The sequence below is a fragment of the Neobacillus sp. BF23-41 genome (assembly GCF_041106275.1).
Genome location: NZ_JBGBPR010000035.1, coordinates 1 through 42,615, shown reverse-complemented (window position 1 = coordinate 42,615; position 42,615 = coordinate 1). Strand labels below are relative to the sequence as shown.

32 protein-coding genes, 1 tRNA gene and 1 other annotated feature are annotated in these 42,615 nt (G+C 39.2%); of the genes, 24 read left to right on the top strand and 9 right to left on the bottom strand.

The window, feature by feature from the left end; genetic code table 11:
* Positions 1-107 precede the first annotated feature (107 nt).
* Positions 108-1,079, bottom strand: a complete 972-nt coding sequence (gene speB, locus AB7942_RS27485; RefSeq protein ID WP_369449310.1) for an agmatinase — start codon at positions 1,077-1,079, stop codon at positions 108-110.
* A gap of 347 nt (positions 1,080-1,426) precedes the next feature.
* Between speB and AB7942_RS27480 the strand changes: the two genes are divergently transcribed.
* The 11 genes from AB7942_RS27480 (at position 1,427) to AB7942_RS27430 (ending at position 16,319) form a co-directional block, all read left to right on the top strand.
* Complete coding sequence (locus AB7942_RS27480) at positions 1,427-2,767, top strand: APC family permease (protein ID WP_369449309.1); 1,341 nt, start codon at positions 1,427-1,429, stop codon at positions 2,765-2,767.
* Between the two features lie 394 nt (positions 2,768-3,161).
* Positions 3,162-4,523: an APC family permease gene (locus tag AB7942_RS27475; RefSeq protein ID WP_179195936.1), complete on the top strand. Its 1,362-nt coding sequence runs from the start codon at positions 3,162-3,164 to the stop codon at positions 4,521-4,523.
* A 241-nt stretch (positions 4,524-4,764) separates the two neighbouring features.
* Positions 4,765-6,051 carry a Glu/Leu/Phe/Val family dehydrogenase gene (locus AB7942_RS27470; RefSeq protein WP_369449308.1) on the top strand — a complete coding sequence of 429 codons (1,287 nt, stop codon included), beginning with the start codon at positions 4,765-4,767 and terminating at the stop codon, positions 6,049-6,051.
* Between the two features lie 33 nt (positions 6,052-6,084).
* Positions 6,085-6,375 (top strand): SAV0927 family protein, encoded by a 291-nt coding sequence (locus tag AB7942_RS27465; RefSeq protein ID WP_369449307.1) that lies wholly within the window; start codon positions 6,085-6,087, stop codon positions 6,373-6,375.
* Between the two features lie 22 nt (positions 6,376-6,397).
* Positions 6,398-6,646: a biotin/lipoyl attachment domain-containing protein gene (locus tag AB7942_RS27460; RefSeq protein WP_098930631.1), complete on the top strand. Its 249-nt coding sequence runs from the start codon at positions 6,398-6,400 to the stop codon at positions 6,644-6,646.
* 117 nt (positions 6,647-6,763) lie between these two features.
* Entirely contained in the window at positions 6,764-8,887 is a 2,124-nt protein-coding gene (locus tag AB7942_RS27455; RefSeq protein WP_369449306.1) for a sigma 54-interacting transcriptional regulator, read from the top strand.
* A 230-nt stretch (positions 8,888-9,117) separates the two neighbouring features.
* Positions 9,118-10,611 (top strand): aldehyde dehydrogenase family protein, encoded by a 1,494-nt coding sequence (locus tag AB7942_RS27450; RefSeq protein WP_369449305.1) that lies wholly within the window; start codon positions 9,118-9,120, stop codon positions 10,609-10,611.
* 25 nt (positions 10,612-10,636) lie between these two features.
* Positions 10,637-12,010, top strand: a complete 1,374-nt coding sequence (locus tag AB7942_RS27445) for a putrescine aminotransferase (protein WP_369449304.1) — start codon at positions 10,637-10,639, stop codon at positions 12,008-12,010.
* Between the two features lie 31 nt (positions 12,011-12,041).
* Positions 12,042-13,412: a 4-aminobutyrate--2-oxoglutarate transaminase gene (gene gabT / locus AB7942_RS27440; RefSeq protein WP_369449303.1), complete on the top strand. Its 1,371-nt coding sequence runs from the start codon at positions 12,042-12,044 to the stop codon at positions 13,410-13,412.
* 39 nt (positions 13,413-13,451) lie between these two features.
* Positions 13,452-14,873 carry an NAD-dependent succinate-semialdehyde dehydrogenase gene (locus tag AB7942_RS27435; protein WP_369449313.1) on the top strand — a complete coding sequence of 474 codons (1,422 nt, stop codon included), beginning with the start codon at positions 13,452-13,454 and terminating at the stop codon, positions 14,871-14,873.
* 321 nt (positions 14,874-15,194) lie between these two features.
* Positions 15,195-16,319, top strand: coding sequence for an HAD family hydrolase (locus AB7942_RS27430; protein ID WP_369449302.1), 1,125 nt, complete (start codon positions 15,195-15,197; stop codon positions 16,317-16,319).
* A 45-nt stretch (positions 16,320-16,364) separates the two neighbouring features.
* Here the strand turns inward: AB7942_RS27430 and serA are convergent, their stop codons facing one another.
* Positions 16,365-18,008, bottom strand: a complete 1,644-nt coding sequence (gene serA / locus AB7942_RS27425; RefSeq protein ID WP_369449301.1) for a phosphoglycerate dehydrogenase — start codon at positions 18,006-18,008, stop codon at positions 16,365-16,367.
* A 63-nt stretch (positions 18,009-18,071) separates the two neighbouring features.
* Positions 18,072-18,284: a binding site (T-box leader), on the bottom strand.
* Positions 18,285-18,571: 287 nt separating this feature from the next.
* Between serA and AB7942_RS27420 the strand changes: the two genes are divergently transcribed.
* On the top strand, positions 18,572-19,867 hold the full coding sequence (locus AB7942_RS27420; protein ID WP_369449300.1) for a homoserine dehydrogenase: 1,296 nt from the start codon (positions 18,572-18,574) through the stop codon (positions 19,865-19,867).
* 98 nt (positions 19,868-19,965) lie between these two features.
* A complete protein-coding gene (thrB, locus tag AB7942_RS27415; RefSeq protein ID WP_369449299.1) occupies positions 19,966-20,883 on the top strand; it encodes a homoserine kinase in 918 nt (305 codons plus the stop codon).
* Here the strand turns inward: thrB and AB7942_RS27410 are convergent.
* Positions 20,876-23,425, bottom strand: coding sequence for an EAL domain-containing protein (locus tag AB7942_RS27410; protein ID WP_369449298.1), 2,550 nt, complete (start codon positions 23,423-23,425; stop codon positions 20,876-20,878). The genes thrB and AB7942_RS27410 overlap by 8 nt on opposite strands.
* A gap of 422 nt (positions 23,426-23,847) precedes the next feature.
* On the opposite strand from AB7942_RS27410, the gene AB7942_RS27405 reads away from it, so the two are divergent.
* The 10 genes from AB7942_RS27405 to AB7942_RS27360 all read left to right on the top strand — a co-directional run bounded on the left by AB7942_RS27405 (position 23,848) and on the right by AB7942_RS27360 (position 35,616).
* Entirely contained in the window at positions 23,848-27,096 is a 3,249-nt protein-coding gene (locus AB7942_RS27405; protein ID WP_369449297.1) for a winged helix-turn-helix domain-containing protein, read from the top strand.
* A gap of 155 nt (positions 27,097-27,251) precedes the next feature.
* The gene (locus tag AB7942_RS27400; RefSeq protein ID WP_369449312.1) at positions 27,252-28,433 is read left to right on the top strand and encodes a substrate-binding domain-containing protein; all 1,182 of its coding nucleotides are present in this window, start codon (positions 27,252-27,254) and stop codon (positions 28,431-28,433) included.
* Between the two features lie 104 nt (positions 28,434-28,537).
* A complete protein-coding gene (locus AB7942_RS27395; protein WP_214730894.1) occupies positions 28,538-29,311 on the top strand; it encodes an ABC transporter ATP-binding protein in 774 nt (257 codons plus the stop codon).
* Complete coding sequence (locus tag AB7942_RS27390; protein ID WP_369449296.1) at positions 29,289-29,996, top strand: ABC transporter ATP-binding protein; 708 nt, start codon at positions 29,289-29,291, stop codon at positions 29,994-29,996. The genes AB7942_RS27395 and AB7942_RS27390 overlap by 23 nt, the downstream gene beginning before the upstream one ends.
* An 18-nt stretch (positions 29,997-30,014) precedes the next feature.
* Positions 30,015-30,875, top strand: coding sequence for a branched-chain amino acid ABC transporter permease (locus AB7942_RS27385; protein WP_088089360.1), 861 nt, complete (start codon positions 30,015-30,017; stop codon positions 30,873-30,875).
* Between the two features lie 31 nt (positions 30,876-30,906).
* Positions 30,907-31,881: a branched-chain amino acid ABC transporter permease gene (locus tag AB7942_RS27380; RefSeq protein WP_369449311.1), complete on the top strand. Its 975-nt coding sequence runs from the start codon at positions 30,907-30,909 to the stop codon at positions 31,879-31,881.
* Positions 31,882-31,893: 12 nt separating this feature from the next.
* Positions 31,894-32,073 (top strand): hypothetical protein, encoded by a 180-nt coding sequence (locus AB7942_RS27375; RefSeq protein ID WP_088089358.1) that lies wholly within the window; start codon positions 31,894-31,896, stop codon positions 32,071-32,073.
* Positions 32,074-32,091: 18 nt separating this feature from the next.
* A complete protein-coding gene (locus AB7942_RS27370; RefSeq protein WP_369449295.1) occupies positions 32,092-33,114 on the top strand; it encodes a 3-oxoacyl-ACP synthase in 1,023 nt (340 codons plus the stop codon).
* Positions 33,107-34,003 carry an intracellular short-chain-length polyhydroxyalkanoate depolymerase gene (phaZ, locus tag AB7942_RS27365; RefSeq protein WP_369449294.1) on the top strand — a complete coding sequence of 299 codons (897 nt, stop codon included), beginning with the start codon at positions 33,107-33,109 and terminating at the stop codon, positions 34,001-34,003. Before AB7942_RS27370 ends, phaZ begins: the two co-directional genes overlap by 8 nt.
* A gap of 113 nt (positions 34,004-34,116) precedes the next feature.
* Positions 34,117-35,616, top strand: coding sequence for an acyl-CoA synthetase (locus tag AB7942_RS27360; protein ID WP_369449293.1), 1,500 nt, complete (start codon positions 34,117-34,119; stop codon positions 35,614-35,616).
* A 109-nt stretch (positions 35,617-35,725) separates the two neighbouring features.
* Here the strand turns inward: AB7942_RS27360 and AB7942_RS27355 are convergent, their stop codons facing one another.
* Together AB7942_RS27355 and AB7942_RS27350 are read right to left on the bottom strand one after the other, a co-directional pair.
* A complete protein-coding gene (locus tag AB7942_RS27355; protein ID WP_369449292.1) occupies positions 35,726-36,634 on the bottom strand; it encodes a selenium metabolism-associated LysR family transcriptional regulator in 909 nt (302 codons plus the stop codon).
* A gap of 136 nt (positions 36,635-36,770) precedes the next feature.
* The gene (locus AB7942_RS27350; protein ID WP_369449291.1) at positions 36,771-37,343 is read right to left on the bottom strand and encodes an RBBP9/YdeN family alpha/beta hydrolase; all 573 of its coding nucleotides are present in this window, start codon (positions 37,341-37,343) and stop codon (positions 36,771-36,773) included.
* A gap of 214 nt (positions 37,344-37,557) precedes the next feature.
* On the opposite strand from AB7942_RS27350, the gene AB7942_RS27345 reads away from it, so the two are divergent.
* The gene (locus AB7942_RS27345; RefSeq protein WP_369449290.1) at positions 37,558-38,898 is read left to right on the top strand and encodes a DEAD/DEAH box helicase; all 1,341 of its coding nucleotides are present in this window, start codon (positions 37,558-37,560) and stop codon (positions 38,896-38,898) included.
* A 53-nt stretch (positions 38,899-38,951) separates the two neighbouring features.
* Here AB7942_RS27345 and AB7942_RS27340 read toward each other — a convergent pair whose 3' ends face one another.
* From AB7942_RS27340 to AB7942_RS27325, 4 genes are all read right to left on the bottom strand, one after another.
* A complete protein-coding gene (locus tag AB7942_RS27340) occupies positions 38,952-40,490 on the bottom strand; it encodes a solute symporter family protein (RefSeq protein WP_215002372.1) in 1,539 nt (512 codons plus the stop codon).
* On the bottom strand, positions 40,490-40,816 hold the full coding sequence (locus tag AB7942_RS27335) for a DUF485 domain-containing protein (protein ID WP_168245418.1): 327 nt from the start codon (positions 40,814-40,816) through the stop codon (positions 40,490-40,492). Before AB7942_RS27335 ends, AB7942_RS27340 begins: the two co-directional genes overlap by 1 nt.
* Positions 40,817-41,160: 344 nt before the next feature.
* A tRNA-Ala gene (locus AB7942_RS27330) sits at positions 41,161-41,233 on the bottom strand.
* An 80-nt stretch (positions 41,234-41,313) separates the two neighbouring features.
* Complete coding sequence (locus AB7942_RS27325; RefSeq protein WP_088089350.1) at positions 41,314-42,009, bottom strand: MgtC/SapB family protein; 696 nt, start codon at positions 42,007-42,009, stop codon at positions 41,314-41,316.
* Positions 42,010-42,615: the final 606 nt, after the last annotated feature.

Sequence of the window (42,615 nt, the reverse complement as noted above, 5' to 3'; positions counted from 1 at the left end):
ATTGTTCACTATATTTAGCCATAAAAATGCACCCCAAAGTTAAGATTTTACTCTAACTTTTGGGGTGCATTACAATTCCTAAAAATGGAACCCACTGCTTTTTGCTTTTACAAGGAATTATTGTTGGTTGAACTAAGAATTAATGAATCTTTATTAATTTTAAGTGCTACGAGGCTGGCAAATTCATGAATGATGGTAGCAGCAAGTAAGGAAGTAATTTGAGTTGGATCATAGGGAGGCAACACCTCTACTAAGTCAAAACCGATAAAATTAAAATCAGTTAATGAGCGGATAATTTGCAATGTTTCAAAGCTATTTAAACCACCGACTTCTAGTGTACCCGTTCCAGGAGCACATGATGGATCAACAAAATCGATATCAAAGCTAAGGAAACAAGGGGTGTCACCAATTTTTTCTTTTATTTCAGCTATTACATTCGCTATGCCCCGTTCCTTTAGCTCGGGGGTTGTAATAACATGATATCCCAGATCTGTGCTTGCATCGATATCTCCTGGATGATTAAGGGTTCCTCGAATTCCTACCTGAAAAACTTTATCTGGAATGAGGAGATTCTCTTCATATGCACGGATGAATGGGGAACCATGCCAATATTTTTCTTCATAATACGTATCCCATGTATCTGTATGGGAATCAAAATGGATTAAGGCTACAGGACCATGTATTTTTGCAGCAGCACGAAGATTGGCTAATGTAACGGAATGATCCCCTCCAAGCCCAATTGGGATTATCCCCTTTTCCATTAAGTCCATCATTGCCTTTTCAATTATCTCATAGCTTCGATGGATATTATGGGGAATGACGGAAACATCACCAATATCAATCGCATTGCAAGCATCAAAAGGATAGACCTTGTGAATCGGATGATAAGGAAATAAGGTCATTGAAGCTTGACGGATGGCTTGAGGTGCGAACCGAGCCCCAACACGGAATGAGGCCGCTGTATCAAACGGCACACCAACGATTGCCAATTTCACATTTTCTCTTTGTGAAGGTAATCGCATAAAGGTCCCGGTGGTACAAAATTCTGGTTTGACATCTGGTGATAATGGATATTGCATCTAAAATTCCCCCACATATTTATTTATATAATTAGTTTTGCAAGTTTTGTGCCAATAAAGAATAAAGCGGATCGGCTTAATGTATGTGACAGATTCTACTTAATTTGGAATAATGTATGCGCAAATGAATAATTTTGAGGATTTAAAAAAATTATAAATTTAACTTCAAATACCTTCCTTTAAGGATTGCACAAGTAATAAGGTGAAATTTTACAAGAATATAGCTTGGCACAAAAATTGCGAGATTACATTCTGAATTTCCAAAATCTAAGGAGGAGTAAAAATCTATAGAAATCAAAGGATTATCCGGTAATGAAAACGTTTTAATTAAAGAGGGGGTATGATATTTGGAAAATGACGTAAAGCTGAAAAGATCGTTAAAGCTTTGGCAGGTCGTTATCATGGGACTAGCATATATGACACCTATGGTGGTTTTTGACACATTTGGAATTGTTTCTGGAATAACGAAAGGTCATGTACCAACAGCATATATTATTGCATTGATTGGGATGTTATTCACTGCAGCGAGTTATGGGAAGCTTGTAAAGGTTTTCCCTCAAGCAGGCTCAGCCTACACTTATACCCAAAAAGCAATAAACAAGCATCTAGGTTTTCTAGTTGGCTGGTCTTCTCTACTTGATTATTTGTTTTTGCCGATGGTTAACGCTTTATTAACAAAACTGTACCTGAATGCTTTGTTTCCAGCAGTTCCAGATTTTATTTGGGTATTAGTGTTTGTTGGAATTGTTACCTTCCTAAACCTACGTAGCGTAAATATCCTAGCAAATTTCAATACATTATTTGTTTTAATTCAAATTCTCATCATGATTGTCTTTATAATACTAGTTGTTAAAGGATTAAACGCAGGTGAGGGAACAGGTACTGTTTTTAGTTTACAACCGTTCTTTGTTGAAGGTATGAACATGCCGGTTCTCATTACTGGTGCAACGATTCTCTGCTTTTCGTTCCTTGGTTTTGATGCTGTTACGACGCTAGCTGAAGAAACGCCTAATCCGGAAAAGACAATTCCAAAAGCGATTATGCTTACAGCTTTATGGGGCGGGGTTATTTTTATTACCACATCGTTTTTTATTCAATCCTTTTTTCCAGACATATCTAGGTTCAAAGAACCTGACGCTGCACTTCCAGAAATTGCACTATATGTTGGTGGAAAGCTGTTTCAATCGATTTTCCTGTGTACAACCTTTGTCAATACACTAGCTTCCGGGCTTGCTTCACATGCTAGTGTTTCACGACTCTTGTATGTTATGGGGCGTGACAAGGTATTCCCAGAAAAATGGTTTGGATACGTTCATCCAAAATGGCGAACACCTGCATTTAATGTGTTATTTGTTGGAGTAATCTCCTTGTCGGCCTGGTTCTTTGACCTAGTTACAGCAACTTCTTTAATTAATTTCGGTGCTTTAATGGCCTTTACGTTTGTTAATCTTTCTGTAATTAATCACTTTGCAGTTCGTCAAAAAATGCACAGGACACCTAAAGGTTTTTTTGATTACGTTATAATGCCTTTAATTGGTGCTGGGGCGGTTGGGATACTTTGGATTAATCTTGAGGTTAGTTCCTTGATTATGGGAGTTATTTGGTTTGCTGTTGGATTTACTTACTTAATTTTTCTAACGAAAGCATTCAGAATAGCACCACCGCAATTTAAAGCTGAGGAAGCATAATCGAATTATTTTTTAAGGAAGCAGTGGATTCTACGAGATGAATCCACTGCTTTTTTTTGTCGATTCCGTCAATTTTATGCAAACTTGAGGAGGTTATGCATTTTTTCATAAAAATAATAGTTTCATTTGATAGATTGCAAATTTGATTAAAAGTCGTAGTGCCAATTTTATGGTCCCGAAAAGTAAAAGTATTTTTTAATAAGGAAGAAATTTAATTGGCATGAAAATTGCAATAATTTAAAATAGTAAGATTTTTAAGTACAATGGAAGGAGGAGCTGATCTACGATTAGTAAGTTGTTTTTTTTTAGATTAAGTACTTCATCAATGCTAGAACAAAATGTAAATGCTTACAATTGATTTTTATTAAACGAATATCCGGATATATAAGGAGAGATGGTTAAATTGGAGAATACTACTCTTAAACGCTCACTTGGACTATGGGCAATCGTAATGCTCGGATTGGGTTACATGACACCAACGATTGTGTTTGATACATTTGGAATTGTCTCGGAAGAAACCAATGGTGTTGTCCCACTTGCGTACATTGCGGCATTGGTTGTTATGGTGTTTACCGCTATTAGTTACGGAAAGATGGTACGGGTATTTCCGAGTGCCGGTTCGGCCTATACGTATACAAGGGAGACCATGAGCCCGCATCTTGGTTTCATAGTCGGCTGGGCAGCGTTACTTGATTATATATTGCTTCCAATGGTGAATGCATTGATAATTCGTATTTACATGGTATCTGTATTTCCTAGTGTTCCAGCATGGATTTGGGTTGTCGTTTATGTTGCTATCGTCACTGCCATTAATGCATGGAGTATGGGGAAAACATCCAGTTTAAATTCACTGCTGGTTATTTTTGAAGTGGTCTTAATTGCCGCATTTATTGTCCTTGCCTTTGTCCAGCTTTCCAAAGGAATGGGACAAGGAACAATTTTCACAACAGCTCCGCTTTTCCATTCCGATATCCACCTCGGAGCAATTTTGACAGGGGCAACAGTGGTTTGTTTCTCTTTTATTGGATTTGATGCAGTAACCATGTATGCAGAGGAAGCCATTGACCAAAAAACGATGCCGAGAGCGATTATGTTGACTGTCTTTATTGGTGGCGCCATCTTTTTCGTTTGTAGTTATTTTGCCCAATCTTTATTTCCAGATGTTTCAGGATTCAAAGTAACCGATGACACGTTACCAGAAATTGGTTTGTTTGTGGGTGGGACAATCTTCAAACTGATTTTCCTTTCAGGTGCTTTTGCTGCAACAGTTGCTTCCGGACTAGCCTCACATGCTAGTGTATCAAGGCTGCTATACGTTATGGGACGGAATGGGGTCTTGCCAAAAAAGACGTTCGGTTATGTCCATCCAAAATTCAGGACACCGGTTTTTAACGTCATCTTAGTTGGGGTAGTATCCTTGCTGGCCATAGCCCCCAGTTTAGAGTTAATTTCTTCCTTTATTAACTTTGGTGCATTAATTGCTTTCACATTTGTTAACTTATCCGTCATTGCTCATTTCGTCTTCCGTCTAAAGAGATATAAAACGCTAAAAGATATTTTCTCATATCTAGTCATGCCAATCCTTGGGGCTGGATTAACGGGAATCTTGTGGGCTAACTTACAATTCGATGCACTCATCGGCGGGGTTGTTTGGATTGTTATTGGCATGATTTATATGATTTTCCAAACAAGATTCTTTAAAATCAAAATTGCTGATTTAAATATTGATGACGCGGAAAGGGCTTCTTCCCTTTAAGCAGGAAATTACCTGAGCCAGGCTTATATGTCTGGCTTTTTGACTTTTTTGGAAGGTGGTTGAAAAGGGAGGGTGGGTGGAAATTAATTAGTATGCAAAATTGAATAATTCAATCATATTTTCATAGACCTTATCTACTTTTTCATAAATGTATATATTAAAACCCAGAATAACCGTTTATTAATTAGTTGGCACGAAACTTGCTTTATCCTTTTGTAACAATAAAAAATGAGGTGTTAGAATGGCAGTCGAATCTCTAGACATGAAGAATACGAAAGAAAGAGAACAGGATAATTCCCTTCTCGAGTTTCAAGATACTTTAAAGGAAGCCGCAAATATCCTGAACTACCCACCCCAAGTATTCGAATTTCTAAAGAAGCCAATGAGATTTTTAGAAGTGAGTATTCCTGTGCGAATGGATAATGGGCAAACGGAAATATTCCAGGGGTACCGGGCTCAGCATAATGATGCCTCTGGTCCGACGAAAGGCGGAATTCGATTTCATCCAGACGTCACTCCTGATGAAGTTAAGGCGTTGGCCGGCTGGATGAGCTTAAAGTGCGGTATTACTGACCTTCCCTATGGCGGTGCAAAAGGCGGGATCATCTGTGATCCTCGTAAAATGAGTTTAGATGAATTGGAAAAATTGAGCCGAGGTTATGTAAGAGCGGTTAGTCAGCTGGTCGGTCCAACAAAGGATATTCCTGCACCTGATATGTATACGAACTCGCAAATCATGGCGTGGATGCTGGATGAATACGACCATATCCGTGAATTCGACTCCCCTGGATTTATCACAGGAAAGCCAATTGCACTTGGGGGATCCAAGGGTAGGGAAACCGCGACATCAAAAGGTGTTTTATATACGCTGCAAATGGTATGTGAATTAAGGAAAATGCAGTTAAAAGATACCCGTGTCATCATACAAGGCTTTGGAAATGTCGGCAGTTACCTTGCCCAGTATTTATATGAGATTGGTGCAAAAGTAATTGGTATCGGAGACATGCTCGGCGGTTTATATGATGAAAAGGGATTAGATATTCCCTATCTTCTGGAAAATAGAGATTCCTTTGGCATTATTTCTAATCGCTTTAATAGCTCGATCTCAAACCAGGAGTTATTAGAAAAAGAATGTGATATTCTCATTCCAGCAGCAATCTCAGGGGTTATCAATAAGTATAATGCCAGTAAACTTAACTGCAATATTATCATTGAAGCTGCCAATGGCCCTACCACAAAAGATGCACTAAAAATACTAGATGAACGGGAGATCCTTGTTGTCCCTGATATTCTTGCCAATTCTGGCGGCGTCATTGTCTCTTATTTTGAATGGTGTCAAAATAATCAAGGCTATTACTGGACCGAGGAAATCGTAGATGAGCGTCTAAAGGAGAAAATGACAGCCAGCTTTTTAAAGGTTTATCACACCTCCAAAATGTATGGTGTAAATATGAAAATTGCAGCTTATATAGAAGGAATTCAAAAGCTGGCAGAGGCTTCAAGGCTTAGAGGATGGTTGAAATATTAAAAAATTAACTGAAATAAGAGGAGGGTGTGTTGAATGACACTAGATATACTATCCGAACAAAAGGAACAGCAGCTATTACATTATTTTTGTTTAATTTCAAATAACCATCGCTACGATTTGACGATTGGCTATTCAGAGCAATTTTTTGGTAAAGCGATGGTTACTTCGATTCAGTCAGGGAAAATGGTATTACTTTGTCAAGAAGACACCTATTCAGACGATCATTGGGTTGAAAGACTGGGAATCCAAGGTGAGGATATTTCGGAGTTTCAAGAATTCTTTAGTCTAGTATTACAGACACGGCCTTTTCTGGAGCAGTATTAAACGAATAAAGAGGGTGATGTTCATGTACTATGGTGTAGTTCTTAGCACGTGTTATGGGAATGTGGAAAAGATTTCAATTAAGAGCGAGTCAAAAATTTATGAGTGGGAAACCTTATTTATGATTAAATCAGAATCAGGTACATTAGAAACGGTTCAGACTAGTTTGAGTGGAAAAGTCGAATCACTTGAAGTGCAGGAAGGGGATTATGTTATTCCAGGGATGGTCCTCGCTTATATAAAGGAAGATTTGTTTGTTACCGGTAGTGATTAATTGCTAGAAAAAAGAAGATGGGGCCAACATCTTCTTTTTTTGTGCCATATTTAATTTAAAATATTTTGAATTAAGTGGTAGTATAAGGTAGATAAGGTGTTAAGAGGGAGGTATACTATGTTTTTTGTTGCAAAAGAAAAAATGAAAGCGATTACTACAGTGGACGTTGATGAAAGTGAAGAAGTTTTTCGATTTACCTTAAATAACCTTAAGGAACCCATTCTATTTTTAAAAAGACAAAATCACATATTTGCCTATGTAATGCTTGATAACCACAAAAAAGAGAATGCTTCGATCGAAACTTTGATTGAGCAATCGAAATCAATAGAAAGCATATGCCATCTTAGCGACCAGATTTCCTTGCCTGTATTGTTTCAAATTATTGGTGAACCATTTGCCATCATTAGAGGGGAGGACGGTAAGCCAGCAGGTTTTATTCAAAGAGAAGATGTACTTGCCGAGCTTTTTAAACAGGAAAATAAAAGTGTCGATTTACTTAAAGTTATTCTGACCTCGATTCCCATGGGGATTTTTGTATTAGACAAAGAAAAACGAATTATTAATTATAATGAAGCCGGTTTAAAAATGATTAGGAGCACGGCAGAAAAGGTTATAAATCTCCCAGCTGAAAAAATTTTTAGCAGTTCTCATTTGGATAAGGTATTTGCAACAGGAAAGACACTTCTTAATCATCTAGTAATCAAGAATGAAATCGGGATTCTCGTCGATTATAGTCCGATTTTAAACTATGATAATGAAGTCGATGGCATCATCATTGTTGCCCAGGATTTGCCCATGGTCGAAGAAATGGCAATGGAAATTGAATATATTAAGGACTTAAATAAGGACCTGCATGCGATTTTGTCTAGTATATATGATGAAATCCTCGTGGTGAATAACAAAGGGGAACTAATCAGGTTCAGTGAAAACATCATTCGAGATTTCTGGAAAGTAGATTTGAAAGAACTCATTGGCAAGAATATTCTTGAACTTGAGGATCAAGGGCTGTTTACACCTTCGGTCACAAGACTTGTTTTAGAAAAAGGAAAGAAGGTCTCTGTTGTTCAAGAGACCAAATCCGGAAGAAAAATTCTTGCAGTAGGAAATCCGGTCTATAATGAAAAGAATGAACTCGACCGGATTATTATTGCATCGCGCGATATTACCGAAACAACACGACTAAAAAGTGAACTGCAGGAAATTAGAAAGATATCCGAACAATATAAGAAGGAATTAGATGATTTTAAAAGTAAGGACCGCTTTTTGAAAAAGCTCATTTATTGTAGTCCGAAAATGGAGAAGATTATCAATCAAGCGAAGAAAATTGCTGATTTTTCCTCGACCGTCCTCCTTCACGGAGAATCTGGAGTTGGTAAAGAAGTAATTGCTCAAGCAATCCATCAATTAGGCAGGCGCTCGACTATGCCGTTTCTTAAATTAAATTGCGGGGCTATCCCGGAAAATTTACTCGAAAGTGAACTATTCGGTTATGCCAAAGGGTCTTTTACCGGAGCTGATAAGAATGGAAAAGAAGGCTACTTTAAACAGGCTGATGGCGGAATTTTGTTTCTAGACGAAATAGGTGAAATGCCTATTCATTTGCAGGTGAAGCTATTACGTGTATTGCAGGAGCAGGAAGTTATTCCGATTGGAAGTACCACGCCAATTAGGATTAATGTGCAGATTATCGCAGCTACCAATAAAAAATTAGAAAAAATGGTTGATGACGGTAATTTCCGCGAAGATTTATATTATCGCTTAAATGTCATTCCAATTCACATTCCCCCATTAAGAGAACGGACGGAGGATATTTCTCTGCTCGCATTTCATTTCTTGCAGCAATTAAATGAGAAATACGAGCGGAATTATCATCTCACACCTGATGCTATTAATGTACTAGAGTTTTATCCATGGCCGGGTAACGTCAGGGAACTTCAAAACATTATTGAAAGATTAGTAGTTACTGCCGACCATCCGGCAATTGATGCTGAGTTCGTCAGCCAATTTTTATCGTTAGGTTATGAACATAAAAAGATGAAGCCCGTTATTTCGAGGGTCATTCCCTTACAGGAGGCCATCGATCATGTGGAAGAACAGTTGATTGTGATGGCGATGAACCAATACAAAACAACAACTAAAGCAGCAAAGGCTTTAGGAATCAGCCAATCATCTGTTAGTAGAAAATATCAAAAAATATTAACCGAGAAAAATCTTAAAATCGAAAACTTATCTTCCCTTTAATGAAAAGCTGTTTTAGATCTCAAGGATCTGAGGCAGCTTTTTTTAATTGTCCAGCTCATACGCCGCTAAACGGGCGCTTCCGTTTTTTTATTATGCACAGAATAATAGGGTTATGCAAAATTGAATAGAATTTATTCGTATATTTTGAGAGAAACCTATTTTGCTACCTTTAAAGCATTGGCACGCTTCTTGCAATAAAGTTAGTGAGGGTGAATAAAGGAGGAATTTAAATGGTCGATGTAAAAAACCGAGTTGTAAACCTGAAGATGTTTATTGATGGTGAGTGGAAGGATGCCGAAAATCAAGAAACACGCCCAGTAATTAATCCTGCAACTGGTGAGGTTATTTCATATGCACCTGAAGGAACGACTGCTGATGCTCGTACTGCAATTTATGCAGCACGGAGAGCGTTTGAAGAAGGTGTTTGGTCCGGGATTTCTGCTCAGGAACGAGCCTCATATTTATTAAAAATTGCAGACAAAATTGATGAATATGCCGATGAATTAACCCAGTTGGAAACAATGGATAACGGGAAACCATTAAGAGAAGCAGGCTTTGATGTCGGGGATGCAGCCGCCTGTTTCCGCTATTATGCCGGCCTGATTACAAAACCTGATGGACAGACCTACCATGTCGCCGATCCTATGCAGGCTATGGTTGTCCGCGAGCCGGTGGGGGTTTGTGGCTTAATTGTTCCGTGGAACTATCCGCTGTTAATGAGTGTTTGGAAAATTGCTCCTGCCTTAGCCGCAGGAAATACAATTGTCTTTAAGCCGTCCGAAGTGACACCAGTTACCCCGAAAAAGCTTTTTGAAATTTTTGAAGAAGTGGGTTTGCCAAAAGGAGTAGCTAATATGGTAATGGGTGCTGGAGCGGTTGTTGGAAATGAAATCGCTTCCCACCCTGAGGTTGATATGATTTCGTTTACCGGCGGTACGAAAACGGGCAAGCACATTATGAAAACAGCAGCTGATACGATGAAAAAAGTTTCATTAGAATTAGGCGGTAAATCGCCCAATATCATTTTTGCTGATGCTGATTTTGAAACGGCAGTCGATTATGCCTTATTTGGTATCTTTGCAGGGTCTGGTCAAGTCTGTTCAGCTGGTTCAAGGATCCTTGTCGAAGAAAGCATCTATGATCAATTCGTCCAACGTTTTGTCGAACGAGCTAAGCAAATTCAAGTAGGACCAGGAAATACATCTGGAACAGAGATGGGTCCGCTTGTCAGTCAGGAACACTTAGAAAAAGTTCTTTCATATATTGAAATAGGAAAACAGGAAGGTGCGACAGTTGCTTGCGGAGGAAAGCGGATTGTTAGCAACGGGTTAGAAAAAGGTTATTTTGTTGAACCCACCGTTTTTGTCGATGTGAACCAAGAAATGAGAATTGTCCAAGAGGAAATCTTCGGTCCTGTTGTTGTGATTCAGAAGTTCAAGGACGAAGCAGAAGCTATAAAACTTGCAAATGGTACGGTATATGGGTTAGCCGGTGGTGTGTTTACCAATAATGGAGCAAAGGGCTTGCGGGTCATTAAAAAGCTGCGTGCAGGGATTACTTGGGTAAATTCCTACCATCCCACTTATAACGAAGCACCATGGGGAGGCTATAAGCAAAGTGGGATTGGGCGCAGCCTTGGAACGTTTGGGCTTGAAGAATTTCAAGAAATAAAACAGATTAATATCAATTTACAGGTTGAGCCGGTTGGCTGGTTTTCTAAATAATTCACTAGTAGGAGGAATATAAATTATGAGTATCGATTTAGAACGAGAATTAAAAAGTGAGCAAAATAAAAATGTAAGTGAATATATTAATAAGGTTCTAAGTTTAATAGAAAAAGAGGAAATTAACGAAGCGGAAGCAGCTTGGATTACGAAAGAAACCGTTGACGGCTTCCGTGAGCACGTCAACCCAGGCTTCCTAGAATACCGCAAAACAGTTACTGAAGGCGGCCAATTTGCGGCAGTGGAATGGTCTGATAATGGATCATGCTTTAAGGATGTTAATGGTAAGGAATACATTGATTGTCTTGGCGGCTTTGGCATCTATAATGTGGGTCATCGAAATCCTAAGGTGGTTAAGGCGGTAACTGACCAATTAAAACGTCAGGCGCTTCATAGTCAGGATTTGCTGGACCCGCTTCGTGCGATGTTAGCAAAAATCTTAGCTGATATCACTCCAGGCGATTTAAAGTATGCCTTTTTTACAAACAGCGGGACAGAAAGTGTGGAAGCAGCCTTAAAGCTTGCGAAAATGTACAGTGAGCGGACAACATTTATTTCTACTACTCGTGCATTCCACGGGAAAAGTTTAGGCTCATTGTCAGGAACGGCGAAAGGGATGTTCCGTAAACCATTCTTACCGTTAATACCAGGCTTCCGTCATGTGCCTTTTGGTGATATTGACATGATGAGAAAAACGTTTGAGGTCTGCGCTGCCGTTGGTGAAGATGTGGCTGCTGTTCTTTTAGAGCCGATTCAAGGCGAAGGAGGAATTATCCTTCCACCGGAAAACTATTTAAAACAAGTTCGTGAGCTTTGTGATCAATATGGATCCTTGCTTATTTTTGACGAAGTGCAAACGGGAATGGGACGGACTGGAAAGATGTTTGCGGCTGAATTGTATGAAGTTGTTCCGGATATTATCTGTTTGGCAAAAGCATTTGGCGGTGGCGTGATGCCAGCTGGTGCTGTTGTAGCTACAGAAAATGTCTTTAATAGCTGGTTTGATAATCCGTTTATGCATACAACAACCTTTGGTGGCAATCCGTTAGCCTGTGCGGCAGCGATTGCGACAATTGGCGTATTAATTGAAGAGAAACTACCAGAAAGAGCTGCGGAAGTTGGAGCCTATTTCCTTGAAGAACTGAAAAAAGCAGCAAAAGGCCATGAAGATAAGGTTCAAGAGATCCGTGGTCAAGGCTTAATGATTGGCATTGAATTCCATCAAGATGAAATCGGCTACGACGTCTCAAAAGGAATGTTTGATAGAGGGGTTCTTGTAGCAGGGACCTTGATCAACTCGAAAACCATCCGCATCGAGCCGGCTCTGACAATTAGTTATGATGAAGTCGATAAAGTGGTCAGCACCTTCAAAGAAGTTTTAGTACAAATAAATGCATAAAGATTTTTTATAATAAGGGGGGAGCAAGGTAGTGGAAAAGAAATATGTCAAGCTCCAAACAGAGATACCTGGGCCGAAATCGAAGGAAATATTGGAGCAGAGAAATAAATATGTCCCAAAAGGAATCAGTAATAACTGCCATGCCTTTGTTAAAAAAGCACAAGGAGCCCTGGTAGAAGATATGGACGGTAATTGTTATATTGATTTTGCCGGCGCCATTGGGACGATAAACGTTGGGCATTCCCATCCTAGAGTGGTTAGAGCACTTCAGGAACAAGCAAGTCAATTTATCCACACTGGCTTTAATGTGATGATGTACGAATCGTATATTACTTTAGCCGAACGGCTTTGCATGCTTGCCCCTGGTGAATTTGACAAACAGGCTGCCTTTTTTAACAGTGGAGCGGAAGCTGTTGAAAACGCTGTAAAGATTGCTAGGAAATATACAAAGCGTCAAGGAATCATTTCGTTTACTAGGGGGTTCCATGGTCGCACGTTAATGACAATGACGATGACGAGTAAAGTGAAGCCTTATAAGTTTGGCTTTGGACCATTTGCTCCAGAAGTTTACAAGGCGCCATATCCCTATGTGTACCGCCGTCCCGAAGGAATGAATGAGCAGCAATATAGCGCTATGATTATCGAGCAATTTGAACAGTTTTTATTGGCAGAAGTCGCTCCTGAAACGATTGCTGCTGTCGTGATGGAACCTGTTCAAGGGGAAGGCGGTTTTATCGTGCCAGACACCGCCTTTGTTAAACGGGTGAGAGAAATCTGCACCCAGTATGGCATCTTGTTTATTGCCGATGAAATCCAAACAGGGTTCGCACGGACAGGAAAATATTTTGCGATTGATCATTTCGAAGTGGTTCCTGATTTAATTACCATTTCGAAATCAATGGGGGCCGGTGTTCCGATTAGCGGCGTGATTGGCAGGGCAGAAATTATGAGTACTCCAGAAGTTGGAGAAATCGGCGGAACATACGCTGGCAGTCCGCTCGGATGCAGGGCTGCACTGACAGTTTTAGATATTATTGAAAGTGAGCAACTTAATGACCGGGCTCGAAAAATTGGGGACCGAGTAATAGAAAAGATGCAGCATCTTGCTGATCGGTTCGAAGGTATTGGGGATGTGCGCGGACTGGGTGCGATGTGTGCGATGGAAATTGTGCAGGACAGACAATCGAAAACTCCTGATAAAGACGCGACTGGGAAAATTGTTAAAGCTGCAGGCGAACGTGGTTTGATGTTACTTAGCGCGGGGCTTTACAGCAATGTTATTCGCCTTCTTATGCCCATAACAATCACAGATGACCAACTTGAAGAAGGATTGCAAATTCTTGAGGAAGCTATGGAAGCAGTTTATCATAATGATCCTGCCTTATCAGTTGGAGGGGAATAAAAAATGGATAAAGTTAAGCAAAATTATCAAATCTATCCGATGTATCTTAATGGAGAATGGGTTGGCAATGATTATGAGGTTTTAACTGATATTATCAATCCGGCAACAAAGGAAGTTATCGGTGCTGTGCCAACAGGAGGTGCTTATGAAGCAGAAAAAGCTGTTGATGCTGCCCATAAAGCCTTCAAAATCTGGTCAAAGAAAACAGCGGATGAGCGGTACCAACTATTGATGAAATGGTTTTATTTAATAGAAGAGAACAAGCAAGAAATTGCTCGGATTATGACAATTGAGCAAGGGAAACCACTGAAAGAAGCTCTTGGAGAGGTTCAATATGCCAATGGCTTCATCTCTTGGTATGCGGAAGAGGGAAAACGAGTATACGGTGAAACGATTCCAGCTTCCCACCCTAATAAAAGAATACTAGTTAGAAAAGAACCAGTCGGTGTGATTGCAGCGATTACCCCTTGGAACTTCCCAGCGGCAATGATTACGAGAAAAGTAGCACCAGCCCTTGCAGCAGGCTGTACCGCTGTTGTAAAGCCGGCAAACCAAACACCGCTTACAGCATTAAAAATGGCTGAGCTTGCCCATGAAGCAGGTATCCCTGCCGGTGTATTAAACGTGATAACTGGGAGGTCCTCAGAAATTGGAGAAGTATGGCTGAAGGACCCACGCGTGACGAAAATTACCTTTACAGGATCGACAGAGGTTGGAAAAACATTGATGCGCGGGGCGGCGGAAACTGTCAAAAAGGTTTCACTTGAGCTTGGCGGGAATGCTCCATTTATCGTTATGGATGATGCTAATTTAGCGAAAGCCGCTGAAGGCCTTGTCCAATCGAAATTTCGCAATGCAGGTCAGACTTGTATTTGTACTAACCGAGTATTTGTGCAAGAAGAGATAGCAGACAAATTTATTAAGCTATTTCAAACAGAATTAGAAAAGCTTAAGGTCGGCAACGGATTGGAAGAGGGAACTGATATTGGCCCATTAATAGATCTAGCCGCTTATAATAAAGTAGAAGGCTTGGTCAAGGAGGCAGTTAGTAAGGGAGGAAAAGTCACTTATACCGGACTCAAACCTGCAGTAGACAACGGCTATTTCTATGCCCCAACTATACTGACTAATATTAACGATGATATGGAATGTATGAAAGATGAGATCTTTGGCCCACTGGCTCCCATTTCAACTTTTAAAACGGAAGAGGAAGTCATTGAACGGGCAAATAATTCCTGTTACGGATTAGCTGCCTATGTGTATACAGAAAATTTAAGCCGTTCGTTTAGAATTACGGAACAGCTGGAGTACGGAATCATTGGTCTGAATGATGCGCTGCCTTCCGTCGTTCAAGCGCCATTCGGCGGCTTTAAAGAGAGCGGCCTTGGACGTGAAGGTGGTCATTATGGGATTGAAGAGTTTTTAGAAGTAAAATATATTTCGATTGGTTTGGATTTATAGCAGTCATTTTTTCTTCGTGAGAAACCTCGACTAAAAGCTACAATCATGCAAGGGGAGTATGCGCTCGGGTATCGCGAGGACAAACCATTAAGTAGAATGCTACCAGCTTGGCCGTTTGAAGAAAGTTTAATTAAAGGTAAATCTATTTTAATAGGAACAAGCCGTGCATTTTGAGAACCTCATACACGACTTGTTCTTTTTATTTTAATTTGATGAAATTTAAGATTATTATCAGTTTTATTAAACAATTTACTTCAAATTGATTGTCCTGCTGTGTTACGATAGCGTATAAAAGCAAACTGGGAAATGAGGGTGGGGTAAGTGATTAAAACAATTTTGTTTGACGTAGATGGGGTACTTTTAAGCGAGGAGCATTATTTTGATGCTTCCGCCTTAACCGTTTGGGAGATGTTGATTAGCTGTAATTACTTGGGACTTGAACCAGAGCAGTTTATAACTGATTATAGTGAAGATGAAATCAAGGAAATAAGAGAGTTAGTATTTGAAAACGATAAAGTTCTCAAGTTTATGAAATCACGCGGCTTAAACGCCAACTGGGACATGATCTATCTATCATTCTGCCACCAACTTATCCACCTGTTGTCACAAATTAAGGATACTGAATTTGAGAAAATCACTAAATGGTGTCAGGCACCAATCACCAGAGAAACATTATTGGAGATTGGCAGGGTGTTGAGTAATTATCGTGTAAAGATGAATTTCAGTTTGTTTGTGGAAGAGTTTTCACGCTCAGAAGCAACGAAGCAGGAATTGTTTAGTTATTTGAATGAGTTGGCGAAGGAGAAGCTTGGGGTCGAAACTTCTATTTTTAAAAAGGGAGAACTTTGGTCTGTTTGTGAGCATGTATCCCAAGAATGGTATGTGGGGGATGAACATGTTCTTGCCTCTACGGGAAGACCCTCGGTTCAAAAGGGGAAAAAGGGCTTTCTTTCAAATGAAACCACATTAGCTCCGAGGCAGGAAATTGATGAGTTATTTAAATTCTTAAATTCATCAGGTTTCACGATTGGAATCGGGACAGGCAGACCTGAATTAGAAACAATTCAGCCGTTCCAGCATTTAGATTGGTTAAAGCATTTTGAAGTGAATCGGATCGTCACCGCTGATGAAGTACTAATGGCGGAAAAAGAGCTGCCCGAAAGGAAGTCGCTGTCGAAGCCGCATCCATTTACATATATCATGGGACTTCTCGGAAAAGAAGCATCGATTCAGGATTGTTTAAATACGCGTTTGCCGCTTGAAAATGCGGAGACAGTTCTAGTGGTTGGCGACTCATTGGCGGATTTGTTAGCGGCTAAACAACTGGGCTGCCCGTTTGCTGCGGTGTTAACTGGTCTGTCAGGAAAAGATGCGAGAAGTGATTTTGAAAAGCATGAAGCAGAATATATTCTTGATACGGTGCTCGATTTGAAAGGGATATTATAGGTGCAAAAAAGAGGGATTGCTTAATCGCAATCCCTCTTCCCCTGTCTAGATACTTTCTACTTTTTCTATTTCCATACTTCCCGGTTCAAAAGAATCCACATTTGATAACTCCAAGACTTGTGCTTCCTCTAGTCCATCAATTAATTTTAAGGCGTGAATGACATTAGCATTTAATGTCTTATCCAGGGTTAAAACCATGATAGCTTCGCCGCCGACCTCTGTTCGACCAACCTGCATTGTTCCAATATTAATTTGGTGATCACCCAATAGAGAACCGACCTTACCGACCATCCCTGGTACGTCACGATGCTTAATATATAACAGGTATTTTTCTGGTTTGACATCAATCCGGTATTGATTGATTTTTAGAATTCTAGCTCCGTAGCCGTTTAAGACCGTAGCACCGATTTTGGCCGTCTCAAAATTATTGGTAACACTCAGTTCCATATAATTTGCAAAGCCTTTATTCGAAGCATTTTTTACAACGTTATAGGAAACTCCTTGTTCCTTCAACAGGTGAAGAGCATTAATTAAATTGACCGAATCGCTTAAATGATAAGATAGGACACCTTTAAGCATTGTTCGGGTTAACAATTCTGTATCTTCATCGATTAATTCGCCATAATAATTAATTTCAATTTTAGTAGGTGCCTGCTTGTTTAATAATTGAATGACAAGCTGCCCCATTTGATCACCAAGCAGTAAGTATGGCTGCAGTTTCGCCTGTGTTTCTCCTGACATTTGCGGCATATTAACCGCGTTTTGAATGGATTGAGATTCGAAAATCTCAATGATTTCTGCACTTACCTCTTGGGCAACTTTTTCTTGAGCTTCAACCGTGGAAGCCCCTAGATGCGGTGTTACAATAATATTTGGATTTTGCAGTAATTCTGGGTCGGCAACAGGCTCTTTTTCAAAAACATCAAGGGCTGCTCCAGCCACATGCCCTGTCTGAATGGCTCTAACTAGTGCCTTTTCGTCGATAACACCGCCGCGCGCACAATTAACAAAACGGACCCCTTTTTTGGTTTTTCGCAAATAGTCATCATTAATAAGTCCTCTTGTGTCATTGGTTAGAGGTGTATGAATCGTAATAAAATCTGATTCTTGAGCAATTAAATCGAGACTGGCTTTTGTCATGCCCAGTTTCTTTGCGCGCTCTTCAGTTAGATAGGGATCAAACCCTAAAATGTTCATCCCAAAGCTTTTTGCTCGTTTCGCCACTTCAGTTCCAATTTTACCCATGCCAATTACGCCAAGTGTTTTCTTATATAATTCCACCCCTTTAAAGGAGTTACGGTCCCATTCGCCGGAGGTCGTTTTCTGATGGGCTTGGGGAATTTTTCTTGCTAATGATAACATCATTGCCAAGGTATGCTCCGTTGCTGCAATTGTATTAGCACCAGGTGCATTGATGACAATAATCCCTTTTCTAGTTGCCGCATTCACATCTATGTTATCGACACCGACACCTGCTCTAGCGATCACACGGAGACGGCCAGCTGCTTTGAGCAGTTCTTCACTTACTTTCGTTTGGCTCCGGACAATAAGAGCATCGTATTGGCCAATGATGGTTTTTAATTCGTCTGTCGGAAGTGTTGGCTGTCGGTCCACCGTAAAATTAGGATGATCTAATAAGCTTTTCAACCCCGTATTGCTAATACCATCGGTAACAAGGACTTTAAACATTTTTGAATCCTCCTTTAATTTCTAATAAAAAACGTCCCTCATAACAGACAGAATTGTCTTGTTATGAGGGACGTGAATAAACGCGTGGTGCCACCCTCTTTTGCTGCAAAATAAAAGCAGCCTCAACAAGTTAACGGTTTCAACCGGGCACCGCCTACTAAAACTTTCGGCGGCCAGTTCAGAAGGGCTGGGCATCTTAAGAAAATTGCACTGGTTCGCAGCAAGCACCAGCTCTCTGAAGCATTTTCTTAATACCGTCTTCGTCATCACTTTTCATTTATGGAAGATATCTAAAAGATTGAAATTTCAAAAAATAACTGAATATAGTGATTATTCTACAACCATACCTTCAATCTTGTAAAGGGATAAAAAAGAAAAAATATTTCAAATTTTTGTGAAAAATTTTGCTCAATAAAAGTAATCCCTTTATAATACGGTAGTAAGCGGTTATATTGTAATTGCTAGAAACAAACCTATTGTAAAAAAATAAAGAGAATCATATAATGTCTACAACAGAGAAACAAATGTATGTCTTGAGTGGACAAAAAATGGGAGGGTAAAACATGAAAGCAATCTCGATTGGGTTATTGGGTTTAGGCACTGTAGGTTGTGGGGTAGTAAAAATTATTGAAAAAAATCAAGATAAATTAATCCACCAGGTGGGCTGCCCGGTTGTAATAAAAAAGATACTTGTCCAAGATGTACATAAAATTAGACCAGTTGAAATAGATGCTAAGGTTTTAACCTCAAACACGGAAGAAATCCTTTTCGATAAGGAAATTGATGTTGTAATCGAGGTAATGGGCGGAGTGCAAGATACAAAAGATTATTTAATCACTGCTCTTCGTCAAGGTAAGCATGTTGTTACTGCGAATAAGGATCTAATGGCCTTGCATGGTTCGGAACTGTTAACCGTAGCTTCTGAACACGGCTGTGATTTGTTTTATGAGGCAAGTGTTGCCGGAGGTATCCCAATTCTGCGAGGATTAGTCGATGGGCTTGCCTCTGACCGAATTAAGCAGCTGATGGGAATTGTAAATGGAACAACCAATTATATATTAACCAAAATGAGCGACGAAGGCCGTTCCTATGAAGAGGTCCTCAAGGAAGCACAGAATCTTGGGTTTGCTGAAGCAGATCCTACCTCGGATGTAGAAGGACTAGATGCCGCCCGTAAAATGACAATCTTAGCGACATTAGGCTTTTCGATGCATATTGATTTGGAAGATGTTCAGGTATTCGGTATTTCGAAGGTAACCGATGAAGATTTGCGCTATGGAAAACAATTAGGATATACGATGAAACTAATTGGCTATGCCCATCGTGAAGGGGAAAAAGTCGAGGTAAGTGTGGCCCCTACTTTCTTATCAAATAATCATCCACTTGCTTCGGTACAAAATGAATACAATGCTGTTTACGTTTATGGTGAATCGGTTGGTGAAACTATGTTTTATGGACCAGGTGCTGGAAGCTTGCCAACTGCAACCGCAATTGTTTCGGACTTAGTCGCGGTAATCAAAAATCTAAGGCTTGGGGTAAATGGACGAAGTGCTGTGACACCTCAATATCCAAAGCAATTAAAAGATAATGGGGAGAAATACTCTAAATATTTCTTAAGGATTCATGTGAAAGATGAGGTTGGTGTTTTCGCTGATATCACCACCATCTTTGCAAAATATGGAGTCAGCTTTGAAAAGATCTTACAGCTGCCTGTTAAGAAAAATGAAACATCAGAAATTGTTTTAGTAACACATCGAGCATCATTAACTAATTATGATCAAATTTTACAAGAATTAAATGATCTCAAGGCAGTTAAGGAAATAAAAAGTGCGTATCGGGTAGTGAGGAAATCGTTATAAGCTGGCCAGGATTATTAGAAGAATATATACGAGTAAGCCAATCCCATTATCAAATGATGAAAAGGCAGTGACTGAACATATTCGAGGAGTTGTCTATAGTGACATTAAATGATCGTTTTACCATCAAAGTACCTGCAAGTACAGCAAATCTAGGTCCAGGGTTTGATTCAATGGGACTAGCTGTTGATTTGTATTTGACGTTAGAGGTGGAGGAGAGCCAAAAGTGGGATATTCGGTCTGCTTGTGATGAATTGAAATCCCTCCCAACGGATGAGACCCATTTTATCTGTCAGATTGCTATTAAAACGGCATCTAACTATGGCATCGGATTACAGCCTTGCAAAATAAAAGTCGAAAGTGATATACCGCTAGCACGTGGGCTTGGTTCAAGTGCTGCAGCGATAGTTGCGGGGATTGAACTAGCGGATACGGTAGGAAAGCTAGGTCTAACCCAGCAAGAAAAGCTGCTAATCGCAACAGAGATTGAGGGTCATCCAGATAATGTGGGTGCTTCTCTTTTCGGTGGACTAGTCATCGGCTCATATAAACAAAATGAAGTAGATATACTAAGCTTTTCTAATATTACTTTTGAGATGGTAGCAGTTATTCCAGATGAGATCCTCTTAACAAAGGACTCACGCGGGGTGCTTCCAGCAGCTTTTTCCCGTGAAGAAGCGATTCAAGCTTCTTCTACTGCTAATCTTTTGGTAGCGGCCCTATTAACTCAAAACTGGGAGATGGCAGGGAAAATGATGGAGCAGGACCTTTTTCACCAACCCTACCGAAAACCATTGATTAACTTCTATCAAGAAATAGTAGATATCGCTAAATCAAATGGTGCATTCGGAGTGGCACTAAGCGGTGCAGGACCAACTGTTCTTTGTTTTACGGAGAAGGGAAAAGGAAACCAGCTCGCACAAGGAATCCAAAGTGCATTTTCAACTATGTCAGCGAAGATACTAAATATAGATTATAGTGGAAGCAGGGTTAATATGGTGGAGAGATTTATTAAATAATCTCTCCACTTTTATTTTCATCCGTTCGAAGGTATTGCTCAAACTCCTCTGTGTTTAACGGTTTGCTGAATAAATAGCCCTGCATTTGAATGCAATTTTTCGATAGTAAAAAATCTCTTTGATACTCTTTTTCGACGCCCTCTGCGATTACATTGAGATGGAGACTGCGAGCAAGGTTAATAATCGCCTCTGGGATCTCTGAATTTGCATAATCTTCATGGATATCTTGAATGAATGATTTATCAATTTTCAAGGTATCGATTGGTAAATTTCTCAAATAGCTTAAGGAAGAATATCCTGTTCCAAAATCATCAATCGAAATAGCAATGCCCATGCTTTTAAGCAATTTAAGTGATTGAATAATTTCCGTTGAATTATTCAAGAGAATGCTTTCGGTAATTTCTATTTCAAAATTATTAGAACCCAATTGACTTTCCTTCAGAATCTCTGTGACATGTTTTACCATGCTAAAAGGTTCATGAAATTGATGGGCCGAGAAATTAACTGAAACTGAAATCGGGTTAGGACGGTTACGATTCCACTTGCACACCTGATGACAAGCTTCCTTCATAACAAATTCCCATAAAGGATGGATTAAGCCAATATCTTCAGCAATCGGAATAAACAGTTCGGGTGAGACAAATCCGAGTTCATCATCATTCCATCTTAATAGTGCCTCAGCTCCATAAATTTTACCGGAATCAACAGTAACCTTCGGTTGATAATAAACTTCTACCTTGCCATTTTCAATGGCCTTCCGTAACTTAGCTTCAAGTTTTGGTCTTTCAATGTTCGACTCTATTAATTTCTCGGTATAAACGATGACTTTGTTACCACCTTGCTTTTTCGCAGAGTACATTGCAACGTCAGCATAAACAACGAGCGCTTCCATATTTTTTGTATGCTCTGGAAATAAGCTAATACCGCAGCTTGCACTGAGATAAATTTCGTTGCCATCTAATAGATAGGTTTTTTTAAGAGTATTGACAACTTTTTCTGCTGTAGCTTTTGTTCCTGAGAGGTCAAGATTCATTAGCAAAATAATAAATTCATCACCGCCTTGTCTAGTAATGATACTATTGTTACTAGGCAAACACGCAGTAATCCGCTCGGCAACGATTTTCAGTATTTCATCCCCTTTGTTATGTCCAAAAGAGTCATTCACCTGTTTAAAACGATCCAAATCAATGAATAAAACCGAAACCGTTTCACCGGTTTCTTTTGCGTGTTCGATAGTAGGTTTTAATTTTTCTGAAAAATATCTTCTGTTTGACAAACCAGTTAATGGATCATGATATGCCTGGTATTCAATTAATTCTTTGCTCTTATTCAAATCATTCACATAGTTCTGCAAATCATTAGATAAGGCATTCACATTTTCCGTAAGCAGGCCTAATTCATCTTTTCGTTTTAAGTGTAATTTATTATTAAAGTTACCTTGTGCAATTTCATTCACTTGCTCAACGATATAACCGATTGGCTGTGTAATCGAACGGGAAAAAATCAAACTGATAATAAATACGATAATCATAATAAAGAAGGAAAGTAAAATATGAACAAAAAATTCATGAGTGAGTTCTTCCTCAATGAGCCCATAATTATAAACAAGGCCGATGACAAATGGTTCAGAGGGTGTGGAGAAAACCGGTACAAAGGTTTTCATTATATCTTTACCATTAAGATCATCCCTGTAGGATTGCACTTGTTTTGAATTTATCGCCTGTTTAATAAATTTTGCATCAACTTGATAGTTTTTATATCTATATGATCCGTACCATACTGGTTTGGCAGAAATACGAATATAACTATTACCGTTTAAAGTGACAACTTCTTTCTTTTTACCGAAGTTCTTTGGATTGAACACTGTCAATTCTAAGATGCCTCGTTCATTTGTAAAACCTTTTATTACTTCCCCAGGTCCAAATCGTCGTTCATACTCTAATACTTCATTGTCACGAAAATAAGGATTGATAATATAGTTGGTCGTGCCATCAAAATAATAGCCCCATTTATCCGTATGCTTGGGATTGGAAGAAGCAATCTCAATCGGCCCAGACCAAAAGTAAGGCAAGGTTAAACCTTTTCCAACAGAAACAGGCGTTAACGCAAACAATTGGTGAAATGCATCATACCAATATCCCCATCCCTTGGTAGACATATTAATTTCCTTATGGTCTGATGACCGAACACCAATAATATCATCTGCAGTTTTCGCTAACAGGGTTATATGCGATACCCTTACTTCTTGGGCAAGTTTCTTTAGTTGCTCATTTGTAATATCATGATAGTTAGGTGGCAGTGCATGTTTTATCGCTAACGATGCTGTCCTTAATTCTCTGGCATGAATATCTTCAACATACAATGTGCCTTCTCTTATATTCTCAACTTGGAATGACACTTCCTGAGTGATCATTTCAATTTCTCTTTCATTAGTTTCGAGCAGCTGGTTTTTTGAACGAATATAATGAAAGGCATTATTGGTTAATAAAATCAAAAAAACCAACAAGCAAAAAATCAATGGCATCTTTTTTTTGATGGACAATGACGCAACACTCCAATTAAACTGTGACCCACCCATTTTTATAGGGGAGGAGTCACAGCAATTTGTTATAACTTCACTACCAAACAGGATTTTAACCTTTCAAACCTTCCAACCATTCTTTATAACATTCATCACAAAGTGATTCATTTCTTTCCTGGTTTGAGGATACAAATGAGACATAGTGCAACTGTCTTTCTTCAATCTCAGTGGTACAATAAAAACATTTTTCAGGCATAGAAATCCTCCTCTAGTTATACTTATTTCTATAGTTTTTTCCATTATTTATTTTTATTACATAGAAAAAATCCCCACTTATGTTTAAATTAACAATTGATTGTGTTTTCCTTCCTACTCGTACACTTATTACTCCCAATATGGTAAAATAGTGTAAATATTGCGAAAATGGAAAGGGGGACGATCATTTGAATCTGCCGATCATTCAAACAAAGCTGCGCATTCCAGTTGTAAAAGATGACTTTATCAGAAGGGCTAAGCTCACTCAGAAAATGAAGAGAATCCCTGAATACCCTTTGACCCTTATTCATTCTGGGGCTGGTTTTGGGAAAAGTACGGCACTTGCTTTATTTATGAGGGATGAAAAAATTCCAGGCTGCTGGTACTCCATTTCATCGATCGATGATGATATCCTGCCTTTTCTCACCTATATCATCCATTCCATTCGCGGAATTACTCCTGACTTTGGAACCGAACTAGTTACATACATCGAATCAATGGATCGTTATATTCGCGATGAGGAATTAGGTGTTTTGTGTTCCCTGTTTATTAATGAAATCCTATTGATAAATGAAGAGATTACTTTAATCCTCGATGACTTCCATCAAATTGAACATTCCTATGCCATCAATAGCTGGATTGAAAAATTACTTGAACACATCCCTGCCAATTTTCATTTAGTTATTTCAAGCCGGAGCTGTCCAGGATGGAAGCATCTGACGAAAATGAAGGTCTGTGGGCAATTATTAGAGATTACAAGAGATGACCTCGTCCTTACGATTGAAGAAATGGAACTGTTATTAACAGATCTTTACGGATTAGAAGTTGAATCGCAACACCTCCAAACCATCTACCAAATGACAGAAGGCTGGGTTATAGCTTTGTGCATGATTGCCACTCAGATTCCACTAAAGAATGATATATCTGAGCTTTTTGAACACTCTTCGCATTCCCTTCAAGACTTTTTTCAGTATTTAGTAATGGAAGTCTTTTCAAAGCAGCCCCTAATTATCCAGCAGTTTCTAGAACAAACTTCAATCTTTGAAGAGATGGAGGAAGAAATATGTGATGAGGTAATTGGGATTCATGGAGCCTCCAGTATGCTTGAACAGCTAAAAGATCGAAATTTATTTATCCAAAAGATTGGATTAACCCACTACCGTTATCATTCCTTATTTAAAGAGTTTCTCGAAAATGTTTTTCAAAAAAATAACCCGGGAAACTATGCTAGCCTCCACGAAAAATGTGCTCGTTTTTATGAGAAAAGGAAACTGTGGGAGGCAGCACTCCATCATTATAAAAAAATCAATCACTATCAAGCGATTGCCTCCATCTTACAATTGAATGGCTTAACGATGCTTGAAAGCGGAAAATTGGAAAGCTTATTTGATCAGTTAACGATGATACCTGATTCGAATATGGATGTTTATTACCATCTTTGGTATTTAAAAGCAGAAGTCCATCGCTATCGTTCCCACTATACAGAGGCAGAGGATTGTTATAATCGGACCTATTCTATGGCAGAAAAAAGGCAAGATTATCTTGGGATGAGTCAAGCATTAGAAGGGAAAGCCAAAATTTATCTAGATACAATTCAGCCGCAGCATGCTGAGAGGTATTTATATGAGGCAATAACCTATCGAGAAAAAACCAATGGTTCAGTTGAGGAAAAGGGTAAACTTTATCAATTGCTATCGGAGAATCTGCTAAACTCGGGTAAATCATCAGAGGCAGAAAAATGGATCAAAAAGACACAGGAATCGAAGTCTTCAAGTCCGGACGGAAATTTACAAGCAAGATTGTATTTAAGAACCGGGCGTTTTGATGAGGCGAAGAAATTGCTTTATCTGTTTCAAGAGGAAAAGAGCGGGGCTAAGGTTACGTCCCTGCCGCAAGCACACCGTGAAACCAATTTATTACTATCATTAATTGAAGCGTTTACGGGCGAGGGGTTAAAGGCAAAAGAACTTGCTCAAGCGGGAATTCAGCAAGGAATAAGCCTAAAGGCCCCATTTGTTGAGGCTTGTGGCTGGATCCGCATGGGTCATTCCGTACAGATTCTAAATAAATATGAATTAAACTTAGCTGAAAACTGCTACCAGACTGCTTTAGAAATTATGGATCAATTGAATGTCGACAGAGGGAAAGCGGAACCACTAATGGGTCTCTGTATTTTATATGGAACGAGTGGAGAACTCCAACGGGCCTTAGATGCAGGCGAAAAAGCTCTTCAAGAGACAGAGAAAGTCCATGATGTCTGGCTTTCTGCTTTAATTACTCTTTGCATGGGGATCGCCTGTATTTATAACCAACGGCTACCTAAGGCCCATCTATTTTTAGAAAAAGCCAATTCTTTATTCGAGCAATGTGAAGATTCATTTGGGCTGATGTTAAGCAATTTCTGGTTTTCCTATATTTTTTATTTACAGAAAGAAACAGATTTATTTATGAAAACGATGACTGAATTCTTACGTTCCGTCCAAGATCACGATTTTGAATTCTTTTTTCAGAAGAGATCTGTATTTAGTCCAAAGGATTTGCAAGTGTTTGTACCTTTGTTAATTGAATGCAGGAAAGTGGAAATTCAAAAACCATATGTCGAGAAAATACTTCGGGAAATGGGAGTGGCAATGTTTGATGCACATCCTGGTTATACAATTCGGGTTCAAACTCTTGGTCAGTTCAAACTATGGCTCGGTGAGAAGGAAGTTAGGGAGAAGGATTGGCAAAGAGAAAAAGCCAAGGAGTTGTTTCAGTTATTAATTACAGTAAGTGAATCGATTGCCAAGGATGAAATCATTCAGATCCTTTGGCCCTATCAAGATAAAAAAAGTGCGGACCGTGATTTTAAAGTGGCCTTAAATAGTCTGCAAAATGTGCTGGAACCATTACGGAAGGCGAGAGCTGCACCATTTTTTATAATAAGGGAAGGCTTGTTCTATGGGCTAAATCCGAATGCTGTGATTGAATTAGATACGATCCAATTTCAAACATGGATTCTAGAAGGATTACAAGAATCTGATCCTGATAAAGTCATTAACTTTTTAGAAAAGGGCTTGCAACTTTATCAAGGAGAATACTTACCTGACCGCCGTTATGATGATTGGTGTATTAACAAAAGAGAGAGCATGCTCGTTTATTTTTTACGAGGGGCCGAGAAAATGGCCCAGTTAATGGTTCGCAAGGAAAATTACGAGACGGCTATATTCTGGTGTGAAAAAATCCTTGAACGCGACCGAACATGGGAAGAAGCGTATCGTTTGCTTATGTATTGTTATTACCGGAAAAATAACCGTCCTCAAGCGATGAAATGGTATCAAAAATGTACAGAAGTATTAGAGGAAGAACTAGGAGTAACTCCGTTAGAACCGACCAAACATATGTATCAGATGATCATTGAATCAGAAAAAGTCATACATCCAATGAAGCAGCCTTAATAAGAGGCTGCCTCTATTTTTGTAACTAGTTTGTAACTTTCATCTCCTATCATAAAATCAAAGCTATGCCATTTTGATATTAAACATTTTAAGGGGGAAAAAGAGTGAAGGGTAAAAGAGGGAAATGGGCAATTTTAGGTTTACTTATTTTTGTGATGATGTTTGCCAATGCATGCAGCTCAGATCAATCATCATCAGACTCGAAAGACAATGGTGGTTCGGAAAATAAAGATCCAATCAAAATTGGCGTGCTTGCCTCCAAAACTGGGGCTTTAGAAGCCTATGGAAAACAAACCTTAAGAGGCTTTGAGCTAGGCCTTGATTATGCAACCGAAGGTAAATTGGAGGTTGCTGGAAGAAAAATCGAATTCATTGTGGAAGATACAGAAACGAAGCCGGAAGTAGCCGTGCAAAAAGCAACAAAGCTGTTAGAGGAAGATAAGGTAGATTTCCTTGTTGGATCCTCCAGTTCTGCGGATACCTTGGCCGTCTTACCGCTCGCTGAAGAATATCAAAAGATCATGGTGGTTGAACCTGCAGCTGCTGATAGCATTACAGGTTCAGAGTTTAATAAGTATATGTTCCATTCAGCACGTAACTCTTCTCAAGATGCCGTAGCAGGTGCTGCCGCGATTGCAAAAAAAGGAGTGAAAATAGCAACACTTGCTCCGGATTATTCGTTTGGTCGTGATGGCGTTGCTGCCTTTAAAGAAGCGGCCCAAAAGCTGGGTGCTGAAATCGTGAAGGAAGAATATGCGGATCCAGCAGCGACAGATTTTACTTCTAATATTCAAAAAATCGTTGACGCAAAACCTGATTACTTATTTGTGGTATGGGCCGGAGCAAACTCCCCTTGGAAACAGTTGTCTGATATGAAGGTTCAAGAAAAAGGAATCAAAATTTCGACTGGGGCCCCGGATATTGCTGCTTTATCAACAATGGAGCCGTTGATTGGGATGGAAGGTTTTACTGTTTATTATCATGACCTGCCGACAAATAAAATTAACGACTGGCTCGTAGCGGAACATAAGAAGAGATTTAACAACGAAGTTCCTGATTTATTTACCCCAGGGGGGATGAGTGCTGCTATTTCGATTGTAGAGGCATTGAAGAAAACGGAAGGTTCTGCAGATGCTGATAAATTAATCGAAACGATGGAAGGTATGAGCTTTGAAACACCGAAAGGAAAGATGACTTACCGACCAGAGGATCACCAGGCACTGCAAACCTTGTATGCAATTAAGCTAGAGAAGAAAGATGGTGTTCCATACCCTGTCCCAGTACTGATCAGGGAGCTATCTCCTGAAGAAACTGCACCGCCAATTCGGAATAAATAAGTTAAAGTGATCTCAACTGATAAAAAATGACGAGGGTTTGACCTACATAAATTGCTGGTCACCCTCTTCCTTATTTTACGCTAAGAACTTAGGTGGTGGAACGAATGTCTACACTTATTGAAACCGATGATTTATCAATTACGTTTGGCGGTCATACTGCAGTTGATTCCGTCAGTATTTCTGTTCCTGAAAAACACTTCAAATCAATTATTGGACCAAATGGGGCCGGGAAAACAACCTTTTTCAACCTGTTAAGCGGACAATTAACTCCTACTAAAGGAAAAATATATTATCGCGGCAAAGATATTACGAGATTTTCATCTACGAATCGAACCAGGGTGGGAATCGGCCGTTCTTTTCAAATCACTAATGTCTTTCCAAATCTAACAGTCTTAGAAAATGTAAGGTTAGCCGTTCAATCGCAAGCGGGAATTCGTTACCAAATGTTGTTCCACTATAAAAAGTACCGGGTATTTGAAGAAAAGGCTCTTGAGTGGCTGAAATTGGTCCTATTAGATGAAAAAAAGAATTCACTAGCAAGTAACCTCGCGCATGGGGAAAAGCGGAAGCTTGAGATTGCGATGCTGCTGGCTCTTGAAACTGAAGTACTTTTATTAGATGAGCCAACAGCGGGGATGTCGCTTGAAGAAGTTCCAGCGATATTAGAAGTTATTAAGAAAATAAAAGAACAAGCGAACCGGACGATTGTCCTGATTGAACACAAAATGGATATGATTTTGGATCTATCAGATTCAGTGATGGTGTTATTTAATGGAAGACTGCTAGCAGACGGAACTCCGGAAGAAATCATGAAAAATGAAACCGTTCAGTCTGCCTATTTAGGAGGTCATTTTGATGAACGACCTGTTGAAGCTTGATAAAGTAGAGACGCATATTGGTCAATATCATATTCTACAAGGTGTTTCCTTTGAGGTGAAAAAAGGCGAAGTAACGGTCCTGCTTGGAAGAAATGGGGCAGGTAAAACGACGACATTACGGACCATTATGGGACTAAATCCAGCTTCGAAGGGAAGTATTGCTTTTAAAGGAGAATCAATACAAACACTTCCCACCTATACCATTGCTAAAAAGGGTATCGGCTATGTCCCCGAAGATCAAGGGATTTTTGCAGGTTTAACCGTAGAGGAAAATATGCGCGTGGCGATTCAGAAAGAAAATGAAGAAACGGCTAAAAGGATGGATTCGATTTTAGAGTTGTTTCCAGACTTGAAAAAGTTTTGGAAAAAACCAGGCGGCCTTTTAAGCGGCGGGCAAAAACAAATGCTTTCGATTGCCAGAGCCTATGTAAATGAAAACGAGCTCTTGTTAATTGACGAGCCTAGTAAAGGCTTGGCCCCTATCGTGGTTGAGAAGGTGATGGAATCTATTTTACAAATGAAAGATCAAACCACCATTGTGATAGTGGAACAAAATTTTATGATGGCAAGCACGATTGGTGATTGCTTTTACATTATCGATGATGGAAGAACTGTAAGTCAGGGAACAATGAAGCAATTAAAAGAAGATGAAGAAATGAAACGAAAATATTTAGGGATTGCGTAAGGAAGGGGGAAAATCTTTGTGGAATTACTCATGAATTTAACCTTAAATGGCTTGGCAACAGGGATGCTGATTTTTTTATTAGCCGCCGGTTTAACCCTCATTTTCGGTTTGATGGACGTGCTGAATTTTGCTCATGGCGGGTTATTTGCCTGGGGAGCATATAGTGGTCTTTGGATTTACTCGAAAACAGGCAGCTTTATGATTGGAATTATTGGCGCCATCCTAACAGGTTTCTTGTTAGGGATTATTACCGAAAAGTGGATCATTAAACCGGTGTATGGAAATCATGTCCAGCAAATATTAATTACTCTTGGTTTAATGCTGGTTTTATCCGAAATGCTAAAAGTCATTTGGGGTCCTAACCAAATAACCGCATCGCCCCCCGATTATTTAAAAGGAAGCTGGGAGCTTGGCGGCGTCATTATTATTAAGTATCGAGTCTTTATCATTTTTGTGGGATTTCTCATTTTTACCGGCGTTCAATTTTTACTCAAAAAGACCAAAATTGGTCTAGTGGTCCGAGCTGGCGTCATGAATAAAGAAATGGTTCAGGCGCTTGGAATCAACATTCAAAGGGTATTTATGTTTGTGTTTATGATTGGTGCCGGAATGGCTGCTCTAGGTGGTGTCCTCCTTGGACCATATTCGGGAGTAATCCATGCGGGTATGGGAATGGAGTTTGCCATTTTAGCGTTCATAGTTGTCGTCATTGGGGGGATGGGCAATTTTAAGGGATCCGTTTTAGCCGCCATCTTAGTAGGGCTTTCCGGTTCTTTTATGGCCTATTATGTCCCGGACCTCTCACTGGCAGTTAATATGCTCCTAATGGCAATTGTCCTTATTATTCGGCCGCAGGGTTTATTTGGAACGAAGGGGTGAAAATACATTGAGGTTTATTCAAGGGAATAGAATGACAGCGATCTTTTTAGTCGTTGTCGCTTTTCTGCTGCTATTACCTTTTGTTTATGAATCTAGAAACCTATTGATTCTGTTAACACAAGTGTTTGTGTTTTCAATTTTTGCGATGAGCTATGACCTCTTATTGGGCTTTACGGGAATCGTCTCCTTTGGGCATGCCATGTTTTTTGGAATTGGAGCTTATTCAATGGGCATTTTTATGAAACGATTTGAACCAACGCTTATTTTCTTCTTACTGGCAGTCTTAACAACAATTGTGCTTACAGCTGTGGTCAGCTTCATTGTTGGGTTGCTTACACTACGTTTGAAAAGCCATTTTTACGCTATGCTAACACTATCTTTATCTGGCCTTTTCCTCGTTCTAGCGGAAAAGTGGCGGACCTTGACCTATGGAAATGATGGGTTCACTTTTCGGGTCCCAGAATTGTTTATAGACCGAACTAATTTTTATCTCCTCAGTCTTATTGTTATGGTTGCCGTTTTTCTCATCCTGAAGCGATTTACCAATTCACCGTTGGGACGCGTGTTGCAGGCAATTAGGGAAAATGAGCAGAGAACGGAATCATTAGGGTATCATGTTCTTCATTATAAAATTGCAGCAAGTGTTGTATCTGGAGTACTGGCGGGTGTTGCAGGGATTTTATATGCGATTTCGCTCCGATTTGTGAATACAAGTGTGTTCTCAATGGATATCACCTTAGATGCCTTATTAATGACGATCATTGGCGGGGTTGGAACATTAATTGGGGCTATTATCGGGGCAGGATTAATTGAATTTGCTCATGATTGGCTGACAGAATTAGCGAAAGAGCATTGGATTTTTGAGCGTTGGATAATCTTCTTCGGGATAATTTATATCTTGGTGGTTATGTTTTTCCCACGTGGAATTGTTGGTACGTTAAGTACGCTTTCATGGAAAAGAAAAAAACAACGATCCGCAAAAAAAGAGGGGAAACTGGCGGGATAGAGGGAGGAAGGAATGGAGTTAAATCAAATTGCTTCTTTTGTTGTTCGGTTTCAGTTGGCCGCTTTTGAGAAAGAAACAGGCGAGAAACAATGGAGAATAAAAGTTACCCATGTTCAAGAGGACAGAGAAACATTATTTGAATCGATTGAAGAAGCGCTGATTTTTATGAAGGCAATGGCGGAAAAAGCATAGAGAGGTAGGTGATTAGGTTTGCAAATCGGGATCCTGAGCACGGGCATTTATTTGCCTGAAGAATTTTTGACTGGAAAAGAGATTGCAGAAATGGCCGATATCCCTGTTTCAGTTGTTGAAGAAAAAATGGGCATAAAGAAAAAGTATATCCCAGGACCAGAAGACCATACGTGTGAAATGGGGATCGTCGCTGCAAAACAAGCTATTGCTAAAGCAGGAATCGATCCAATGGAGATTGACCTTGTTATTTATATTGGTGAGGAACATAAGGAATACCCTCTGTGGACCGCTGGTATTAAACTTCAAGAAGCAGTTGGAGCTTTGAATGCATGGGCATTTGATGTTGCCTTGAGATGCGGGACAACTGTCATGGCATTAAAAGTAGCAAAATCTATGATGATTGCTGATCCAGGAATTCAAACGGTTCTTCTTGCAGGTGGGTATCGGAATGTGGATTTCATTGATTACGACAATCCAAGGACCCGTTTCATGTTTAATCTCGGTGCTGGCGGTGGAGCGATCCTGTTAAAAAAATGGCATAACGAAAACCTATTAATGGAAACAGATATAATCACTGATGGTTCTTTTTCAGACGACGTCGTCGTTGTTTCCGGAGGGACCAAGAACCCCATTACAAAAGAGGCTATTGCTCAGCGGCTTAATAAGCTCGATGTTCTTGATCCAGAAGGTATGAAGGAGCGCCTCGAACAGAAATCAATGAATAATTTTCTAAAGGTTATTCGTGAATCTTTAAGGAAAAGTGGGTTTAGCGAGAAGGATATTTCTTATCTTGGTATCCTTCACATGAAAAAGTCCGCACATGAATATGTTTTAAAAGAACTGGGTTTGTCCGAAGAGCAGTCTATTTATCTAAAAGATTACGGTCATATCGGGCAAATTGATCAGATATTGTCCTTGGAGTTGGCCTTATCAGATGGAAAAGTTAAAGAAGGCGATGTTGTAGTTTTAGTTAGTGCTGGAATTGGCTATGCGTGGGGAGCAACTACAATTAAATGGGGGAAGGTTGATCTGGATGGTTAATGTGACACTTAAGGAAGTTAAACTTGCTAATGATGAAACTCTTACCTATCGGGAGAGGGATGGAGGAGAAATAAAAGTTTTGTTAATCCACGGAAATATGACTTCTTCGAAGCACTGGGATTTGGTGCTTGAGAATTTAGATGCCAAATATAAACTATATGCGGTTGACTTACGAGGATTTGGCGGTTCAACCTATACCAATCTAGTGATGTCTATAAAAGATTTTTCAGATGATGTAAAGCTGTTTATTGATGAAATAGGCTTAAAGGATTTTGCGGTTGTTGGTTGGTCAACCGGTGGTGCGGTTGCCATGCAGTTTGTGGCGGATTACCCTGGGTACGCAAACAAACTTATTTTATTAGCATCTGAATCCACCCGTGGCTATCCATTTGACGGGAAATTAAATGAAAATGATGAGCCGCGGAGATTTGCGTTACATGAAGAGATTAAAAGGGATGTTACGAAAACAATACCTGTCCAAACCGCTTATGACACGAATAACACTGAATTATTGAAGCTCATTTGGAACGCTGTTATCTATACTCACAATCAGCCTGTACCTGAACTTTATGATGCGTATGTTCAAGATATGAGAACCCAGCGGAACTTAGCTGAGGTGCATCATTCCAATAACACGTTTAATATCAGCCACCATCATAATGGACTTGTTGAAGGAAATGGGAAAGTGGATGATATTACGGTACCAGTACTGGTGCTAAGCGGAGACCGTGATTTTGTGGTAACTGGAGACATGACGAAGGAATTACTAGAGGACCTAGGGGAAAAAGCTAGGTTTATTGAGTTAAAGAATTGTGGTCACTCCCCATTGGTGGATGATCTTCCACAGCTAGTAAACGCAATTACACAATTTATTGATAGTGATGTTTAAGAAAAATGTGTCGATAACCATTCATATCCGATAATAGAGTCTGATTATGTAACTCCCTTGTAACCGGAAATAAGTAAGATAGTTGCATCTAGTAGTGAAGGAGCGATTATTCGGTGAGGTGGGAACTGGATTGGCTTGATAATAGAGCAAGATTATCTCCGGAAAAGGATGCAATTATAGATGAAAAAACAAACCAAGCTTGGACGTTTAAAGAAGTAAATGAACGTGCAAAGTCTGTAGCAAGCTGGCTCCTGTCCCAAGGTGTTAGAAAGGGCGATCGGGTTGCCCTTTTATCACCTAATGATATTAGCTATTTTGATTTATTATTTGCCTGTGGAAAAATGGGAGCCATCTTGGTTCCTCTGAATTGGCGATTATCGCAGCATGAGATCAGCGAAATATTGCAGGATTGTACACCCGTGTTAATTGGAATCCATCAGCAATTTGAGACGATCTACGAACAATTAACCAACGTTGGCCCGAATTCCTTTTTAATTAGAGCAGAAAATCATCTTGAAATTTCTTCGTATCCAATTAGTAATAGTTTTACAGAAGATATCATTGAAACCGACCCGTTGGCGATGATTTATACAGGGGGAACAACCGGTAAACCTAAGGGTGTAGTGTTAAGTCATCAGTCAATCTTATGGAATGCAATGAACACAATAATAAGTTGGAGCTTAACAGCTGAGGATGTTACGGTAAATTATTTACCGATGTTTCATACGGGTGGAATAAATGCGCTTAGTATCCCTGTCCTTATGATTGGTGGAACTGTTGTTATAGGCGATCAATTTACCGGACAAAAGGCAGTGGAATCCATCAATCGTCATCGCTGTACGATTATTCTCTTGGTGCCTACCATGTATCATTTGCTCATTCAAACCGATGACTTTCAAGGCAGCGATTTTCCGACAATGAAAATCTTTTTATCAGGTGCCGCGCCCTGTCCTTTACAAATATATGAGGCCTTTCAAAAAAAGGGGTTAGCCTTTAAAGAGGGGTATGGGTTAACGGAAGCAGGGCCGAATAATTTTTATATTAGCCCGGAAGATGCCCGTATAAAACGTGGGTCTGTCGGTAAACCGATGCTGTTTAATTCGATAAAATTAGTAAAGCCAGATGGTCGAGAAGCAAAAAACAATGAGGTTGGTGAACTATTAATTAAAGGGAAGCATGCCTTTTCGTTTTATTGGAATAATGAACAAGCAACATCGGAAACGTTGATGGAGGGCTGGATTCATACAGGGGATTTAGCCAAAAGGGATGAAGAAGGCTTCTATTTTATTGTCGGCCGGAAGAAAGATATGATTATCACAGGCGGAGAGAATGTATATCCGCTTGAAATAGAGCAATGGCTCGCGGAACACCCAGACATAGATGAGGTCGCAGTACTCGGATTGCCGGATAAAAAATGGGGCGAAATTGTAACCGCTTTTATTGTATTAAAAGACTCTTCAACTGTAGGAGAGGAAGAATTGAGACCTTATTGCGAGCATAAATTAGGTCGATACAAAATTCCAAAGCGATTCATTTTCTTAGAAGAACTGCCAAAAACCCATGTGGGAAAAATAGATAAAAAGAAATTAAAGGAAATGAGCACGATCATTTAAAGGGAGAACAAACCGTTCTCCCTTTTTTCGTGGTGTTAGATACGAGGGGGAAGATTGTATTAAAATGATCCTCAAACCATAAACACAACAAAGTGGGTTGAGAACTTCCTTAGTCCAATTTATGTGGGTCCCCGTTAACCAAATCCAAGGCACCTTCAATAAATAATTTTGATAGGAGTGATTGCGTTTTATTAATGTTGTAAACAAGATAAAAATATCTTTCGTCATCAAAGCCATTTATATCATGCATCTTAAGCATATTTTTAGAGGAATATTCGCTTGCAGCAATTTCAGATATAATCGAAATGCCAATATCTTGTAGGACAAATTGCATTAAACTCTGACCGCTTTCTGTATAAGCAATGATATTTAATTTGTCCTTATGAATCTTACTTTTCTTAAGGAAACGTTCCAAAAGAGCATTCGTTCCTGAGCTAGAATTACGCATCACAAATGGATAATCTAAAACCTCCTCGATATTGACAGGTCCCACAATCTCGTTTTGGTTCGATGTAATTAAGACTAGCTTTTCTTTTAATAAAGGAATATAGTGAAGTTTGTCGTTTTCGTATTTATCACCCAATATCCCAACATCAACAGATCCATTTAAAACCTTTTCGGCCACAATTTTAGAGGAAGATTGATTGATATGAAACGTCGCTTCAGGATACTGTACTCTAAATTGCTTGACCATTCGCGGAACCATAAATTGCCCAGGAACAGAGCTCGCTGCGATCCTTATCATTCCACGGAGGTCTGTCATCCCCTCTTTTAGGTCAAGCAATGCTTGGTCCTTAATGAGCAAAATCTTGAGTGCCCACTGATATAAGCGTTCCCCTTGAGGTGTAAGAATACTTTCTCTTCCGACACGATCAAAAAGATTCATATTTAACATCTTTTCTAATGCTTGGATGTGAGAGCTAACGGTTGATTGACTTAAAAAAATATCATCTGCTGCTTTTGAAAAGCTTTTGTGTTCAACCACTTTTGTAAAAACATACAACTGATGCAAATCCAAATGTATTTCCTCCTTGAAATATTTATATAATCGATTAATTGTGATTGATAAAACAGATAAAAATAATTTATATAATGGCTTAGAATGGAAGAAACGTCAATAAAAAGAAGGAGTGATGTCTCACTCCTTCTTTTTATCAATATTGAACAATTTCTTTTCGAGAAAGACATAAATCTAGGATCCATGGCCATTCCCCGTGTCCTGACTTCGTATTAATATGACCAGCATTTGGTATGGTAACGGAAGGTAGCCCGAGATTTAAATAGTTTTTTGAATCGTCCAAACTGCAATAGGGATCATTGGATGAATGGACAAATAATGTTTCCGAAGATGTTCGCATTAAATGGTTTCTATCCAGCGGTACCGGATAGAAGGATTTCGCTTCAGTGAGAATATGTGATGGAGATGGTGGTGCAACGAGTATAACTTGTTTGGCAATTTGTTTGTTTAGAGTAGAGGCATAATGAAGCCAAAGCAAGCATCCTAGACTGTGTGTGATAATCGTTAAGTTATTTTCCTCAGGAATCGTCTTTATCGTAGCGGACAGTTCCTCCAACCAGACTTTCTTATTAGGAAAATCAAAGTTAGAGAAAGTTGGGTAACAAACATGATGATTCCTTTGTGTTAATTCTTGAGCCAGCCATGTTTGCCAATGATCAGGTCCGCTCCCGCCTAGGCCATGCATGATGAGAAAACTGTTTTGGTTCATATTATATTCTCCACCTCCAAAGTTTACTATTCCGATGAAATAAGTTGGTATTATATTGTGATACAAAAATTATAGTTGTTTTAAAAGAAAAAGGCAACTAATGTCTGAACATTTATATATTTTTTTGAATAACGGCAGGAAAAGTATATTTGCAATTGGAATGATAAACAATCAAAATAAATGGATAGGTTAAAAATGAAAGTAGGGGTTTTTTTTGTCAGATTTTTTAAAATTGGGTATTTCAGAAACATTAGTGAATAAATTACGCGGCCACGGTATAGCAAAACCGACACCGATTCAAGAACAAGCGATTCCATTTGTGATGAATGGTAACGATATAATTGCACAGTCGCAAACGGGAACAGGGAAGACGTTTGCTTTTATTCTACCAATACTTGAAAAAATTAATTATGAAGCAGAACAGGTTCAAGCGCTTATCGTGACTCCAACTAGAGAATTAGCACTGCAAATTACAGATGAATTTGAAAAATTGATAGCAGGCATTAACGGTTTAGATGTCCTGGCTGTCTATGGCGGGCAGGATGTCGATAAACAGTTAAAAAAATTAAAGAGGGGAATGCAAATTGTTGTTGGGACTCCTGGCCGACTTTTAGATCATATTAGAAGAGAAACCATCCGTTTATCGGAAATATCTTTCCTTGTTTTAGACGAAGCAGACCAAATGCTCCATATAGGCTTTCTTAATGAAGTGGAGGATATTATCAGAGAAACTCCAGCAAGCAGGCAAACGATGCTGTTTTCAGCAACGATGCCGCCTGAAATTCGCAAACTAGCAAAAAAGCATATGCGTGATCCTGAATATATTCAAGTAGAAAAAACACAAGGTCCGGCTGAAAATGTTAAGCAGATTGCGATTCATACAACGGATCGTGCTAAACAAGGCACGCTTATTCAATTAGTGGAAACGTATCGTCCCTATTTAGCGGTAGTTTTTTGTCGGACGAAACGAAGGGTAAGTAAACTTTTTGATGTCCTGAAAGCAAACGGCTTTTCTTGCGATGAATTGCATGGTGATTTGTCTCAAGCGAAGAGAGAACGAGTGATGAAGCGTTTTAGAGATGCCGAAGTGCAATTGTTAATTGCTACAGATGTGGCGGCGAGAGGACTAGATGTTGAAGGTGTCACGCATGTATTTAATTATGATATCCCTGAAGATGCTGACAGTTATGTTCATCGAATTGGCCGAACAGGCAGAGCTGGAATGACAGGTCTTGCAATTACCTTTTATTCCTCGGCGGACAGGTCTATGCTTGAAACGATTGAACAAGAGTTAAACATCATCATTCCAAAACAAAATATGAGTAATAGCGAAGAGAAATCCGAAACAGAAGACGTTAAAAAAGAACGTAATACAGTTCATAAAGATAAACCTGGAATGAGTAAAGCAAGAACAAGCACATCACGAAATCGAAACGATACAGGTAGAAGGGAAAATAGGTCTGGAGGAAGAGGCAACTCTGAAAGAAGGTCCCAAACCGTTACGTCAGGAAGAAACAGTACGAAAACAGGTTCAGGAAGAAAAGGACCAAGATAATATACATTTTTAAAACAAATGGGACTGAAAATGATTCAGTCCCATTCGCTTATTTAACTACCAATTCTAATGCCAGTATTCGATTTAACCAGTACTTCCTCATATCTTTTTACATCGGCTTTTTGGCTTGAGAAAATAGTTCCAAGATAGCCCGCAATAAATCCGAGTGGAATAGAAACAATTCCTGGAGTTGTATACGGGAACCAAGGCTCACCTACAAAAATAGCTTTTCCAACTTCAGGGCTGAAAACATTCGGGCTGACTAGCACCAAGCCGATTGCTGAAATAAGCCCAACCACCATAGCCCAAACGGCACCGGTTGTATTAAAGCGTTTCCAGTAAATTGTATACAGAATAACAGGTAAATTTGCACTCGCTGCGACGGCAAAGGCAAGTGAAACTAAGAAGGCGACATTAAGAGTTTGTGCACCTAAGGCAAGTATAATAGATATGACCGAAACTCCAACTGCTGCCCAGCGGGCCATACCCACTTGTTGCTTTTCTGTTGCTTTTCCCTTTTTAAGGATAACGTTATAGAAATCATGGGCAAACGCTGAGGCAGCTGTCAGAACAAGGCCAGCAACAACAGCTAGAATAGTTGCAAAAGCGACTGCTGAAATAAAAGCAAATAACATATTTCCACCAAGAGCTTGGGCTAAAAGCGGAGCAGCCATATTTCCTGCCGGATTAGCTGCAACAATTGTACTGTTACCTACAAAAGCTGCCGCACCGAAGCCAAGAAAAATAGTCATAACGTAAAAAATCCCAATGATCCATGTGGCATATACAACTGAGGAACGAGCTGTTTTTGCATCCTTTACCGTAAAGAACCGAACAAGAATATGGGGCAGACCTGCTGTTCCTAGGACTAATCCCATGTTTAAGGAAATCGTATCAAGACCAATTTTGTATTTTACGCCAGGATTTAGGAAAGTTTCCTTTAATGGTGTTGCAGTTTTCATTTGCGCAAACATATCGGTAATACTCCAGTTAAATTTGGCAAAGACAATAATAGAAATGACTAAGGTACCACCCATTAATAAAACGGCTTTAATGATTTGGACCCAGCTTGTTGCATGCATTCCTCCAAAAATAACATATACAGTCATTAGTACGCCAACAATTAAAACGGATGTGGTATATTCTAAGCCTAATAATAATTTGATAAGTGCACCTGCACCAACTAGCTGAGCAATCATGTAAAAAATCGAAATGGTTACCGTGTTCATGGCGGCAAAACCACGCACTTTTTTTGCATCAAATCTTGCAGCAATCATATCTGCAAAGGTATATTTTCCGAGGTTTCTTAGAGGTTCAGCGACCAAATAAAGTACAACAAGATAGGCAACTAGGAAACCAATGCTATAAAAGAAGCCATCAAATCCCGTTAAGGCGACTGCCCCAGCAATTCCAAGGAAGGATGCAGCGGACATATAATCCCCAGCGATGGCAAGTCCATTTTGCCAGCCAGTAAGACCTCCGCCAGCCGTGTAGAACTCACTTGCATTTTTCGTCCGTTTTGAAGCGTAGTATGTAATCACTAACGTGACAAAAACGATACATAGAAACATAGTAAATGCAGCTGTATTCATTAGTTAGTCCCCCCTTCTTGGATGACTTTATTAGCTAATTCATCAAATCTTGCTGCTTTTTTCGAGTAAAGCATACATAAAACCCATGTCATGACAAATTGTAAAAAAGCAAAGACCCATGCCCATGTAATACTTCCGATAAACTTATGATTCAACACTGTCGAATAGGAAGTTAATACAGGCAATGCAAAATAAAAACAAAAAAAGAATATGGTGATTGGCACGATGAATTTTTTCTTTTCGGAGAGTAATTTTTGAAATGATGATGATTGAACAATTGCAGTGTAATCGCTTTCAGAATTAACCTTAGTTTTTTTTGCCTCCAATGGAAGTTCCCCCTCTCATTTAAAAACCCTTTGTTCAAATCTGAGGTCAAATAAAAGACAATGCTGATTGGTCAATTGTTGAGGAAAAATAGATCGTGGCGGTAATTATACTGGAAGAAATTAATATTTTTACAATTCACTCCTTTAAATACAGATTTTTCTAAATTTTTAAATTACATTTTCGATTTTATTATATTGTGAAGAGAATTTGCAATAGGAAATTATTAAAAAAGGTAAAAATACCCATGAAATATTTATTAGGAGAAATAATGGAGAGGGTTGGATGTTATTGTGTAAATCAGAAAAATAAAAAAAACCCTTGCAACGCAAAGGTTTTCGAAATATGGAGAATAGGGGGCTCGAACCCCTGACCTCTTGCATGCCATGCAAGCGCTCTCCCAGCTGAGCTAATCCCCCAGTTTATTGGTACAAGAAAAATTATATCTGTATTGCTATTATCTTGCAAGAGAAAATTTTGGATTTACATAAATTTTTTTCTAGCCAATACTTTCGATTTCAACTTTCTGAACACCTTCTAAATTCGATACAGAGGAATACACATCGGTTGTCTTTTCACGGTAATCCACTGCAACTAAGATTTGAACAAGATGGTCCCCGTTGTCTAAATCTTTAATCTTAAGTCTACGAACAATATAATTTTTTTCTAATAAAAAAGAAATAGCTTTATCAATTTGATTTTGATCTCTAATAAACAAGTGCAACATGACTTCTTTTTCCCGTAATTGTTTCGGACCAATGATCTTCATTAAAAACGGAACAAATTCCACACTAATAATAAGTAGCGCAACACCAACAAATGCTTCTATGAAAAAACCAGCTCCGACAGCTATGCCAATTCCTGCGGCTCCCCATATCATGGCAGCAGTAGTTAATCCTGAAATACTATCATTGCCCCGTCTTAGGATAACCCCCGCACCTAAGAAACCAATTCCTGAAACAATCTGTGCTGCTAAGCGAAGAGGGTCCATTGTAATTTTAACATTATCCGAATTGGGAAACATATAGGCCGATTCAATCGATACAATTGTCAGCAAACAACTCACAACCGAGATAACCAGACTTGTCTTAAGTCCAACTGGTTTCCTTTTTAATTCTCGTTCTAGGCCGATAATAAGGCCAAAAATAGCAGAAACACCTAACTTAATTAATATATGGATATCGATACTACTCATCTCAGGTTCACGTCCAATTACACAGTCTGTTGACTGAAGTTTTGTTTGTTTTGGTGGTAGAAAATAAAGAGCATTGGAAAAAATTAAAGGTTTTCCTATGTTGATTCTACACATAATCGAGTATCTAATGGAAGAACAAGTGGGAACTTATATTTTTATGAATTATGGAAATTATTTACTGTTAATCAATAACTGTCTATTTATTATATGATAAGAAGGATCAAAAAAGGCTATAACAATTAGTTTTACATTCCCCTGCTTTTTATATGGTCCTTACTTTAGTAATAAGAATGAGCTTTTCAAAAAAACTTTTAAAATTATATTGCAAACATTAATTTATCATGTTATATTAAATCTCGTCCTCATCGAGAGAGTCAACCAACGAAAAAAGTATTTGAAAAAGTTGTTGACATTAAGATGTTGGGTGTGATAAATTAATAAAGTCGCTTACGAGCGATAGAGAAAATTGATCTTTGAAAACTAAACAAACAAAATCGTGCAAACAAACAAAAATTTTAGTTTCAATTACGAAACTAAGCCAACGTAACAAATGAGCTAATCAACTTTCTTGGAGAGTTTGATCCTGGCTCAGGACGAACGCTGGCG

What these genes read in the sequence shown, in the direction of transcription:
- speB (WP_369449310.1), bottom strand. Translation starts at nt 1,079, where the DNA reads ATGCAATATCCATTATCACCAGATGTCAAACCAGAATTTTGTACCACC.
- AB7942_RS27475 (WP_179195936.1), top strand. Translation starts at nt 3,162, where the DNA reads ATGGTTAAATTGGAGAATACTACTCTTAAACGCTCACTTGGACTATGG.
- AB7942_RS27470 (WP_369449308.1), top strand. Translation starts at nt 4,765, where the DNA reads ATGGCAGTCGAATCTCTAGACATGAAGAATACGAAAGAAAGAGAACAG.
- AB7942_RS27465 (WP_369449307.1), top strand. Translation starts at nt 6,085, where the DNA reads ATGACACTAGATATACTATCCGAACAAAAGGAACAGCAGCTATTACAT.
- AB7942_RS27460 (WP_098930631.1), top strand. Translation starts at nt 6,398, where the DNA reads ATGTACTATGGTGTAGTTCTTAGCACGTGTTATGGGAATGTGGAAAAG.
- AB7942_RS27455 (WP_369449306.1), top strand. Translation starts at nt 6,764, where the DNA reads ATGTTTTTTGTTGCAAAAGAAAAAATGAAAGCGATTACTACAGTGGAC.
- AB7942_RS27450 (WP_369449305.1), top strand. Translation starts at nt 9,118, where the DNA reads ATGGTCGATGTAAAAAACCGAGTTGTAAACCTGAAGATGTTTATTGAT.
- AB7942_RS27445 (WP_369449304.1), top strand. Translation starts at nt 10,637, where the DNA reads ATGAGTATCGATTTAGAACGAGAATTAAAAAGTGAGCAAAATAAAAAT.
- AB7942_RS27435 (WP_369449313.1), top strand. Translation starts at nt 13,452, where the DNA reads ATGTATCTTAATGGAGAATGGGTTGGCAATGATTATGAGGTTTTAACT.
- serA (WP_369449301.1), bottom strand. Translation starts at nt 18,008, where the DNA reads ATGTTTAAAGTCCTTGTTACCGATGGTATTAGCAATACGGGGTTGAAA.
- AB7942_RS27420 (WP_369449300.1), top strand. Translation starts at nt 18,572, where the DNA reads ATGAAAGCAATCTCGATTGGGTTATTGGGTTTAGGCACTGTAGGTTGT.
- AB7942_RS27400 (WP_369449312.1), top strand. Translation starts at nt 27,252, where the DNA reads ATGATGTTTGCCAATGCATGCAGCTCAGATCAATCATCATCAGACTCG.
- AB7942_RS27395 (WP_214730894.1), top strand. Translation starts at nt 28,538, where the DNA reads ATGTCTACACTTATTGAAACCGATGATTTATCAATTACGTTTGGCGGT.
- AB7942_RS27390 (WP_369449296.1), top strand. Translation starts at nt 29,289, where the DNA reads ATGAACGACCTGTTGAAGCTTGATAAAGTAGAGACGCATATTGGTCAA.
- AB7942_RS27380 (WP_369449311.1), top strand. Translation starts at nt 30,907, where the DNA reads ATGACAGCGATCTTTTTAGTCGTTGTCGCTTTTCTGCTGCTATTACCT.
- AB7942_RS27375 (WP_088089358.1), top strand. Translation starts at nt 31,894, where the DNA reads ATGGAGTTAAATCAAATTGCTTCTTTTGTTGTTCGGTTTCAGTTGGCC.
- phaZ (WP_369449294.1), top strand. Translation starts at nt 33,107, where the DNA reads ATGGTTAATGTGACACTTAAGGAAGTTAAACTTGCTAATGATGAAACT.
- AB7942_RS27350 (WP_369449291.1), bottom strand. Translation starts at nt 37,343, where the DNA reads ATGAACCAAAACAGTTTTCTCATCATGCATGGCCTAGGCGGGAGCGGA.
- AB7942_RS27340 (WP_215002372.1), bottom strand. Translation starts at nt 40,490, where the DNA reads ATGAATACAGCTGCATTTACTATGTTTCTATGTATCGTTTTTGTCACG.
- AB7942_RS27325 (WP_088089350.1), bottom strand. Translation starts at nt 42,009, where the DNA reads ATGAGTAGTATCGATATCCATATATTAATTAAGTTAGGTGTTTCTGCT.